The sequence below is a fragment of the Phyllobacterium sp. LjRoot231 genome (assembly GCF_964253365.1).
Classification (GTDB): Bacteria; Pseudomonadota; Alphaproteobacteria; order Rhizobiales; family Rhizobiaceae; genus Phyllobacterium.
The window spans coordinates 56620-113520 of the sequence record NZ_CAXUQT020000002.1 but is presented as its reverse complement, the minus strand read 5'-3'; the positions used below and the strand labels follow the sequence as shown (position 1 = coordinate 113520).

55 protein-coding genes and 1 pseudogene (2 of these 56 cut by a window edge) are annotated in these 56901 nt (G+C 57.6%); 21 read left to right on the top strand and 35 right to left on the bottom strand.

The genetic code is table 11. The annotated features are described in order from the left end of the window. The 4 genes from ACSQ3H_RS24165 to ACSQ3H_RS24150 form a co-directional block, all read left to right on the top strand. Window positions 1-208, top strand: partial view of an FCD domain-containing protein gene (locus ACSQ3H_RS24165; RefSeq protein ID WP_436119661.1) — the 3' portion only. 554 nt of this gene lie to the left of the window's left edge; 208 of the gene's 762 nt are visible here — the last part of the coding sequence; the start codon falls outside the window, past its left edge; it ends in the stop codon at window positions 206-208. Between the two features lie 127 nt (window positions 209-335). Further along, window positions 336-1751 carry an MmgE/PrpD family protein gene (locus ACSQ3H_RS24160; protein ID WP_436119660.1) on the top strand — a complete coding sequence of 472 codons (1416 nt, stop codon included), beginning with the start codon at window positions 336-338 and terminating at the stop codon, window positions 1749-1751. Window positions 1752-1762: 11 nt separating this feature from the next. Next, a complete protein-coding gene (locus ACSQ3H_RS24155) occupies window positions 1763-2857 on the top strand; it encodes an AbrB family transcriptional regulator (RefSeq protein WP_436119659.1) in 1095 nt (364 codons plus the stop codon). 13 nt (window positions 2858-2870) lie between these two features. Then, window positions 2871-3941: an isocitrate/isopropylmalate dehydrogenase family protein gene (locus ACSQ3H_RS24150; RefSeq protein ID WP_436119658.1), complete on the top strand. Its 1071-nt coding sequence runs from the start codon at window positions 2871-2873 to the stop codon at window positions 3939-3941. A gap of 197 nt (window positions 3942-4138) precedes the next feature. Here ACSQ3H_RS24150 and ACSQ3H_RS24145 read toward each other — a convergent pair whose 3' ends face one another. Further along, window positions 4139-5092, bottom strand: a complete 954-nt coding sequence (locus ACSQ3H_RS24145) for an alpha/beta fold hydrolase (RefSeq protein ID WP_436119657.1) — start codon at window positions 5090-5092, stop codon at window positions 4139-4141. Window positions 5093-5258: 166 nt separating this feature from the next. Between ACSQ3H_RS24145 and ACSQ3H_RS24140 the strand changes: the two genes are divergently transcribed. The 3 genes from ACSQ3H_RS24140 to ACSQ3H_RS24130 are packed head-to-tail and all read left to right on the top strand — an operon-like array spanning window position 5259 to window position 8485. Then, window positions 5259-6335 carry a tartrate dehydrogenase gene (locus ACSQ3H_RS24140; protein ID WP_436119656.1) on the top strand — a complete coding sequence of 359 codons (1077 nt, stop codon included), beginning with the start codon at window positions 5259-5261 and terminating at the stop codon, window positions 6333-6335. Between the two features lie 12 nt (window positions 6336-6347). After that, window positions 6348-7454, top strand: a complete 1107-nt coding sequence (locus tag ACSQ3H_RS24135; protein WP_436119655.1) for a tartrate dehydrogenase — start codon at window positions 6348-6350, stop codon at window positions 7452-7454. Further along, window positions 7451-8485: a PdxA family dehydrogenase gene (locus tag ACSQ3H_RS24130; RefSeq protein WP_436119654.1), complete on the top strand. Its 1035-nt coding sequence runs from the start codon at window positions 7451-7453 to the stop codon at window positions 8483-8485. The genes ACSQ3H_RS24135 and ACSQ3H_RS24130 overlap by 4 nt, the downstream gene beginning before the upstream one ends. Here the strand turns inward: ACSQ3H_RS24130 and ACSQ3H_RS24125 are convergent. The 16 genes from ACSQ3H_RS24125 to ACSQ3H_RS24050 all read right to left on the bottom strand — a co-directional run bounded on the left by ACSQ3H_RS24125 (window position 8462) and on the right by ACSQ3H_RS24050 (window position 25914). Next, a complete protein-coding gene (locus ACSQ3H_RS24125) occupies window positions 8462-9007 on the bottom strand; it encodes a chromate transporter (RefSeq protein ID WP_436119653.1) in 546 nt (181 codons plus the stop codon). The two genes, ACSQ3H_RS24130 and ACSQ3H_RS24125, sit on opposite strands and share 24 nt — an antisense overlap. Window position 9008: 1 nt before the next feature. After that, window positions 9009-9569 carry a chromate transporter gene (locus tag ACSQ3H_RS24120; RefSeq protein WP_436119652.1) on the bottom strand — a complete coding sequence of 187 codons (561 nt, stop codon included), beginning with the start codon at window positions 9567-9569 and terminating at the stop codon, window positions 9009-9011. 134 nt (window positions 9570-9703) lie between these two features. After that, window positions 9704-10477 (bottom strand): SDR family NAD(P)-dependent oxidoreductase, encoded by a 774-nt coding sequence (locus tag ACSQ3H_RS24115; protein WP_436119651.1) that lies wholly within the window; start codon window positions 10475-10477, stop codon window positions 9704-9706. After that, window positions 10474-11844 (bottom strand): MmgE/PrpD family protein, encoded by a 1371-nt coding sequence (locus ACSQ3H_RS24110; protein ID WP_436119650.1) that lies wholly within the window; start codon window positions 11842-11844, stop codon window positions 10474-10476. The genes ACSQ3H_RS24115 and ACSQ3H_RS24110 overlap by 4 nt, the downstream gene beginning before the upstream one ends. Next, the gene (locus ACSQ3H_RS24105; protein ID WP_436119649.1) at window positions 11841-13337 is read right to left on the bottom strand and encodes a tripartite tricarboxylate transporter permease; all 1497 of its coding nucleotides are present in this window, start codon (window positions 13335-13337) and stop codon (window positions 11841-11843) included. Before ACSQ3H_RS24105 ends, ACSQ3H_RS24110 begins: the two co-directional genes overlap by 4 nt. Then, window positions 13337-13813, bottom strand: a complete 477-nt coding sequence (locus ACSQ3H_RS24100; protein ID WP_436119648.1) for a tripartite tricarboxylate transporter TctB family protein — start codon at window positions 13811-13813, stop codon at window positions 13337-13339. Before ACSQ3H_RS24100 ends, ACSQ3H_RS24105 begins: the two co-directional genes overlap by 1 nt. Before the next feature lie 62 nt (window positions 13814-13875). Then, the gene (locus ACSQ3H_RS24095) at window positions 13876-14844 is read right to left on the bottom strand and encodes a tripartite tricarboxylate transporter substrate binding protein (protein ID WP_436119647.1); all 969 of its coding nucleotides are present in this window, start codon (window positions 14842-14844) and stop codon (window positions 13876-13878) included. 56 nt (window positions 14845-14900) lie between these two features. Next, window positions 14901-16322, bottom strand: coding sequence for an MmgE/PrpD family protein (locus ACSQ3H_RS24090; RefSeq protein ID WP_436119646.1), 1422 nt, complete (start codon window positions 16320-16322; stop codon window positions 14901-14903). A gap of 169 nt (window positions 16323-16491) precedes the next feature. Beyond that, window positions 16492-17814, bottom strand: a complete 1323-nt coding sequence (locus tag ACSQ3H_RS24085; protein ID WP_436119645.1) for an NAD(P)/FAD-dependent oxidoreductase — start codon at window positions 17812-17814, stop codon at window positions 16492-16494. A gap of 15 nt (window positions 17815-17829) precedes the next feature. Continuing rightward, window positions 17830-18717: an ABC transporter permease gene (locus tag ACSQ3H_RS24080; protein ID WP_436119644.1), complete on the bottom strand. Its 888-nt coding sequence runs from the start codon at window positions 18715-18717 to the stop codon at window positions 17830-17832. A gap of 10 nt (window positions 18718-18727) precedes the next feature. Then, window positions 18728-19678, bottom strand: a complete 951-nt coding sequence (locus ACSQ3H_RS24075) for an ABC transporter permease (RefSeq protein WP_436119643.1) — start codon at window positions 19676-19678, stop codon at window positions 18728-18730. A gap of 68 nt (window positions 19679-19746) precedes the next feature. Beyond that, the gene (locus ACSQ3H_RS24070) at window positions 19747-21423 is read right to left on the bottom strand and encodes a peptide ABC transporter substrate-binding protein (protein WP_436119642.1); all 1677 of its coding nucleotides are present in this window, start codon (window positions 21421-21423) and stop codon (window positions 19747-19749) included. A gap of 104 nt (window positions 21424-21527) precedes the next feature. Next, window positions 21528-22859: an NAD(P)/FAD-dependent oxidoreductase gene (locus tag ACSQ3H_RS24065; protein WP_436119641.1), complete on the bottom strand. Its 1332-nt coding sequence runs from the start codon at window positions 22857-22859 to the stop codon at window positions 21528-21530. Further along, the gene (locus tag ACSQ3H_RS24060) at window positions 22860-23558 is read right to left on the bottom strand and encodes an SDR family NAD(P)-dependent oxidoreductase (RefSeq protein WP_436119640.1); all 699 of its coding nucleotides are present in this window, start codon (window positions 23556-23558) and stop codon (window positions 22860-22862) included. Window position 23559: 1 nt separating this feature from the next. Next, entirely contained in the window at window positions 23560-24054 is a 495-nt protein-coding gene (locus ACSQ3H_RS24055; protein WP_436119639.1) for a MarR family winged helix-turn-helix transcriptional regulator, read from the bottom strand. 213 nt (window positions 24055-24267) lie between these two features. After that, complete coding sequence (locus tag ACSQ3H_RS24050) at window positions 24268-25914, bottom strand: ABC transporter ATP-binding protein (protein WP_436119638.1); 1647 nt, start codon at window positions 25912-25914, stop codon at window positions 24268-24270. Window positions 25915-26186: 272 nt separating this feature from the next. On the opposite strand from ACSQ3H_RS24050, the gene ACSQ3H_RS24045 reads away from it, so the two are divergent. From ACSQ3H_RS24045 to ACSQ3H_RS24035, 3 genes are all read left to right on the top strand, one after another. After that, on the top strand, window positions 26187-28697 hold the full coding sequence (locus tag ACSQ3H_RS24045) for an EAL domain-containing protein (protein ID WP_436119637.1): 2511 nt from the start codon (window positions 26187-26189) through the stop codon (window positions 28695-28697). A 201-nt stretch (window positions 28698-28898) separates the two neighbouring features. Further along, window positions 28899-30548, top strand: coding sequence for an FAD-binding dehydrogenase (locus ACSQ3H_RS24040; RefSeq protein ID WP_436119636.1), 1650 nt, complete (start codon window positions 28899-28901; stop codon window positions 30546-30548). A 95-nt stretch (window positions 30549-30643) separates the two neighbouring features. Beyond that, window positions 30644-31558 (top strand): bifunctional helix-turn-helix transcriptional regulator/GNAT family N-acetyltransferase, encoded by a 915-nt coding sequence (locus ACSQ3H_RS24035; protein ID WP_436119635.1) that lies wholly within the window; start codon window positions 30644-30646, stop codon window positions 31556-31558. Between the two features lie 22 nt (window positions 31559-31580). Here ACSQ3H_RS24035 and ACSQ3H_RS24030 read toward each other — a convergent pair whose 3' ends face one another. Together ACSQ3H_RS24030 and ACSQ3H_RS24025 are read right to left on the bottom strand one after the other, a co-directional pair. Continuing rightward, window positions 31581-31859 carry a HigA family addiction module antitoxin gene (locus ACSQ3H_RS24030; protein WP_436119634.1) on the bottom strand — a complete coding sequence of 93 codons (279 nt, stop codon included), beginning with the start codon at window positions 31857-31859 and terminating at the stop codon, window positions 31581-31583. 116 nt (window positions 31860-31975) lie between these two features. Further along, entirely contained in the window at window positions 31976-32473 is a 498-nt protein-coding gene (locus ACSQ3H_RS24025; protein ID WP_436119633.1) for an arsenate reductase ArsC, read from the bottom strand. A gap of 166 nt (window positions 32474-32639) precedes the next feature. On the opposite strand from ACSQ3H_RS24025, the gene ACSQ3H_RS24020 reads away from it, so the two are divergent. Continuing rightward, entirely contained in the window at window positions 32640-33389 is a 750-nt protein-coding gene (locus ACSQ3H_RS24020; protein WP_436119632.1) for a hypothetical protein, read from the top strand. 29 nt (window positions 33390-33418) lie between these two features. Here ACSQ3H_RS24020 and ACSQ3H_RS24015 read toward each other — a convergent pair whose 3' ends face one another. The 3 genes from ACSQ3H_RS24015 to ACSQ3H_RS24005 form a co-directional block, all read right to left on the bottom strand. Then, window positions 33419-35332, bottom strand: a complete 1914-nt coding sequence (locus ACSQ3H_RS24015; protein WP_436119631.1) for an ABC transporter ATP-binding protein — start codon at window positions 35330-35332, stop codon at window positions 33419-33421. A 93-nt stretch (window positions 35333-35425) separates the two neighbouring features. Next, complete coding sequence (locus ACSQ3H_RS24010; RefSeq protein WP_436119630.1) at window positions 35426-35848, bottom strand: DUF6481 family protein; 423 nt, start codon at window positions 35846-35848, stop codon at window positions 35426-35428. 90 nt (window positions 35849-35938) lie between these two features. Next, complete coding sequence (locus tag ACSQ3H_RS24005) at window positions 35939-36148, bottom strand: cold-shock protein (protein ID WP_112528883.1); 210 nt, start codon at window positions 36146-36148, stop codon at window positions 35939-35941. A 399-nt stretch (window positions 36149-36547) separates the two neighbouring features. Between ACSQ3H_RS24005 and ACSQ3H_RS24000 the strand changes: the two genes are divergently transcribed. From ACSQ3H_RS24000 to ACSQ3H_RS23975, 6 genes are all read left to right on the top strand, one after another. Beyond that, complete coding sequence (locus ACSQ3H_RS24000; protein ID WP_436119629.1) at window positions 36548-37714, top strand: diphosphate--fructose-6-phosphate 1-phosphotransferase; 1167 nt, start codon at window positions 36548-36550, stop codon at window positions 37712-37714. A gap of 200 nt (window positions 37715-37914) precedes the next feature. After that, window positions 37915-38421 carry an Lrp/AsnC family transcriptional regulator gene (locus tag ACSQ3H_RS23995; protein WP_436119628.1) on the top strand — a complete coding sequence of 169 codons (507 nt, stop codon included), beginning with the start codon at window positions 37915-37917 and terminating at the stop codon, window positions 38419-38421. Between the two features lie 43 nt (window positions 38422-38464). Continuing rightward, window positions 38465-39256, top strand: coding sequence for an ABC transporter substrate-binding protein (locus tag ACSQ3H_RS23990; protein WP_436119627.1), 792 nt, complete (start codon window positions 38465-38467; stop codon window positions 39254-39256). A gap of 98 nt (window positions 39257-39354) precedes the next feature. After that, complete coding sequence (locus ACSQ3H_RS23985; protein ID WP_436119626.1) at window positions 39355-40032, top strand: amino acid ABC transporter permease; 678 nt, start codon at window positions 39355-39357, stop codon at window positions 40030-40032. After that, complete coding sequence (locus tag ACSQ3H_RS23980) at window positions 40029-40703, top strand: amino acid ABC transporter permease (protein ID WP_436119625.1); 675 nt, start codon at window positions 40029-40031, stop codon at window positions 40701-40703. Before ACSQ3H_RS23985 ends, ACSQ3H_RS23980 begins: the two co-directional genes overlap by 4 nt. 37 nt (window positions 40704-40740) lie before the next feature. After that, window positions 40741-41469, top strand: coding sequence for an amino acid ABC transporter ATP-binding protein (locus ACSQ3H_RS23975; protein ID WP_436119624.1), 729 nt, complete (start codon window positions 40741-40743; stop codon window positions 41467-41469). Between the two features lie 60 nt (window positions 41470-41529). Here the strand turns inward: ACSQ3H_RS23975 and ACSQ3H_RS23970 are convergent, their stop codons facing one another. Beyond that, a complete protein-coding gene (locus tag ACSQ3H_RS23970) occupies window positions 41530-42432 on the bottom strand; it encodes an SDR family oxidoreductase (protein ID WP_436119623.1) in 903 nt (300 codons plus the stop codon). A gap of 48 nt (window positions 42433-42480) precedes the next feature. Further along, a complete protein-coding gene (locus ACSQ3H_RS23965; protein ID WP_436119622.1) occupies window positions 42481-43221 on the bottom strand; it encodes an SDR family oxidoreductase in 741 nt (246 codons plus the stop codon). A gap of 179 nt (window positions 43222-43400) precedes the next feature. Between ACSQ3H_RS23965 and ACSQ3H_RS23960 the strand changes: the two genes are divergently transcribed. Together ACSQ3H_RS23960 and ACSQ3H_RS23955 are read left to right on the top strand one after the other, a co-directional pair. Next, complete coding sequence (locus tag ACSQ3H_RS23960) at window positions 43401-44300, top strand: LysR family transcriptional regulator (protein ID WP_436119621.1); 900 nt, start codon at window positions 43401-43403, stop codon at window positions 44298-44300. Window positions 44301-44400: 100 nt separating this feature from the next. After that, window positions 44401-44922 (top strand): DedA family protein, encoded by a 522-nt coding sequence (locus ACSQ3H_RS23955; RefSeq protein ID WP_436119620.1) that lies wholly within the window; start codon window positions 44401-44403, stop codon window positions 44920-44922. 9 nt (window positions 44923-44931) lie between these two features. Here the strand turns inward: ACSQ3H_RS23955 and ACSQ3H_RS23950 are convergent, their stop codons facing one another. The 3 genes from ACSQ3H_RS23950 to ACSQ3H_RS23940 are packed head-to-tail and all read right to left on the bottom strand — an operon-like array spanning window position 44932 to window position 47633. Continuing rightward, the gene (locus ACSQ3H_RS23950; protein ID WP_436119619.1) at window positions 44932-45828 is read right to left on the bottom strand and encodes an NAD-dependent epimerase/dehydratase family protein; all 897 of its coding nucleotides are present in this window, start codon (window positions 45826-45828) and stop codon (window positions 44932-44934) included. 24 nt (window positions 45829-45852) lie between these two features. After that, window positions 45853-46851 (bottom strand): ABC transporter permease, encoded by a 999-nt coding sequence (locus ACSQ3H_RS23945; protein WP_436119618.1) that lies wholly within the window; start codon window positions 46849-46851, stop codon window positions 45853-45855. A 38-nt stretch (window positions 46852-46889) separates the two neighbouring features. After that, a complete protein-coding gene (locus tag ACSQ3H_RS23940; RefSeq protein ID WP_436119617.1) occupies window positions 46890-47633 on the bottom strand; it encodes an ATP-binding cassette domain-containing protein in 744 nt (247 codons plus the stop codon). A gap of 389 nt (window positions 47634-48022) precedes the next feature. Here ACSQ3H_RS23940 and ACSQ3H_RS23935 point away from each other — a divergent pair, with 389 nt between their 5' ends. Further along, window positions 48023-49012: a substrate-binding domain-containing protein gene (locus ACSQ3H_RS23935; protein WP_436119616.1), complete on the top strand. Its 990-nt coding sequence runs from the start codon at window positions 48023-48025 to the stop codon at window positions 49010-49012. 48 nt (window positions 49013-49060) lie between these two features. Here ACSQ3H_RS23935 and ACSQ3H_RS23930 read toward each other — a convergent pair. The 8 genes and pseudogenes from ACSQ3H_RS23930 to ACSQ3H_RS23895 all read right to left on the bottom strand — a co-directional run. Further along, a pseudogene (locus ACSQ3H_RS23930) lies at window positions 49061-49303 on the bottom strand (dienelactone hydrolase family protein); the annotation flags it as partial. A gap of 78 nt (window positions 49304-49381) precedes the next feature. Then, window positions 49382-50236 (bottom strand): transporter substrate-binding domain-containing protein, encoded by an 855-nt coding sequence (locus ACSQ3H_RS23925; RefSeq protein WP_436119615.1) that lies wholly within the window; start codon window positions 50234-50236, stop codon window positions 49382-49384. A 35-nt stretch (window positions 50237-50271) separates the two neighbouring features. Further along, window positions 50272-51054: an ABC transporter ATP-binding protein gene (locus ACSQ3H_RS23920; RefSeq protein ID WP_436119614.1), complete on the bottom strand. Its 783-nt coding sequence runs from the start codon at window positions 51052-51054 to the stop codon at window positions 50272-50274. Continuing rightward, window positions 51051-51770 carry an ABC transporter permease gene (locus tag ACSQ3H_RS23915; protein WP_436119613.1) on the bottom strand — a complete coding sequence of 240 codons (720 nt, stop codon included), beginning with the start codon at window positions 51768-51770 and terminating at the stop codon, window positions 51051-51053. The genes ACSQ3H_RS23920 and ACSQ3H_RS23915 overlap by 4 nt, the downstream gene beginning before the upstream one ends. Then, entirely contained in the window at window positions 51770-52489 is a 720-nt protein-coding gene (locus ACSQ3H_RS23910) for an ABC transporter permease (protein WP_436119612.1), read from the bottom strand. Before ACSQ3H_RS23910 ends, ACSQ3H_RS23915 begins: the two co-directional genes overlap by 1 nt. Before the next feature lie 70 nt (window positions 52490-52559). Next, window positions 52560-53411: a transporter substrate-binding domain-containing protein gene (locus ACSQ3H_RS23905; protein ID WP_436119611.1), complete on the bottom strand. Its 852-nt coding sequence runs from the start codon at window positions 53409-53411 to the stop codon at window positions 52560-52562. A gap of 64 nt (window positions 53412-53475) precedes the next feature. After that, window positions 53476-55152: a M28 family peptidase gene (locus ACSQ3H_RS23900; RefSeq protein ID WP_436119610.1), complete on the bottom strand. Its 1677-nt coding sequence runs from the start codon at window positions 55150-55152 to the stop codon at window positions 53476-53478. Continuing rightward, on the bottom strand, window positions 55145-56569 hold the full coding sequence (locus tag ACSQ3H_RS23895; RefSeq protein ID WP_436119609.1) for a M20 family metallopeptidase: 1425 nt from the start codon (window positions 56567-56569) through the stop codon (window positions 55145-55147). The genes ACSQ3H_RS23900 and ACSQ3H_RS23895 overlap by 8 nt, the downstream gene beginning before the upstream one ends. 165 nt (window positions 56570-56734) lie before the next feature. On the opposite strand from ACSQ3H_RS23895, the gene ACSQ3H_RS23890 reads away from it, so the two are divergent. Then, window positions 56735-56901, top strand: partial view of a GntR family transcriptional regulator gene (locus tag ACSQ3H_RS23890; RefSeq protein WP_436119608.1) — the 5' end (the start) only. Its footprint extends 466 nt past the window's final position; only the first 167 of its 633 coding nucleotides appear in the window; it begins with the start codon at window positions 56735-56737; its stop codon lies beyond the right edge, outside the window.

The window sequence follows — 56901 nt, the reverse complement described above, 5'->3', positions numbered from 1 at the left end:
GTTGCATATCTCCAACGACGAGCATCGGGCCATTGTCGATGCCCTTGAGGCGCGCGATCCCGTTCGCAGCCTCATCGCTGCACGCACCCATATTCTCAACGGTATCGTTCGTACCCGTCAGGCCGGTCAGCCAGGCGTAGGGGGTGAACTACCGGAAAAAACGCCGCGCAAGCAGCGTGGCATTGAGAAGTCCACCGACGAAACCTGACGCCCTTCGCCTCAGCCAGTAGAGGCTTGCGTTTTTGCAAACACAAAACTGTTGACAATTAACAATCCTCCCAGCACAGTCGAATTGAGACTTTATTCAAGACAGACGTGACATAAGAGGATTTCGCATGAACCAGAACAAGGCAGTCGATATCGAGCTGACGAAATACGTCGCCGAATTCGTGGTCGAGACAAAATTTACTGATCTCTCGCCGGAAGTCGTCGAACTTGGCAAGAAATCGATACTCGATGGCTTCGGTCTTGCGCTTTCCGGTTCGGTTGCCAAGAGCGGCGAACTGGTTCGCCAGCACCTCGGCGACCTTGGCCTAGCTGCGGGCGTAGCCACAGTCATAGGAGGCGGCCGCAAGGTAGCGCCCCGCTTCGCCGCTTTCGCCAACGGCGTCGGCATCCACGCGGATGATTATGACGACACACAATTGGCCGTCGCCAAGGACCGCGTCTATGGTCTGCTCACGCATCCAACGGCACCAGCATTGCCTGCAGCCTTTGCTATCGGCGAGCTTGTCAAGTCTTCTGGCAGGGACTTCATGCTGGCATACCATCTCGGCGTTGAAGTCGAGTGCAAAATCGCCGAAGCGATCGCCCCGCGTCACTACCAGACGGGCTTCCACGCAACGGCAACCTGCGGAACTTTTGCTGCCGCCGCAGCAAGCGCCAGACTGATGGGCTTCGACGTCGCGACCACACAGCGTGCCCTGTCCATTGCTGGCAGTCAGTCAGCTGGCCTGCGCGAGAATTTTGGCACCATGACGAAGCCGTTCCACGCGGGACGATCCTCGGAAAGCGGCGTTGCAGCAGCGCAGTTTGCGTCCTACGGCTGGACCGCCACACCGCGCATCCTTGAGGCACCGCGCGGCTTCTTCGCCGCAGCGGGTGGGGGTTACGATCAAAGTGCCATCCTCGACAAGCTCGGCGCACCGTGGACCTTCGCCAATCCCGGCATCTCGATCAAACCGCATCCGTCAGGCTCCCTCACCCATCCCGGCATGACCGAAATGCTACGCCTGATCAAACAGCATGACATCCGCGCCGAGGATGTGAAGCACGTTCGCGTCGGTACCAATTCCAACATGCCGAATGCCTTGATCCATCATCGCCCAAAGGACGAACTTCAGGCCAAATTTTCCATGGAATTCTGCATGGCGATCCTGCTGCTTGAAGGCCGTGCCGGTCTTAGCGAGTTTGCGGACGCCGCTGTCGAACGCGAGGATGTCAAGGCGATGATCGAGAAGGTCGACTTCGTTATCGACGACGAGGCGGAGGCCGCTGGGTATCACCTGATGACAACGCTGATCGATATCGAGCTCAAGGATGGCCGCAAGATCTCCGGTCGCGCTGATTTCGGCAAGGGCAGTCCGGCCTTCCCGATGAGCTACGACGAGGTGGCTGGGAAATTCCGTGAGAACGCCGAGTTCGCCGGGATGTCCCGCGTGAAGGCGGATGAGATCGTCGAACTGGTGCGCGGGCTGGAAAACCTCCGCACACTGGACGATCTGTCAGCGCGTCTCATCTCCATCGCCTGACGAAAATCACCATGCCAGACTCGGGAACATTGGGTGGCGGTCCGCGTGTCTTCGACCGCACCCTCGCAAGGATCGGTCTGGCATTCCTGATCGGCATTGCGGGCGCTGTGGTCGCGAAAAGCATCGCAATGCCCCTACCCTATCTTCTCGGTCCACTCCTGGCCTGTGGCAGTGCGGCAATCATGGGTGCGCCCCTTGCCGCGTTGCCGTACGGCCGAGAACTTGGCCAGGTGGCAGTGGGGCTCGCCATAGGCTTGCGCTTTGTTCCGGTCGTGGTCATCGCCATCGCCAAATTGCTCCCGTTCATGCTGTTTGCGACGCTTTTGATGATCGTTGCAACGATGGTCGCGGCGCTGATGATGCGAAGGCTTGCCGGAACCGACCGCAAGACGGCTTTCTTTGCGACAGCAGCCGCCGGGCTTGCAGAAATGGCGGTCGTCGCCCACCAGAAAAGCGCAGACAGCGATACGGTCGCGGTAGTTCATCTTATCCGGGTTACTTCGATCGTGACGATTGTTCCGTTCCTGGTAACGATATTCGGCGAGGATGGCGGTATTCGCCTCACGCCGATACCGTTTCGAGGCGAAGCAATACCCCTTGTCGCCCTTTTCATTGTGGGAGCATCGGCTGCATTTCTCGTACGGCGGTTCAAGCTGCCCAATACCTGGCTTCTGGTTCCTGCGGCCATTGGTGCCGTTGTCTCCGGCTTTGGCTTTGGCCCATTTGCGGTTCCATCGATCATCCTGACCATCGCGCAGATCGTCATCGGAGTCTGGCTCGGCTGCCGCTTTCGGCGATCGCTTCTTGGCAGGCTATGGCGGGTTACCTCTTCGGCTTTTGTGACAACGGCCTTTCTTCTTGCCGTGGCCATTGGACTAGCCTGGGCCCTGTCCGCGGCGACCGGTCTTTCCTTCGTCACCAGCCTTCTTGCCGTCGCACCAGCAGGGGTAACCGAGATGGCTCTCACCGCAACCGCCATGCATCTCGATGCCACCGCTGTGACCGCCTTCCAGATCACGCGGATTGCTGTCGTGATGACGACGATCCTCTTCACCCTCCGGATATTTGAAACCTTTTCGCGTCGTCTCGACGCCACCTCTGATTGAAAGGACTGTTTCCATGACCAGCCATCTCGTGATCGGGATTTTGAACGGCGATGATATCGGCCATGAAATCGTGCCGGCAGCTGTGGAAGTAACACGCGCCGCTGCCGCCAGGACAGGTTTGCAGATTGATTGGCGGCCAATGCCGATCGGCCGCACTGCACTCGACACCCACGGCTCGACTTTCCCCGAAGGTACGATGGAGACGCTTTCCAGGATGGACGGCTTCATTCTTGGCCCGATCGGGCATCAGGCCTATCCAAAAGTCCCAGGCGCTATCAATCCGCACCCGATCATGCGCAAGGGCTTTAATCTCTTTGCCAATGTCCGCCCCACCAAGTCCTTTCCCGGACTTGGTGCCATCCATGAAGGCATCGATCTCGTCATCGTGCGCGAGAACAATGAAGGATTCCAGCCCGACCGCAACGTCGTTGCCGGCTCTGGCGAGTTCCGGCCGACCGAAGATGTGACGATCTCGGTTCGCGTTATTACGCGGGTGGGTTCATCACGTGTGGCGCGGGCAGCATTCGAGATCGCGCAGCAACGTAAAAAGCGCCTGACGCTGGTGCACAAGAATACTGTTTTCAAGCTCGGTTGCGGCATGTTCGTCGAAGAATGCCATCGCGTCGCCAAGGAATTCCCCGATGTCACTGTCAATGAAGTGATCGTCGACACGATGGCGATGCGTCTTATTCGCGACCCGCAGAGTTTCGACGTCATTGTCACCACGAATATGTTTGGCGACATCTTGACGGACGAAGCTGCGGGGCTTGTTGGCGGTCTCGGCATGGCGCCGGGCCTGTGCATCGGCGAAGGTAATCTGGCGATGGCTCAGGCCACCCATGGCTCGGCTCCCGATATCGCCGGCAAGGGCATAGCCAATCCATTTGCGATGATCGAATCCGCCCGGATGATGATCGAGTGGCTTGGACACAACCGCAAGATACCGCAAGCGGTGGAAGCAGCGTCTATTATGGAGAAAGCGATCGCAACGGCACTTGGCAACCCAGCCACACGCACACGCGATATCAAGGGGACCACCGACACCGCCGGAATGACCAAAGGGATCATTGCGGCGATTGGCTAGTACGCCGACCTCTTACCCTCCCCCTTGTGGGGAGGGGGCTGCGGAGCAGCAGGGAGGGGTTCTTATTTGACCAGCGGTGGAGATCGTTCCAAAGGGCCCCTCCCCGTCGCTTTGCTCCGTCCCTCCCCACAAGGGGGAGGGTAGAAGCGCCATCTTTTGCACAGTCCTATTCAGTCGCGAAAATTCGCGGCGGTATTTCAGCCCTTGATCTCCACAGGCTCCTGTCCGCTGAAGAATTTCCAGAACGCGTCATAGACAAGGTCTGGCAGTTGCTCAGCCGGGTAATGGCCCGTCGGCATTGCCCAGCCCCGCATATCCGGAGCCCACGGCTTCCAGGCCTCAAGCGGCGCAAAATGACGGCCGCAATGGCTGTTGGAGCCCCATAGCACCAGCACCGGGCAGTTGATCGTGCGCTTGCCGAAGTCTGCCGTATCCATGGCGAGATCGACGCTGACGGTAGCGCGATAATCCTCGCAGACCGCATGGATTTGCTCGGGCGTCGTGCAACGCTTATATTCCGCCATCGCTTCCGGGCTGAATATTTCAAGGCCGACGCCTTTCTTGTTCAGCTTATAGTCGATGTAGTAGTCAAGATCCGCAGTGAGTAGCTTCTCGGGGAACGGAGCCTTCTGCGCCATGAAGAACCAGTGATAGGCCTCGAGTCCCCAGCCAAGAGTAACGTTGGTAAGCGCGTGGTATGTCGGCACGATATCAAGCGAAGCCAAGCGTTCGATCCGATCCGGAAAATCAAGCGCCATGCGGAAAGCAGCGCGTGCACCGCGATCATGACCGGCCACCTGGAATTTCTCGAAGCCGTAATGCGACATGACCTCGGCGTTGTCCTGGGCCATCGCGCGGAATGAATAGCCGGCATGATCTTCCCCTCCATCGGGCTTTGAACTGTCGCCATAGCCGCGAAGATCGGGGGCAACAACTGTGAAGCTTTTTGCAAGCGCCGGAGCGATCCTGTGCCAGCTAACATGCGTCAGCGGATTGCCATGCAGGAGAAGGAGTGGTGGGCCCTCACCGCCAATCGCCACGTTGATCTCGGCGCCCGCCGTCCGGATCCGCTCGTAGCGGAAGCCATGCATCAGTTTTCCCTTCTCTTCAAAGAACGGCGGCATCTCGGACATCGGCTTGGTCAGCGACATCGTATTTCTCCTTCTCACTTGCTCTCAAACATGCAGGATACTGTCGGGATAACGACATGCCCATTTTTGTAAATTGTCAACAATTTATAATTGACAATTGCGAAAAAAATCGGCATCCGAATATGTGGAAACGGAATTGCGACATGCGCCGCCAAGGAGTCAATCAATGAAGACGTACAAGATTGCAGCCATTCCGGGCGACGGTATTGGCAAGGAAGTGGTTGCCGCCGGGCTTCGTGTCCTTGATGCCTGCGCAACCCGCGATGGCAATTTCAATCTCGATGTCGAGGATTTCCCTTGGGGATCGGACTACTACAAATCGCATGGAGTTTTGATGCCCGAGGGCGGCATCGACGAATTGAAGGCCTTCGATGCGATCTATTTCGGCGCGGTGGGCGCGCCCGATGTTCCTGATCATCTGACGCTCTGGGGCTTGCGCCTCGCCATCTGCCAGCCCTTCGATCAATATGCCAATGTTCGTCCGACCCGCATCCTGCCCGGAATCGAAAGCCCGCTGCGCGGGGTTACGGCCAAAGATCTCGATTGGATCATTGTCCGCGAGAATTCCGAAGGAGAATATGCCGGCCAAGGTGGCCGCTCGCACCGGGGTCTGCCGGAAGAAGTCGCAACGGAAGTCTCCATCTTCACGCGCGCCGGCGTGACCCGCATCATGCACTTTGCTTTCGAACTGGCGCAATCGCGGCCGCGCAAGCTGCTGACCGTCGTCACCAAATCGAACGCCCAGCGCCACGGCATGGTGTTGTGGGACGAAATTGCCCGCGAGGTCGCGACTGAATTTCCCGATGTCACCTGGGACAAGATGCTGGTCGACGCAATGACCGTCCGCATGACGCTTAATCCGCGATCGCTTGATACGATCGTGGCGACAAATCTGCATGCCGATATCCTCTCCGATCTTGCTGCTGCACTGGCAGGGTCCATCGGCATTGCTCCGACGGCAAACCTCAATCCCGAAGGGCGCTTTCCCTCGATGTTCGAACCCATCCATGGCTCGGCCTTCGACATCACCGGCAAGGGCATCGCCAATCCCGTCGGCACGTTCTGGTCGGCGGTGATGATGCTGGAACACCTTGGTGAGCCCGCTGCTGCGGCACGGCTTATGCGCGCCATCGAACGCGTTACCGCAGACCCAACGCTTCACACGCCGGATCTTCGCGGCAACGCAACAACGGAAATGGTCACAGACGCCGTCTGCGCTGCTGTTCTCGGCGACAACGAATAGAGAGGAAACAAGATGCCAGCCAACAGTCTCAAGATCGCGGTGATTGCCGGCGACGGCATCGGAAAAGAAGTGGTGCCGGAAGGGCTGCGCGTGCTCGAAACCGCCGCGGAAAAGTTCGACATCGACATCAAGTTCGACAGTTTCGACTTTGCCTCCTGCGACTATTACGCGAAGCACGGCCGCATGATGCCGGAGGACTGGAAAGCGCAGATCGGTGGCCACGACGCGATTTTCTTCGGCGCCGTCGGCTGGCCGGAGACCGTTCCGGATCACATCTCGCTCTGGGGCTCGCTTCTGCAGTTTCGCCGCGAGTTCGACCAGTATGTCAACCTGCGTCCGGTTCGCCTGATGCCGGGTGTTCCCTCGCCGCTCGCCGGTCGCAAGCCCGGCGACATCGATTTCTTCGTCGTGCGCGAGAACACCGAGGGTGAGTATTCCTCGATCGGCGGCAAGATGTTTCCCGGAACCGAGCGCGAAATTGTCGTGCAGGAGACGGTGATGAGCCGCATCGGCGTCGACCGTATCCTGCGTTTCGCCTTCGATCTTGCCCAAAGCCGCGGCAAGAAACACCTGACCTCGGCGACCAAATCCAACGGCATTTCAATCACCATGCCCTATTGGGACGAGCGGGTGGAGGAAATGGCGAAATCCTATTCCGACGTGCGCTGGGACAAGTATCACATCGACATTCTCTGCGCGCACTTCGTGCTGAACCCCGACCGGTTCGATGTCGTCGTGGCCTCCAATCTTTTCGGCGACATTCTCTCCGATCTGGGACCCGCCTGCACCGGAACCATCGGCATCGCACCATCCGGCAACATCAATCCGGAGCGCAACTTCCCGTCGCTGTTCGAGCCCGTTCATGGTTCGGCGCCGGATATCGCCGGCAAAGGCATCGCCAATCCGATCGGGCAGATCTGGGCGGGCGCGATGATGCTCGAGCATCTCGGCCACCCGCAGGCGGCGGCTGCAATCGTTGCTGCAATCGAGGCCGTTCTCGCCGATCCCTCTTCCCGGACCGGTGATCTCGGCGGCACCGCAAACACAATCACCAGCGGCAAGGCCGTCGCAGCTGCGCTTATTTCCGCATCCAGTTCCGATATGTCGAGGGCATCATGAGCTCAGAGCTTCCCATCATCGCTCTCACACCCGGCGACTGCACCGGCATCGGTCCGGAACAGACCGCACGCATTCTGCACGACCGCAGGATGGCGGGCGCTGCCCGCATCGTTGTTGTCGGTGATGCCAGAGTGCTGGATCTTGGGATGCGCCAGGCAGGAGTATCGTTTGACTATAAGCGCTACACATCGCCCGCCGCGATTGATTGGTCTGACGATGCGATTCCAATCATCGATCTCGCCAATACGGACCCAGCACTTTACGCACCCGGCGTCGGCAGCTCGGAATCCGGCCGCGTCACCGGTGAGACCCTGTCACGCGCTATCGATTTCGCCAAGACCGGTGAAGTCGACGCGGTTTCTTTCGCGCCGCTCAACAAACGCGCCATGTATGATGGCGGATGGAAATTTCCCGACGAACACAAGATGTTCGCTCATCTCCTCGATCACAAGGGCTATTTCAGCGAGATGAATGTGCTCGACAATCAATGGATGTCACGCGTGACATCCCATGTTTCGCTAAGGCAAGCAGTCGAGCAGATCAACCGTCCAGCGATCGAGAGTGCAATCGTTCTTGCGACAACGATGATGCGGAAGGCGGGGATCGAGTCGCCCCGGCTTGCCGTCGCCGCACTCAATCCGCACGGCGGTGAAGGCGGCCTGTTCGGCACCGAAGAAATCGAGATCATTCGCCCTGCCGTTCAGGCCATGGCGGCAAAGGGCATCAACTGCGAGGGTCCCTTCCCCTCCGACACGGTCTATCTCAAGGCTTTTGCAGGAGACTATGACGGCGTGCTTTCCATGTACCACGACCAAGGCCAGATCGCGACGAAGATGCGTGGCTTCAACCGAGGTGTGACCGTGACTGCAGGCCTCGATACCGTTTTCACAACCCCTGCCCACGGAACAGCGTTCGATATCGTTGGAAAGGGCGTGGCAGATACCGGTGCGTTCGAGAACGCCATCAAGCTGGCAAGCAGGCTCGTCCAGTTTAAACGGATCGGCACGCTAGAGCCAGGCAGCCAACATTGAAGCGACCACTGCACCAAGCCCACCAAGCACCAGCACGCCTAAAACAGGAAACCTTGGCACCCAGAACAGGATCGCGCCGGAAAGACCCGCGATGAGAACCGCGATGATCCCACCGTCGGCAAGCCGGAACAGCGACAAGACGCCGGCGATGATCAGGCCGATACCGACCGGCGCAAGGCCCTCGCGCATGGCGCGGTGCCATTTCTTGTCGCGATGTGTGTTGGTCAGCTTGAATACCGAATAGCACAGCATCGAAGACGGAACGAAAAGAGCGAGTGTAGCCACGAAGGCTCCGAGCCATCCGGCGACCTTCCAGCCGATGACCGTAGCCAGCATCATGCCTGGCCCAGGAGCGGCGCGCGACACAGCAAACAGATCGAGGAATTCGCGCGAATTCACCCAGGCATGGACGCTGACGGTTTCATGTTGAATGCCGGCCACGATGGCTGCACCGCCGCCGATCGATGTGAGCGAGAAAGGGATGAACACCAAGGCGATTGCGACGAGTGTATCGAAACGCAATTCAGATTCTCCGCCAAGCTAGAGCGACACTGATGGGAGCGATCACACAAACCACCGGGATCAGCGGTAACCGGAAAATCCCGACTAGGATCGCCGTCACAGCAATAGTGATGACAGACGGTGGAAATCGCATGGCCCGGCGGACGCCGTGAACACACATGATGATCAAGAGGCCCATTGCGGCGAAAGCTACACCGTCCGAAATTACCGGCAGCAAGGGGTAACCAGCCAGGGCGTCGAATAAATGGCAAAGACCGACGACTGCAAAAAACGGACCGACCAGAAAGCCGAGAACACAAGTCAAAGCGCCCACGGGCCCGCGCAGCTGTTCGCCCATGCAGATCACCAGATTGACCACATTCGCGCCGGGCAGCATTTGCGAGATCGCCAGGCTGCTCGAAAAATCGTCTTCGTTAATCCAGTGTTTGCGTAACACGAACTCCTTGTAGAGCCAGCCACTGAGGCCCCCACCGAAACTCAAGACGCCGATCTTGAAGCAAAGGAGGAAGAGAGAACGAAGACTTGGTGTTTCTAGCGAAGGGGCAGGGACTGAAGACGTCAAGGGTTGTGTCCGTTGCTTGCTGGAACGACTCTAACTGTATGCGTGGTGGTCTCGTCTTGGGTCTCCTATTTCGTTTAGTCAACCAGCATTTTACGTGTTCATCACATTTTGTCGTGACCACTCAGGATCGTGGTTCAGGGCAAGAACGCCCCTCCGTTCACATGCAATGTTTGTCCCGTTACGAAGCGTGCCGCAGGTCCCGCAAGATAGAGCACAGCAGCTGCAACTTCTTCAGGCGTGCCGCGCCGGCCGACGAGCGTACGTGTCGTATTGTGATGCGTGGGTTCACCTCCGGAGGAGGTATGGGCGCGGTTTGTATCGATCATTCCGGGAGAGACCAGATTCACCGTCACGCCTTGCGGGCCGAGCTCGTGAGCAAGCGCCTTGGTGAAACCATCAAGTCCCGCCTTCGCTGAAATGACGTGCGCGCGGTTCACCGCGCCGGTATAGGCGGTAAGGCCTCCAATGTTGACGATTGCGCCGCCATTGCTCGCAAGCAGATGGGGAATTGCAGCGCGGCTCATCAGGAAAGCTCCATCCAGCGTCACACCCATGACTTCACGCCACTCGGCGAACGATAGTTGCTCGACCGGAGCCTCCCGCCGTATCGCCGCATTGTTGACGAGGAGGTCGAGGCCGCCGAAAATTTCTACCGTCTGGCTGACGAGCCGCGCTGCATCGGCCTCCCGCGATACGTCGCCGAGAAGCACAGTGGCTCGGCTGCCTTTTGCCTCTACTTCCCGTGCTACGGACTCAGCCGCAATCTGGTCTGCCCTTGCCACGATGGCGATTGAAGCGCCTGCTTCGGCTAACGTGAGGGCGATGGCACGTCCGATATTGCGGGAGGCACCAGTGACGAGCGCCACGCGCCCTTTGAGTTCACAATTATCCACGCTGTCTCCGCTCATCCTCGTGCCGCCGTCAAATCAACTTCGCCGCCATCCGCTATTTGATTGAGCGCCTCACGCAACGCTGCAATCGCGCCGTCGCCAAACCCGCCAAAGCCCAAATTGGCCTCGAATTTGGCTGCCAGTTCGGCGTCTGGCAATGGTTCATGTGCGCCGCCGCGCATGTAGGGCTGACGAAATTCGCGCACGGTTCCGTCCCTCAGGGTCGCCTTGAGGTGACCAGTAAAATTCCGGGGATAGGGATCGTTCGGATCGATCTCATAGGAGATTTTGGCGGCAAGCGCCCGCACCTCGGGATCCTTGACCCGTTCATCGGTGAACTGCCCGAGACCCGCCTCGCCATCAAGGAAACCGACTGCCATACAGAAGGGTGTCGAGAATTTGCCCGCATACCCATTGGGCGGCCGGTGCTTCTCGGCCAGCGGTTCCCACAGGCGATGCACGGTACCCTCGCCGACCTTGCAGGTAATGGAGACAATGTCGGCGGACTTCACGCCCGTCGCTGCAAGCTTCTTTACACAGTCGATGAATGGCTGAGTCATGGTTCCGCAAGCATAGGGTTTGAAAGCCAGCGTCTCAAGGATCCAGGTTTTGCCGAGTCCTTCGACGAGGGGCACGAAATCCGGTGTTTTTGAGGGCGCAAAGGCCTTGTAGAAACCATGCGAACCATCGAAGACCGTAATCGGCCCGGTGAAGCCTCCTTCTGCAAGGAGGGCTGCGCGCAGTCCCGCTTGTGCCGCAGCTCCGGCATGCAGGCGTTTGGTCGAGCTGCCATCGGCCAGGTATTCGATGATGCCGGACGCAAGACTTCCGGAAATGCCGAGCGCTCTGCCAATGATTGCAGCGTCAAGACCGAGCGCCGCACCAACGGCTGCCGCCGCGGCTGGTGCTCCGAAAATAGCCGTTGGATGAAAGCCGGCCTTGTGAGTCGCCTGCGGTGCGACAAGGCTCATGCGGCACATCAGTTCGGAACCGACGGCAATACCGCGCATCACTGCCTTGCCATCAAGACCACGTTTTTCGGCTATCGCCAAAACAGCGGAGACAATCACCGCGCCGGCGTGGATTGGCCCGCCTTCGAAGGTGTCGTCGTAATCCTCGCCGTGGGCGGCGGTGCCGTTGACGAGGGCCGCATCGTAAAGCCCGAGTCCGCGCATATGACCATGAGCAGTGCATGACCCTTCATCGACTGCGCTGGCCAGCGCAGCCCGCACATAGTCCGTGTCCCGGGCAGCGATAGAAAGACCTATAATGTCGAAGATCAGGCGGCGGCAAACGTCGGTCACCGCAGATGGCGGCGCAGCCTCTGCAGCAAATGTCGCCAATCTGACCGCCACAGGCGTCGACGTCGGGACGGAATGATTCATGAATGAGCTTCCTCGATTTTGGTCTTGCGGGCGTCGCGGAATTCACGGCTAAGCGAAAAGGCGACGAAGATCAGGGCGATGGAGAGCAGGCAGACGGCGATCGGGTCCTGCAGGAAAATCATAAGATCTCCGCCTGACAGAACGAGCGAACGACGATAGCTCGATTCCACCATGTGGCCGAGCACGACGCCAAGGATCATCGGCAGTACCGGGAAGCTCGCGATCCGCATCAAATAGCCAACCAAGCCGAGCGCGAGCGCAATGCCCAGATCGAAGAGACTGTTATTCAGCGTAAAGATGCCGGAGAGGATCAGAGCAAAGATGAATCCGGCGCGATAAGCCCTGGGCCTGTTAACCAGCCAGATGCAGGCGGGCAGGATGATCATGCCGACACCGATCTGGGCGATGATCGCGATGAAAGAGCCGACATAGATGCTGTCGATGACCTGTGCGCTCTGCTCGAACAGGCGCGGGCCAGGGATGAGCCCGTGCATCAGGAGCCCGCCCAGCAGGACAGCGGTCGAATTGGAACTTGGAATGCCGAAACTGAGCAACGGGATCAGTGCCGTACTCGCCACAGTATTATTGGCGGCTTCAGGCGCGGCCACACCTTCCTCGGATCCCTTGCCAAAAAGATGCGGTGTCTTCGACCAGCGCTTTGCTTCATTGTAGGACATGAATGCAGCGATGGATCCCCCGCCTCCCGGGGTCAAACCCTCAAACAATCCGAGTATACAACCGATGAATTGCGAGCGCTTGAGCTTGTTCATCATCGACCAGCTTGGCAACTTGATCCTGATCGTTTCATTCAATTGCAGAACGGTTGACGAGCCGGACTGGCTCATCAGTTCGGTGAGCGCGAACAGACCAACCATGACCAGCACAGGTTCGATACCGCCGAGGAGGTCAGGAATATCAAAGGTAAAGCGTGTCACGCCGGATATCGGGTCCGTACCAACAGTCGCGATCATCAATCCGATGGTCGCGGCGGCAAGGCCCTTGATAAGCGATCCCCCGCTCATGGAGGCGATGACACTGAGGCCAAGGATACCAAGACCGAAATAGGATGGCGGTGTGAATGCCAGCGCGAGCCAGGACAGGGGCTCGGTAAGCAAGATCAGCATGGCAAGGCCAAAGAGACTGCCGACAACGCCGGACATCAGCGAGATGCCGAGCGCCTCTCCGGCACGCCCCTGGCGGTTCATCTCATAGCCGTCGATCACCGTGGCGGCCGAGGAGTTGGTTCCTGGCGTCCTTATGAGAATAGCCGGGATTGACCCGCCATATTCAGCACCGATATAAACGCAAGCCAGCAGCGCAATCGCTTGGGCCGGATCCATCGTATAGGTAAAGGGCAGAACGAGCGCCATGGTGATGGACGCGGATATACCCGGCAAAGCACCACCGAGAATGCCCCAGGTGAGCCCGCCAATGGCAACGAAAAACAGCGGCGTCTCGGTCAAGAGGTGGATGATGTCCCAGAAAGTGGTCATCAGAACATTCCTTGAAAAATCGAGCCCACAGGCTGATGGACGCCAAGCAATTTTACGAAAACCGCCCAATAGAACACAGCCCCGCCCACGGCCGCTGCCAATGCCACCCAGTTACGCGGAGCGCCCTCATAGAGCGCAACGGCGCCAATCAGGAGAGCGGTACCGGCGATATAGCCAACAAAGGGGAGAAGAAAGACATAGGCTGCGCCCAACAGAAGAAAACCAACGGCACGCGGGAAGTGGGCGTCGCTCTCGTCATCGGTACCTGCTGCAGCAACTGTTCGAGCTCTGCTGAGGAGCACGGCACGTACGATCAAAAGAACAGCAAGAATGGCGAGTATGACGGACAGCACATGCGGCAAGCCCGTGGCACCCACTTCATCAGATAGGGTGCTATCGGCGATTTCACCGGACCAGGCATAGTACGTCCCGGAGACGGCAAGAAGAACAACGCCGCTGATAAGGTCTTTGTTCATGGGATGGCCCTCGTAAGACACGTTGTAAGGGACCGGCTAACATTGCCGGTCCCTCACCGTTACTATTTGATGGCGCCCGTGGATTTCAGGAACGCTTCCGTCGTCGATCCAAAATTATCGACGAACCCGGGATAGTCCTTGTGCGCGATAAATTGGGGCACGAGCACTTCTTCAGTATAGGCCTTCTTGTAGTCCGGATCTTCAAGCAGTTTCTTTACGGCCTCGTCCCAGATTGCTGTCGTGGAGTCCGGAATGCCCTTGGGACCGGCGAGACCACGAAATTTGACGAGGCTGACATCGAACCCTGACTCCTTCACAGTCGGTACATCCGGCTTCTCAACAATGCGCACCGGATTGAAGGTGGCAAGCAAGGTGATCTTGCCCGCATCGAGCTGCGAGCGCAGTTCCTGGATCTCGCCGATGCCGATATCGAGTGTGCCATTGAGAACATTCAGCATCATGTCGCCGCCACCTTCATGCGTGACAATCGCGGGCTTGACACCCGCAGCGGTCTTCAACTGCTCGGCCGCCTGGCGCTCAAGCGAAGCCGGGTTGGCAGCGCCCCAGCGCCCACGCTCCTTTTTAGCGTGATCGATAACGTCTTTGAGGGATTTATAAGGACCGTCCGTCCGCGTATAAATCACTTCGCTGTCGGCGAAGATATTCACGAGGGGATCCATGTCCTTGTAGGTATTCTGCGGCTTGCTCATCAGCGATGTATAGATATAGGTCGGTGTAGTCGCGTAGAAGACGCTTCCGTCGGCGGGCCCTGTCGCAACACGTGCCATGGCCTTCGCGCCACTGCCGCCCTGAACATTTTCGACGATGAAAGTGGCGTCGATATACTTGCCCAGGTATTTCGTCATTTCGCGCAGGAAGACGTCGCTGCCGCCGCCGGGGCTTGAATGCGTCACCAGCGTGACGACTTTGTTTGGATAAGGCAGCGGGTCGGCCTGGGCCGATGTGCCGGTCAGAATGGCGGCCGTGGCGAGGCCGAGCGCCGCGATGCCGATCGATTTCACAAAACTCATTGTCTCTCTCCCTTTCAAGTACCGTTTCTTCAGAACGGCTTGCCTCTGTTTTCAAATTATTTCGCTGCGAGTTCCCGTTCGCCGCTGATCAGTGTAACAAGCCGTCCGATATCCGCACCCTTGTCGATCTTGCGCACAAGTGCCAGCAATTCATCTTGGCGAGGGCCGTCAACGACGCCCTCGGCGCACATGCGAAACTTGTCATCCAGTCCAGAGTCGCTGATCGGATTTGAAGGTCCGCCGCGATAGCGCTCGTCGGCCCATTGGACGAGCGTGCGACCGTCTTTGGTGATCACCTCGATACGCGAGCGAATCTTGTCGTAACCGAGCGCATCGATCTCGAGATCGTTGATGACGTCCGTACGGGCCTGCAGGTCCTGCATGGCATCTCCAGCTACAAAAGCATCCTCGAACTCGTGGTGGCTAGCGCGACGGCACAGCACGATCATGGCAAGCAAAGCGGGCATCGAAAATTTCGCCTGCAAATGGTTGCGCGCGATGGGATAACGGATCGGCTCGATGATATTCTTGCCGGCAAAGAAACGGATACGCTCGACCTCTTCCGCTTTCAAATCATGATCCATGACCAGCCTCAGCATCGCATCCATTGATTGATGGGTGAGGATGCCTGACGGGTAAGGCTTGATGCTGACGCCGGGTTTGACAATTGTCAAAGGCGCTCCGAAACCGGCCGCCGCTTTTTCCTCGTCAAAGCCCTCGCCCATGACGGAAAAGAAGCCCCAGGGTCCGTCGAGAGCGGCCGGATCAGCCTCAAAACCGCGCGCAGCGAGAAGAGCGGCCGTGACGCCATTTTCACAGGCGCGACCGACGTGAAGCGGCTTTGTCATCGTGCCGAAATTGACCCGGATGCCAGCGGCGAAACTGGCGGCCAACCCGAGCGCATGGGCGAGCTTGTCTCCCGTCAATCCCATAAGCTTGGCAGCAGCGACAGCAGCGCCGAAGGTGCCGACGGTGCCGCTCGTATGATGCCCGCGACGATAGTGACGTGGCTTCATCCACTCGGCAATCTTGCACTCGACTTCGAATCCGAGCTGGAAGGCGAGCATCAGGTCGCGACCGTCTACATTTCCCTTTTCACTGGCGACGATAAGCGCAGCAGTAAGGGGCGGTACGGAAGGGTGCGTCAGCAGTCCATAGACATGGGCCGGATCGTGGGAAACCTGTGTGTCGTCCCAGTCGTGAGCGTGTCCGGCGGTACCCCATACGCGGGCCGCCAACGGCGCCGGCACTTTCGCCGGTCCGTTTCCAGGCAAGCACGCATCTTCGCGCCCTCCCTCTGCAAGAGCGTCCTCGATCAGAATGCGGACCGATGCTTCGCGACTGCCGGCGAGATAGAGCCCAACCGTGTCGACCACGCAGCGGCGACCAACGACGAGCGCTTCTTCCGGCAGGTCTTGATAGGTCGTGCGTTCGATAAAACGTATGGCCTGGGCCGTGATGTCGGAAGTCGTATTCACGCGTCTTGTCTCCTGGTGTTATGCAAAGTTGGGCTTGCATACGTAAGTCGCCAGAAAACTAGGATGTAGAATGTAAATTGTCAACAATCATTGTAAATTGTTGACAATTAAGCGCGGGTTAGACGCTTGTTGCCAAAAGTTTTGCTCGGTGCGTGGCCAAGTGGACGCTTTAGGCGTGTGGTGGCAGTGCCGCGCGATCGCGTTTCGTGGTCAGCCAGTCCCTGACGCGGTAGTAGCGCAATGTCAGTTGTGGTCCAAAACTCATGTAAAACGGCGCGGCTTTCAGTGGCTCCAGCTTGAGCGACAGGTCACTCTCAGCAACACCCAGTGCCCATTCCGAAAGGATGCCGCCAAGCATGCTGCCGGTCGGGACGCCGCGTCCGGAAAGGCCTGTCAAAGCCACCACGCCGGGAGCGAGATCATAGAGCCGCGGAATTGTACGGTATTGCATGTCGAGTTCACCAAACCAGAAATAATCCCAGCGTATGCCTTGACGGATTTGCGGGTGAAGCCATTTGAGCCGGTCGGTCATCACCTGCTTCGTATAGGCAATATCCTTGCCCCGCCGCCCCATCGGGAACATCGACGCGACAATACGGCCTTCGGCGTTGTATTTGTAGACGAAGATATCGCCGCGCCCATCGTGAATCGTGGTGTTCTGCGGCAGCACAGATTTCCGCAAATCGTCCGACAGGGGCTCCGTTGCCGCCACGAATACGCGTTGAATCTTGAATGTCTGGTCCAGTCCCGGCCAGCCATCGACCGTATAGGCGCCGGTGCCAAAGATGACCTTGTCCGCTATCACCGTGCCTTCTGGCGTGTTGACTGCCCATCCTCCACCTTCGCGCTCAACCTTCGTCACAGGCGAATATGTATGAACCATACCGCCTTCGGAGATCACGGCTCGTGCCAGTCCGCGTGCATAACCCAGTGCATTGAGATGCCCTGCCTCGGAATGAAACCAGCCGCCGTGAAAACGCGGACTACCGGTGACAGTCTCGACTTCGCTCTTATCCAGAACACGGGTCTTTGCACCTACCGCGTTGTAGTCCCTCGCCTTTTCTTCGATGGTTGTCATGGCACTCGGCGTATGGGCACCCATCACGTAGCCGTTTTGCTGCCATTCGCAGTCGATTTTATAGCGCGAGATCATATCCTTGACGCGGTCATTCGCGCGAGTCTGACGCTTTATCAGCCGCTCGGCCCAAGGCTCGCCCAGCATCTTTCGCAATTCCGGCAGACTGTAATGGGTGAATGTTGGCGTGCAGTGTCCGGCGTTACGGCCGGAACCGCCAAACCCGATCTCTTGCGCCTCGAGTAAAACGACCTTGACACCCGCGCGCGCGAGTTCCAGCGCAGTCGTCAAGCCCGTGTAGCCGCCGCCGGCGATGCAAACATCAGCCTTGGACTGACCTTCCAGCTTTGACGTTTCCGGCGCAGGTGCCGCCGTCGCATACCAGAGCGTTGCCTCGAAGGGAGAGAATTTCGGCATTATCCAAGGGTCTCCCTAATTTAGATCGCTGCGGGCATCGAGCGCATCACGCAGGCCATCACCGATAAAGTTGAAGCTGGTGACCGCAAGCGTGATCGCCACACCGGGTACGATCGCCAGCCAGGGTGCCGATTGGAGATATTGCTGCGCTCCGTTCAACATATTGCCCCAACTCGGAAGTGGCGGCTGAATGCCATAGCCGAGGAAGCTCACATAGGCTTCGAGAAGAATGGCTCTGGCGACGGTCAAGGTAGCGGCGACAATAATGGGACCCATCGCGTTCGGCAGCAGCTCGCGAAACATGATCCAGCGATTGCTGAGACCGAGCATACGCGCCGCCATGATGAAATCACGCTCGCGTAGGGATCGCACTTCCGCTTCGACGATACGTGCAACTTCCATCCAGCTGGTGATCGCAATGATGACCGTGATCATAATCGGACTGGGCTTGATGAACGCTGCCAGTGCCAGAAGCAGGAAGATGCTTGGGAAGGACAGGACGGCATCGACAAACCGCATGAGAACGGTCCCTACTCGCCCGCCATAATATCCTGCAACGACACCGATCGTGGCACCGATCATTGTGCTCAAGATCATCGCTGCAAAGCCGACCAACATTGAGATCCGGCCCGCCATCAGCAGACGCGCTGCGATATCGCGGCCGAGCGGATCGGTGCCTAGAAAATGGTACCCGGTCAGCGGCGGAGAAAAGCGCGCGCGCAGATCGATATAGAGATCGTTGTAAGGAAGGAGATATGGCCCGATGATGCAGGCAAGCGTCAGGATGATCACCAGGATTACGCCAAGCGCCGCCAGCCGATGTCGAACGAACCGCCTGAAGGTGCGGCTGTTCCACCATCCGGACTTTACGGAACGATTTGCGGGAGTTGAGGAAACAGACATTGTGATCTCCCTATGTCAGCCGGATGCGCGGATCGACAAATGCCGTAAGCAAGTCTGCCGCGAGGTTACTGAGGAGAACGAGAATGGCCGAGAACATCAGCAGCCCCATGACCACTGGATAATCCTGATAGCCGAGGCTATCGAGAAACAAACGTCCCATGCCGGGCCACGTGAACACGGTCTCTGTGACGAGCGCACCACCAAGCAACGTCGGCACCTGCAGGCCCGCCAGGGTGATCATAGGTAGCAGGGCGTTGCCAACGACATGCTTCATCAGCACGCGTCGCGGCGTCATCCCCTTGGCACGCGCCGTCCGGACAAAATCCTGGTTAATCACATCGAGGGTTGCGGTGCGCATATAGCGGCTCCAGACCGCCACATCGACTAGCGCCAGAACCATGGCCGGCATGATCAAATGAATGGCATAGTCCAAAATTGAACCATTGCCGATCGTGTACATATTGCCCGCCGGCAACCATCCCAGTTTCAGCGAAAAAATATAGATCGCGACCAGACCGAACCAGAACGTCGGAATCGACAGCGCCACCATGGCGCCAACCGTGGCGGTATAATCGAAGATGGAATAGCGCTTGGTTGCACCCTTTATGCCAACCCAAGTTCCGATCGTTACAGAGATAACGGTCGCAGTTCCCATGAGAAGCAGGGTTGCGCCGAAATGACCGCCGATGACATCGAGAACCGGACGGCTATCGCGGAAAGATCGTCCCCAGTCACCACGAAGGAGCCGCCACGCCCAATCCGCATATTGCACGATCAAGGGCCGATCGAGACCCATCTGCGCGGAAATCCGGTCGAGATCTGCCTGGGTCATGCCTGGTGTCAGCGCAAACTGCGACAAAGGCCCTCCCGGTGCGAGGTTGAGTACGGCAAAGCCGATCATGGATACCAGCACGAGCAGCACGAGGCTCTGCCCGAGCCTGTTCAGAATGTAGCGGGTCATGGCTTCGATCTCCGATAGCGATCAGTCGGTAGGATAAGGGCCGGAGTTCCACCCCGGCCCAGCAGATCCTATGCCTGTTCCCAGTACCAGCTCCCGACGTTCCACGAGTCGATGCGATTGTTCACGTTTGGCGTGAAACCAGTCATGCCCTTCTTGCGTCCACGGACTGTGGCGTACTGGAAGATCGGCAAAAGAGGCAGATCGTTGCGAATGACTTCCTGGATCTTGAGGTAGGCCTTCTTGCGTTCTTCTGGAACGAAGACGCGCCCGCCTTCACCAAGCAGCTTGTCGACTTCCGGATTGAAATATTGCGAGGTGTTCTGCCCCGCACCACCCTTGGCGTTGATAGATGTCGAGAGGAAATAGTCCGACGAATCGGGATCAGCCCCGGTAAGGAAATTGATACCGACAACGACAGACTCGAATTTCGACTGCATCCAGTATTCACCCCACATGACTGCAGGCGGCAGGTTCGAGATGGTCATCTCGACGCCGATATCCTTGAAGGACTGCTGCATGAACTGCTGGACCTGTTCGCGGATATGGTTGCCGGCCGTGGTCGAATTGGAAAAGGCAAGACGTACCCCGTCCTTGACGCGAATACCGTCCTCCCCTGGCTTCCAACCGGCATCGTCGAGCAGCTTCTTGGCCTTCTCGATATCAAACTCATGCTTCGGCAGATCCGGATTGAAGTAGAAGGACTGCTGCGGCATGTATGTTTCGGTTGGCGCTGGCAAGCCATAGTAAAGCGCATCGATGATCGTCGTCTTGTCCAGAGCGTAGTAAAGCGCCTGGCGCACAGCGAGATCCTTGAATTGCGGCTTCTCCATATTGAACGTGACCGACTCCACGGTGGCGCCTGGAACGACCTGAACCTCTTTGCCTTCCAGCGTCTTGGCTTCGTCGTAGTGATCCGGCGTGATCCATTGCAGGCCGGTCACGTCGATATCGCCGGTCTTGAACTGGGTGTAGAGGACAGTGAGATCGGGGATGTATTTGTAGATGACCCGCTCGAGATACGGGCCGTCCCCGTAATAGTCCGTGTTGGCGGCGAGTTCGATGTGATCCCCTGCAACGCGTTCGACCCATTTGAACGGTCCTGTGCCGACAGGCGCGTTGTTAAACGGAGCAGTGTTCTTGTCCGCTTCCGGCTCCAGGATGTGCTTGGGTACAATGAAGGTGGCTGCGAGGATAGAAGCGTAGGGCGCGTATGGTTTTTCCATCCGCCAGGTGATTTCCGTTGGTGAAACGACCTTGATATCGCGTACCTGATCATGGCCTGCGCGCCGCGCACTGCGGAAATCCTTGTCGACGACAAGGTCAAGGGTGAATTTCACATCTTCTGCTGTGAAGGGCTTGCCGTCATGCCATTTCACGCCGTCGCGAAGTTTTACCTTCCAGTTAAGGCCGTCGGCAGAAATCCCGCCATTCTCGACAGTCGGCACCTCGGCGGCCAGCGCCGGGGTGAATTTGCCCTCCGGATCAACGTTGAACAGCGGATCGAAAACACTGAAGTGGATTCCCTCGTCCACTTCGATATGCAGCATGTGCGGATTGAACACTGTCGGTTCCTGTGAGAAACCGATGATGACCTGTCCCTTGGGGGCGGATGGCGGCGCGGCGTAAGCCTTGTCCCATCCTAGAATTCGCGGCATGACCAGGCCGGATGCGCCGACCATACCCATCATGGCGAGGGCTTGACGCCGGGTCGGATGAAGAACTGAATTTCGATGCTTATCAGACATTGTGTTTCCCTTCATTATTGGTTTGTTCAATGTTCCAGTTTGCATTCTATCTGCCAGTCGGCAGACCATTCTCACTACGGCGTGGCTCCTCAACCACGCCGATTTCAGAATCCGCTGAGCGGACGCACCTTTGAGCCGTCGGTGAAGCGGGAAAAACGAAAATCTGTTGGATCGACGACCGGCGAGCGACCGGTCACGATATCAGCCATCAGGCGGCCGGCGGCTGGACCGATACCAAACCCGTGCCCCGAAAAACCCGTGGCGATGTGGAACCCCGGAATTTGGTCCACTGCGGAAATCACCGGAATCGCGTCCGGTGTCACATCGATATAGCCAGCCCAGCGCTGCGCAATTTCGGCCTTGTTGAACACCGGAAATGCTGCTTTGAGATTGTTGAACGCCTTATTCGACATATCGAGCGACGGTTTCGGATCAAGCACACGGTTGTATTCAAACGGACTGGCTTCATCCATATTCCAGCGCGCCGGCATTCGCGCTTCATCGAAGAAGCGACTGCCAAAGCGAAAGGATAAGGAGCTCCATTCCATCTTGAGAGCCGGAAGGAATTTGAACGCATAGCGGAATGATTTCGGCACGATGTCGACGATGTTCTCGTGGCCGGATGCGATCGTATAACCGCCATCCTGTCGCTTGCGTATGGCGAAGTCCTTGGACCAGAGCGCCGATTCAGGACCGCCTTCCAGCGGTTTCGTCCGCATGACCGTGTTCATCACTTTCAGTTGCGGCAGATCGATACCGTAAAGCCCACAGAAGAGATTGGACCAGGCACCACCGGCCAGCACTACAGCGTCGCAGGCGATGCGCCCGCGCTCGGTGACGACACCGGAAACCTTACCGCCGGACATCTCGATGCCACGCACGGCACACTCGGTGAGGATTGCCGCGCCTTTGTCGCGCGCTGCCTCGGCGACGGCTGGCGCAGCCCTTTGCGGTTCGGCGCGACCATCGGCAGGTGTATAGAGCGCGCCTTTCAGTTTCATGTTGCCGCCGGGCAAAAGATCATCGAGTTCCTTACCGCTGACCATGCGGCTCGAAAGCTGGTAACCCTCCAGATTCTTGCCCCAGCGATCGTGCTCGTCATAGGATTTGTCGTCGGGGCAAGCAAATATGATGCCGGCGCGCTTATAGCCGGTATCGCGGCCAAGCCTCTTGTCGAAGCCGGACCAGATACGCAGCGCTTCAGCCATGAGCGGTACTTCGCGCGGATCACGCCGGGAGATGCGTACCCAGCCCCAGTTGCGGCTGGATTGTTCCTGACCGATTCCGCCCTTCTCGCATAAGGCAACCTTATGACCACGCTCGGCAAGTTCCAACGCGGTGGAAGTTCCGATAATACCGCCGCCGATGACAACGACATCGACTTTCTCGGGCAGGTTTTCGTCGCCGTGAACGCGAACGACATAAGGACCGGGCATTTAATAGGATTCCTCTAACTGGCAGTTGATAGTGAATTCGGCGACACTCGCCTCATTTGGAAGGTCGAGCAGCATTGCGGTGATGCGGGCAATGTCCGCGGGGTCGGTCATGAGATCGTCAGCACGGTTGGTCAGGCTCCGCGCCATATCCGTTGCGACAAATCCGGGGCAGAGGGCAGTCGCTCGTATGCCGAGCTCCCAGCCCGTATGGCGAATGCCATGAGCCAGCGCTACGGCGGCGAACTTGGAAACTGAATAAAGGCTGGCGGTCGATGATTTCACACGTTTGCCGGATAACGAACTCAGTATGATCACGCGCCCTCGCCCGCTTTTGCCGAGCGCATCCCAGGCCGCGGCAGCCAGCCGCCGGGGCGCTTTGACATTGATCGCCAGCATGGCATCGAGATCGGCATCGTCGGCTTCGATCACATTCTTCGGGATCATGATGCCGGCATTGGCGATCACCGCATCGATACGGCCGAACTTCGCCAATGCTTGCGCGGCCCATTCAGCCTCTGCGGATGAATGATTTGCATCATAGGCAACGACTTGTACGCGATCCGGATCAGCCCAGTCCGGGAGTTGCGGGTTGCGCATGCCAAGCGACAACCGCCATCCTGCAGCGCCAAGAAAGCGTGCCATCGCTTCGCCTATTCCTCTATTTGCCCCCGATATCAGGACTACACGTTCTTCCGCCATATCATCGCTCCCGTCCTGTCATTCCGACCATTTTCCGGTATGCCCGGCGGAGAATATCCATGACTTGCGCCTGCTCTTCTTCCGCAATGAAGGAAAAGAAATCCTTTGATTGCTTGGTGACGATTGGCCGGATAGTGGCGGCAAGCTCGGCGCCTTTCGGCGTCACAAAAAGCTCATGTGCGCGCCGCTCGCTCGCCGAGGTTTGCCGCGTCAGCAGACCGTTGTCGATCATCTGTTCGATGAGACGCCCCATGGCCGAGCGATCCTTCATGATGATCTGCGCGATCACTGACGGGCGGATTCCAGGGTGACTGTCGACGAGAAGCAGAGTGGTGATCTTGCCTGTTCCTCGCGCCACATCCAAACCCTCCAGCCGCTCATCCAGGTCGCGGGAAACCGCGATGTTCATTGTGCGGATGTAGAAGCTCAAAGTGTCTTCGAGTACGTCGAGATCGACATGATCAATTGATGTGGGCTTCTGCGTCACCATCGGCATTCACGCAAATTCCTTCCTCTCCCGACACGGTCTGTTGCGTTCGGGTTTTGAGCACTTGAATTTGTTATGCAGCTTTCAATTTTGCATGCTTCGGCAAATAGTGGACAAATGCAACTATTATTTTATCCGACGTTGCAGGAAGGTTGGTCAAAGAATGAAATTGCCCGTTTGGCGAGCCAAACGGGCATCCAAAAAGCACTCCAAGCCTAAAAATCAGGCAGCAGGTTCCCACTGACTGCCGGGAATTGCCGAGACCAGACGCTGGGTATAGGCGTGCGCCGGACTACGGAAGATTTGCGAGGGCGGCCCAAATTCCACGATCTCACCGCGATACATCACGGCGATATCGTCGCAAATCTGGCTTGCCACACGCAGGTCATGGGTGATGAAGATCATCGCCACATTGAGCAACTTCTGAATTTTCGTCAGTAGTTCCAGGATCTGTGCCTGAATGGAAACGTCGAGCGCCGACACTGCCTCATCAGCAACCAGAAGCACTGGGTCAAACATCAGAGCGCGGGCAATGCCAATCCGTTGTCGCTGCCCTCCTGAAAACTCATGCGGATAACGGTCATAGGCACCCGCGTCCAGGCCGACAAGTTCCAGCAGTCGCACCGCCTTTGTCCTTGCGTCCGCAGCGCTGATGCCGTGGGCCATCGGGCCGACGACCAGAATTTGCCCGATCGTATGGCGAGGATTGAGTGATGCGAAAGGATCCTGGAAAATCATCTGGATATAGGGCCGCATCGACCGGAATTCCTTGGCGTCAAGTGGTGCGATGTCCTGACCGTTGAACAATATCTTGCCGCCGTCCGCATCCATCAATTTGAGAAGGACGCGCCCGAGAGAGGATTTTCCGGAACCTGACTCCCCGACAACCCCGAGTGTGCGGCCTTTGCGAATCGTGAAACTCACATCATTGACTGCGTGCACCGTGCGACCCTTCGTAAAGAAGCCGCCGCCACTCGTATAAATCTTGTTGAGCTTTTGCACGTCGAGCACGACGGGGGTCTGCGCGTTGCTCGCTCTGTCCTTGTCGCGCATCCGCGGTACGGCTGCTGTCAGGCGTTGCGTATAAGGATGCGACGGATGATTGAGCACATCATCTGCCTTGCCCTGCTCGACTATCTTGCCCTTTTCCATGACGACAACGCGATCGGCGATCTCAGCCACGACACCGAAATCGTGCGTGATGAACATGACGCTCATATGCTTGTCGCGCTGGATCTTGCGGATCAATTCCAGAATCTGCGCCTGCGTTGTTACGTCGAGCGCCGTCGTCGGTTCGTCGGCAATCAGGACATCCGGGCCGAGCGCCAAAGCAATCGCAATCATTACACGCTGTCTCTGTCCGCCTGACAGCCGAAAAGGATATTGATGCTGTATGAGAACCGGGTCTGGCAGGCCAACCTCCGCGAGCAGATCGAGTACTGCCTTTGCCCGGCTTTCCGGCGTGCCGACATTGTGCACTTCCATAACCTCGGCGATCTGCGAGCCGATTGTCATCAGCGGATTAAGGGCAGAAAGCGGATCCTGAAAGATGATCGAAACCGCACGGCCACGAAGTCCCCGTACATCCGCATCCTTTGCCTTGAGTATATCCACGCCTTTGAAGCGGATCGACCCTTCGCTGGCGCGAATAGACGATGGCAGCAGCCCCATGATGGCATTTGCGGTGACGGACTTTCCTGATCCAGACTCGCCGATGATGCAAAGAATTTCACCCGGGCGCAGTTCAAAAGAAATATTCTCCACTGCATAGCGCCGCTCCATGCCCTTGGGCAGGTCCACCGTCAGATTTTCAACGGAAAGAATTGCATCTCCGTTGACTGCGGTACTTCTTTGAACTGCGCTTGTCATCACTCCAGCGATCCTTCATGCTTTGAGAAGTCAACTCAGTCATCTTTCCATTCGATGTCTGCAAAGACAAGCAAGCAATTTCGATGCCACCTCAGCCGCATAGCAACTCTGAAACAGCAGATGACGAAGATCTGGTCACCCATGGAGTACATCTTCTACTGGCTGCAACATCGAGGCTGGAGCCGAAAATCATCTAGAATGATGAACAGGTTGAGCCATATCCTAACAAAGACATTAACTGTATTTTTCTGCTTTTCATGCTAGCTTCGGGCATGACTGACGTTCGGAATATGCGCCTGCACTCAGGACCTTCCATAACGCCCGCTGATGCCGAGGCCAACCGGTGGAGCTTCGCGCTTGAATCTGCCGGCCTCGGCGTCTGGGATTCCAATCTCGCGACCGGGCAGTGCTATTATTCGGCGACATGGAAGAAAATGCTGGGCTATCGTGAAGATGAACTCGGCGATCGCAGTGATCTTTGGCTGACACTCATCCATCCTGATGACCGGCAACGTGCCATCGAAAGCGGCGAACGGCACATTTCCGGTGAAACTCCACAGGTTGAGACCGAATTCAGATTGCGCCATAAGGATGGTCATTGGGTGTGGGTTCTGGACCGCGGCCGTGTTGTGGAATGGGACCAAGACGGACATCCGTCGAGGATGATCGGCGTTCAAACGGATATCACCGATCAGAAGAACGCCGAACATCAATTGACCCTGTTGAACGAGCGCATTCAACTCGCGCTCGACGCCGGCCAGGTTGGGTTATGGCATTTCAACATCGAGACCGAGATTGTGTTGTGGGATCGCCGGATGCGCGAGATCTTCGGTATAGGCCCAGGCCCCGAGGAAGTACCCCGCGCCACTTGGCATAATCTTTTGCACCCGGACGACGCAGCAAGGGCAGAGCGTGAGATAGAATCCACGTTTGAAACCGGCCAGCCGATGAAAACACGTTATCGGATCGTCAAGCCGAATGGTGAAATCCGCCATGTTTTCGCGCTTGCGCGGCTTGTCCGTCACGAAACAATGCCCGACATGCTGATGGGTAGCATCTGGGATATTACGGAAGAGGTACTCAGTGCTGAGGCGCTGGCCCGAGAAAAGGACCTCTACCGCATCACGCTTCAATCCATTGGTGACGCGGTGCTGACGACCGATGTTGATAACAATATTACATTTGCCAATCCTGCGGCAGAGAAATTGCTGTTGCGCAACGCCCAGGATCTTATCGGTTCACGACTGGAGAATGCGCTCAATCTCATCGATGAAGGAACCGGTACGCCACTGCTATCATCCACCAGCCGTGCAATGCAGATCGGGCAGACTGTAGAAAGCGCTGAAAATGTTCTCTTTATCCGGTCAGATGGAGGACGGCGTTCACTGAGGGATATCGCCTCCCCGCTTTTCGATCTGACAGGCGCGATAACCGGTTCAGTGCTCGTGATCCAGGATGTCACCAGCGCTCGAAATCTTCAGAGAGAACTTTCTCACGCCGCAACACATGATGCTTTGACGGGGCTATTGAACCGCACTGCATTCGAGTCTGCTGCTTCTTCATCGATTGAAAAAAACGGCGGCGGAGCGCCCCACATCGATCTTGACCGCTTCAAAATGGTCAACGACACGCTCGGCCATGCGGCTGGAGACGCTTTGCTGAAAATGGCGACGTCGAGCATGAACAGCGCTTTGCCCGACGCAGCCATCATCGGGCGTTTGGGCGGCGATGAATTCGCGGTTCTTCTTCCGATCACCAAATTTGATGAGGCAGAAGAGGCCGCCGAGCGGCTGATCAACGAGATCCGAACCATTCGGCTGCCCTGGGGCGGAAAAATCCAGAACATAGGCGCAAGCATCGGGATAGCGGCGCTCGACGAACCAGGCGTCACCCTCGCCGAGGCGATAGCGCGCGCCGATGCTGCCTGTTATGCCGCAAAGGCCGAAGGCCGCAATCGAAGCGCGATCTACAACATCAATACTGGCGCGGCCCGGCAGAATTTAGCAAGTATTCAGGCTGCATCGGGGATTCTGGAAGCGTTGTCCGAAGGAAGACTTGAGATTTACGGTCAGGAGATCAGAGCAATCTCCAATACAACTGACCAAAGCATATGTATCGAAATTCTTTCGAGAATGACCGGACCCGATGGGAAAATCATCGCCCCGGCCGAGTTTATCCCCGCCGCGGAACGCTTCGGTCTCATGGGTATAGTCGATCGCTGGATCATCCAGCACACACTTGAGACCTATGGTCCCAAGTTGATGCTTATGGAGAATGTGTCGATCGCAATCAATCTATCGGCAAATACAATAAGCGATCCAACACTTTGGTCGTTTTTGCAGTCGGCAATGGAGAAAACCAAAGTCGCTCCGTCACGTCTGATCTTCGAGATTACGGAAACGACTGCCATCAACAACTACGAGGCGGCGGAACACTTTGTCACCGAAGCACGCGCAGCCGGATGCCGCATAAGTCTCGATGATTTTGGCACGGGCCTCAGTTCATTCGGGTATTTACACCACTTCAAGGTGGACAGTATCAAGATAGACGGAGCATTTATTGAGAAATTGTCGAACAGCCGGATCGATCAGGCGGTCGTTGCTTCCATTGGCGGCATAGCACGTGAACTTGGAGTGGATGTTATTGCCGAACATATCGAAGATGCGCAGGCAGTCGACATCCTTAAATCGCTCGGCATCGGCTATGGTCAGGGCTTTCTGTTGCATCGTCCCCAGCCGCTCAAAGCGCTGTTGCGGAGCTTGGAAAAAGCGGAAGCTCGCTAGTCCAGACGCGCAAAACACAACTAACCACACGTAAATTTCAATCTCCAGTAGCTAAAACCATCTCGGAATCGATGATTCTTGCATGAGAATCGAAGGTTCTTGTCCCAGATCAGCTCCTTTTCATTCAAAACTCACCCGCAATGACAATTTAGCTTTCCTGTTTTTTCTGCTACGCGGATGGACGCGGGAGGAAAATCGGCAATGGGTTATGATGCGGATGCGATCGTCATTGGCGCGGGCCTCGCCGGGCTCGTCGCGGCGACCGAACTCGCCGACGCCGGCAAGAAGGTGATCGTCCTCGATCAGGAGCCGGAACAGACGCTCGGCGGCCAGGCTTGGCGTTCCTTCGGCGGATTGTTCTTCGTCGACTCCCCCGAGCAGCGCCGTCTGCGCATCAAGGATTCACTCGAACTCGCTCGGCAGGACTGGATGGGCTCGGCGGGTTTCGACCGGCCTGAAGATCACTGGCCGCGCAAATGGGCGGAAGCCTATATCGATTTCGCAGCGGGCGAAAAACGCGCATGGTTGCACGCTCAAGGCATGCGGTGGTTTCCTGTCGTCGGCTGGGCCGAGCGCGGCGGATCGCTCGCCACCGGCCATGGCAATTCGGTGCCGCGTTTTCATATCACATGGGGGACGGGTGTTGGCGTTGTCGAGCCGTTCATACGGCGAGCTCGCGAAGCCGAACAAAAAGGGCTTCTCACTTTTCGCTTCCGGCATCGCGTGACAGCGCTTATCACCAGCGCCGGGATCGTTGACGGGGTCGAGGGCGAAATCCTCCAGCCGAGCGAGGTCAGGCGTAGCGAACCCAGTTCGCGCATTGCCACCGGTTCGTTCGCCCTGAAGGCACAGGCGATCATTATCTGCAGCGGCGGCATCGGCGGCAATCATGATCTGGTGCGCAAGAACTGGCCGGCGCGGCTCGGAACGCCGAAACACCTCATCAGCGGCGTGCCGGACCATGTCGACGGGTTGATGCTGGGCATCGCCGGGAAGGCCGGAGCGCATCTCATCAACGAAGACCGCATGTGGCATTATGTCGAGGGCGTGAACAACTGGAATCCGATCTGGAGCAAGCACGCCATCCGCATTTTGCCCGGGCCCTCATCCCTGTGGTTCGATGCGCGCGGTGACCGCCTGCCCGCACCATGCCTGCCTGGTTTCGATACACTGTCGACGCTCAGCCATATCATGAAGAGCGGCTTTGATTATTCCTGGTTCGTGCTGAACCAGACGATCGTCAAGAAAGAATTCACGCTTTCTGGCTCGGAACAGAATCCGGACTTCACCTCAAAGAGCTGGTGGCAGGTGCTGAAGCGTGCGCTCGGCGGTGTCCCGGCTCCCGTGCAGGCCTTCCTCGACAATGGCGAAGATTTCATCGTCGAAAAGGACTTCTCCGCACTTGTCCGCCGCATGAATGCGCTGACGGGTGACAATCTGATTCATGAAGACAAGTTGAAGGCGCAGATCATGGCCCGCGACCGCGAGGTCGACAATCCCTACACCAAAGACGTGCAGATCACGGCGATACGCGGCGCTCGCAACTATATCGGCGACAGGCTGGTGCGCGTAGTACCACCACACAAGATACTCGACCCGAAACATGGCCCTTTGATTGCGGTGCGCCTGAGCATCCTCACGCGGAAATCGCTTGGCGGCATCGAGACGGATTTGAGCGCGCGGGCCTTGAAAGCCGATGGCGAACCGCTGGCCGGGCTCTATGCAGCCGGCGAGGCCGCCGGTTTTGGCGGCGGCGGAATGCACGGCTATAATTCGCTCGAGGGAACCTTCCTCGGCGGCTGTATCTTCTCGGGCCGCACAGCCGGCAGAGCAGCGGCGAAGGCGATATAGTCACGTTGCGAAAGCTTCATAAGCGGCACTTTTTCCGCCTTGCGATCCAACACGGATGCATAGTATGTTGTCACTGACAACATTGAGGTTTCGACATGAACGCCGTTGACGAATTCCGCAGTTTCAATCGCTTTTTTACGAGAGAAATCGGACTGCTCGACAAGCATCTGCTTGCCAGCGATTACACTTTGGCCGAGGGCCGTGTGCTATACGAACTCGCAAACAATGGAGAACAGACCGCCGCCGATATCGGTCGCAGCCTGCACATGGACAAGGCCCATCTCAGCCGCATCATCTCACGCTTCGAAAAGCGTAAACTCGTGCGCGTTCGTGCCAGTTCATCGCATGGACGGCAGCGCCTCATAACGCTGACGCCAGCGGGCCAGGAGGTCTTTTCGGGGCTGAACCGGCGCTCGCAACTTCAGATGGAGCAAATCCTCGCACCGCTGGACGACGACGCGCGCAGACGGCTGGTTTCGTCGATGCGCCAGATCAGGAGCCTCATCGATGCTGAAAGCCAGACACCAGGCGAGGTGACATATCGCGACCCGCAGCCCGGCGATCTTGGCTGGGTCATCCACCGGCAGGCGGTGCTCTATTACAAGGAATATGGCTTGGACTGGACCTATGAGGCGCTGGCCGCGGAAATCCTGGCGAAATTCGTCGCCAGCTTCAATCCGGCGCGGGAAGCGGCATGGATTGCCGAGCATGCAGGTTCGATCGCCGGGTCAATCTTCCTCGTGCAGAGCGAGGATCCTGCGGTCGCAAAGCTGCGACTGCTCTATGTCGAGCCAAGTGCGCGTGGTCTTGGTATCGGGCGAACACTCGTTGCAACCTGTATCGAGCGCGCGAGAGAATTGGGCTACCGGCAAATCAAGCTCTGGACGAACGACGTCCTCGTCTCGGCACGCCGCATTTATGAGGCAGCCGGATTTCACCTTGTCGATGAGGAAAAGCATCACTCCTTTGGCAAGGATCTCGTTGGTCAGACATGGGTGCTGGATCTCTAGGGTCAGGACCTTTGGAAAGGCTCTATGCCGACACCTGAAATGTTTCCTGATGACGCAACCATCTTGCCTGCAGCACAAACCAAAGTTCGGGCATGATGCCAAGTGTCCGATCAATACGCATCGCGATGTCGAGCGTGATCGGGTGTTGACCGGCAATAATGGCATCGACAATCGCCACGGGCATCTCGACGCGGCGTGCGAAGTCCTCCGTCGACAGTCCGTGGGATTCAATGCATTCACGCAAATGCTCGCCCGGATGGATCGCCCAGTGCGGCGTCCATCGATTTGCTGATGTGTTCATTTGCCTTGCCGATCAGGTTTGATTCGAGTACTTCGATCATAGCCAGCCGACGTGTCAGGCGGATGAAAAAATCGTGGCGCAAAAGCGGCGGCCCGGCGCTGCCAGTCACGTTGTAGTTACGTTGACTTGCCTATTTCATCGACGTGATGCTGGATGCTCAGGCGATCAAGCGATGTGAGTGGAAGGTTGATGAAAATTTTCAATCGGCGATCCAGTTCCTTCATCGTGCGGGAAAATGCCTGCTTGCGCTCCCATGGCTGACCGCTTGCATGGACCGGATCTACAGACTCCCAATGTGCCGTGACTGGCACGCCCGGCCATTCAGGCATAGGTTCGCCCGCCGCGTCATCATTCAATGTAAAAACGAAATCGAGATTGCGCGCGCCTTTCAAACCGAACTCACGATAGTGTTTAGGGTGAAGACCATCCATCGGGTAGCCAGTTTGCTCGAGTAGTTCCCGTGTCTCAGGATCGATCTCGCTCGCGGGCTCCGTGCCGGCGCTGTAGGCGACGAAGTGGGGTTTTCCAATATGATTGAGAATCGCCTCGGCCATCATGCTTCTTGCCGAATTGCGATGTGAGAGAAACAGGACGTGGAAGACTTTATCGTTCACGGCGCATCTCCTTGCTTTTGAATTCAAGGTGAGATTTCTGGGCACATTATGATTCAGAAATGTGACACCAGTCCAACGAAAGGTGTGTACCCCTGCCTCCAAGCCTGGCCAGACTCTGGTTAGAGCAAGTTTTGTCTAAATAGAACCGTTCTGCCGGAGGGAATTCGTGGGCAAGGTCGAGGGGTTTGGCGAGGCCGATGTCTTTCCATCGGACGATGCCGAAGTCCGATGGATTTGGCCTGAATTCACCCGGCCCTTCGGGTTTCCGGCTGGCGGCCACCCACTTTGTCAGGCGGCATCGTCCGATGGAAAGACATCGGCCTCGCCACCTTCCGCGCGGATTGTCTCGCCATCCGAGAAACAGAACTGGCTCTATTTAGATAAAATTTGCTCTAAATGTTCGAATCCGTGTATGATTCGCGAAGTTGTCAAGCGTGCCTGCGTCACATCCTCTGTTAGATCATGGGAGAACAGGATGCCCGACAGACATGAATTCCATAGAGTAGAAATTTGCGGCCGTATCTTTACAGGATCTATATCTGCTGAGGGTCCGTGTCTGAAAATGCTTGAAAACCGCACCTATGGTCGCGGTGTTCCCTTGGGCGCAGCGCTCTCGATCTCAAAAGGTACCGGCAGAACCTATTACGCGATCTGCAAATACAACGAACCGCATATTATCCTTCCACGTTTTTCCGATGAAGACGTGGAAGCTCTCGCTCGAGAATTCGGTATTCCTATCGCAGGTCGGATACGGCCCCTGTCGTTCACGCAAAGCGCTGCCTGGATCGCCTTGAAAAAATGGGTGAAACAGCATCCAGGAATTGCACGAGCCTGTTCAAACACCGACACCTACGTCCCGGGCTGGTACCATATGGTGTCCCAGGAAAACGGCTCTGGTTTGTTGCGGCACGTATGACGGTCGCACTAGAGCAAGTTTTGTCGACACTATCGATAGCCTGCGGCCTGCAACTCGAAGAGTTCGGCATAGCGACCGGCCTGTGCGACAAGTTCCTCATGCGTGCCTGCAGCTTCGACCTTGCCGTCGGCGAGAACGAGAATACGATCAGCCATGCGCACGCTGGAAAAACGGTGCGAAATGAGAATCGCCGTCTTGCCTTGACTGAGTTCCTTGAAACGCCTGAATACCTCGAACTCGGAGCGGGCATCGAGCGCTGCTGTCGGCTCATCGAGGATCAGCACCTCCGCTTCGCGCATATAGGCTCTGGCGATGGCGATTTTCTGCCATTCGCCGCCCGATAGTTCGACGCCGTTCTTGAAACGCTTGCCGATCATCTGCTCATACTTGCCTGGAAGTCTGGCGATGACGCCGTCCGCCTGGCTTCGCGATGCCGCTTGCGCGATGCGGACATGATCGTCCCGATAGGCGATCCTGCCAACCGCGATATTATCGGAAGCGCTGAGATTGTAGCGAACGAAATCCTGGAAGATCACGCCCATATTGCCGCGCAATGCCTCGAGATCGTACTCGCGCAGATCGTGGCCATCGAGCAGGATGCGGCCTTCATCCGGATCGTAGAGGCGGGTCAGCAGCTTCACCAACGTGGTCTTGCCAGCACCATTTTCGCCGACCAGCGCCACCACTTCGCCAGCATGCAGGGTAAAGCTGAGATGGCGAACCGCCCAATGCTCGGCGCCGGGATAGATGAACCCGACATCCTCGAACACGAAGCCCTGACGGATCGGATGCGGGAAAGGACGCGGATTGTCCGGCGAGAGGATTTCCGGCTTGACCTCGAAGAAGGCGAAGAGATCGTCGAGATAAAGGGCCTGTCCTGCCGTACTTGAAAAGCTTGCCAGAAGACCCTCGAGCAGCGTGCGCAGGCGCCGGAACGAGCCGGCGAGGAAAGTCAGATCGCCGATTGAAAACTCGCCGCCCAACGTGCGCAAGACAATGTAGGCATAAGCCAGATAGTAGCCAATCGTACCCATGGCGGTGAAAAGCCCACCCCAGCTGGCGCGGCGCAGCGCGAGCCTGCGATTGGCCGCGTAGAAATCGGTGGCGAGGCGCACATAGCGATCGATCAGAAAACTATGGAGACCGAAGATCTTGACTTCCTTGGCGGTTTCGACGCTGGCCGCGGTCTGTCGCACATAATCGAGTTCGCGCCGCTCGGGTGTGCGGACAAAATCCAGCGAATAGCTTTGTGCGTTGAAATGCGCCTCGCCAAGAAAGGCTGGCACCAGTGCAAGAAACAGCAGGACGATGAGCCAGGGCGCATAGACGATCAGGCCTGCGGCGAAGCTCACCACTGTCACCATGTCCTGGGCCTGACCGAGCAATTGCCCCATCAGTGTCATCCGCCCGCTGGACTGGCGGCGGGCCCGCTCGAGCTGATCCTGGAATTCGGCATCCTCGAAATCTTCCAGATCAAGCGTTGCCGCATGCTGCATCAGACGGACGCTCGAGACATTGGACACGCGTTCCGAGAGCAGGCTGTCGATCAGCGATACCACACGCCCGAGAATATCCGACAGAACCGCCAGCGAGAATTCGGCAAGGAGAAGAAGGCCAAGCCAGTTCAGGAGACCGCTGTTCAGCCATTGCGACAGGGTTTCCGGCTTGTTCGGCGTCTGCACCAGCAACACGACATCGTCGATGATGAGCTTGCCGACGAACAGGGTGGCGACAGGAAGAAGCGCCCTGGCCAGACGCAGGACAAGCGACGCCGCAGTCAGGTGCGGACTTGTGCGCCACACCATCAACAGGAACGGCCACAGGTTCTTCAGAGCCCCGAAGCGCTCCTTGAAGGTTCGGACCTCCGGCAGGGGCGGCCCTCCCGGCGCTCGTCCGGGTGCCCCTCGCGGAACCCGTCCGCCACTGCTGTAACTCCTCGGCATTTGAAACAATCCTGTATTCAGTCAGATATTGTCAATCGCGCGAAATTCGAGAGCAAGTGGACAAGAAACTTAAAGGAAATTTTCAGATCAGGCTCAGCGTTGCTTGGCCTTGCGGGCAGCATAACGCCGGTCACGTTCCGCCTTGCGTTCAGCCTCATCGGCCACGACACGCGCGACATGCCTGTTCGCTTCGGCCTTGGCAGCCTCGGCCTGAGCCAAGGCGGCCTGTGCGAGCGCTTCGGCTTCCGCCTGTTTGCGCGCAAGTTTCTCCTGCGCCAATCGCTCTTTGTCCGCGCGTCTTGCTTCACGCGCCGCTGCGATTGCCTCACGTTCGGCGCGTTTCGCCAGCATCTCGGGATCGCTTGGCTTTGGCGCACTGTCAAACTTCTTGAGAAGCAGTTTCTTCGCCTCAGCTGCAGCAGCGCGGCGCTCAGCCAATTCTTTAAGATTTTTCAACCGGTAGTCATCCTTGTTCACATATTGTGGAGCTGCTTGAGCTCTTGAATCCAATTCCATTAAAAAGGCCAGGCATCGGCCTGGCCTCTGTCATATATCCCAGTTTACGGCATGGTCACCTTCTTGGCGACCACAAACTGAACGCGCTGACTAGGCAGCACTCAATTGATCAGCTGACATTTTGCCCGACTTCTTGTCGCGCACCAGCTCGTAATTGATCTTCTGGCCATCATTGAGGCTGCGCAGTCCGGCGCGCTCAACGGCAGAGATATGCACGAACACATCCGCACCGCCGTCCTCAGGTTGAATAAAACCAAAACCTTTTGTGGAATTGAACCATTTAACTGTGCCTGTGGCCATATTAAGCCCTCCCTGCCAACATCAACTTGGTATCGTACATATGCACGATAACCGCTCCTATCGAGTTTTGAACGAGAAGGTAAAGCGTTTGCACGCGAAAAACTTCGACAATCAAAAATTCAACGCCGTATTTATAGAATTGAATTCATATTGTTTCAACTCGCTTCGCGCAAAACAATTCCAACGAGGGTATTTTACAGCTGGCTCAGTATTATTACCTAGTTTTCCTCCGAAAGCCGGTGATAGCGCTGCGCCTGCCGGCGCTGCCGGCGCGTTGTGCCATGTGATCCGTTCAACTCCTTCGATGCTGTTATGTAGTGCATGCGGCCAAATATTGTTATCATCCAGTCTACCCCGGCCATCCGGCTTCCGGAAACAACGCAAACCGAAAGAATTGATATGACCGAGACGTTCGTAATTGCGCAGGGCGGCGGGCCGACTGCCGTCATAAACCAGACCCTGGCGGGCGCCGCAATCGAGGTACGCAAGCGCTACCCGGGTGCGCGTGTGCTCGGCGCAATACACGGCGTGCGCGGTATCCGCGACGGGAATTTCGTCGATCTTTCGGCTCTGAGCGAACAGCAACTCCGCCTTATCGCCGCAACGCCGAGTGCAGCCCTCGGGAGCACGCGCGACAAACCCGACGCGGCCTATTGCGAGATTATCCTGAAAGGCCTGCACAAGGCCGGAGCTACCGCATTCATCTATATCGGCGGAAACGATACCGCCGGGACCCAGCAGATACTTGCCGACGCCGCTGGCAAGGATATTGCCTTTGTCCACGCCCCAAAGACGATCGACAACGATCTTGTTGAAAACGATCACACGCCAGGATTCATATCCGCAGCCGAATTCGTCGCCGGTGCCTTCCTCAGCGTCGATCTCGATTTTCGCGCCTTGCCGGGAATTTATGTCGGCATCGTCATGGGCAGACATGCGGGCTTTCTCACCACAGCGGCAGCCGCTTGGCAGCTGGACGAGGAGAGTGGACCGCACCTGCTCTATGTGCCCGAGCGGGCGTTTTCGCCGGAACGATTCATCAACGATGTGCGCGAAGCAACCGCGCGCCACGGGCGCTGCATCGTGGCAATGTCGGAGGGCGTCACGGCGGAAGACGGACGATCGGTCGTCGAAAACCTGGTTCCGCCCGACCGGCTCGAGCGGGATGCACATGGCAATGTCCGGCTTTCCGGCGGTGATCTCGGCATGACCATCGAGCAACTGATCCGGGACGGGCTGCCCGGTGCACGCGCCCGCGTCGATACATTCGGCTATCTACCGCGCGGCAATATCGCGACCATCAACGAAACGGACGCGCGCGAAGCCTTTGAAGCCGGAGCTTTTGCTGTGGAAGCCGTCGCCCGCGGTGGCGGATCTGTGGCTTTGCAGTATGAAAATGGAAAAACCAGCCTACAGCTGATACCGCTGGCCAATGTCGCCGGAAAGACGAAGCATCTGCCCGATGATTTCATGTTGCCCGACACAAACCACATTTCGTCGCAGGGCCGGGCCTATCTGGAGAGATTGCTTCCCCGCAGGTTCGAGCCGGCAAAACCATTTGTGTAAGACGGGTCCAGGCCTGACCGGATCACAGCAATCCAAATTACACTGCCTCGTTGTGGAAGAAGGATAGTCTCCTTCCCATCTCGAACGCCGTTAACTCGGCGAGGGCTACAAACCCTTGTGTTCTGCAAAAGTACGGCATACGATATTTCATATCGGTAAAAATTATCGCTATATTTTCTCTTTTATGAAAGTCAGGCCGCTTGCGGGAACATCTGGATCAGACGGATCGGCGGCTCGTCAAACAGCTTTCGCAGGATGCGCAGCCTGGCTTGACACGCCTCGCTGAAACGATGGCTATGTCCGTGCCAACCGTACGTACGCGCCTTCGCAACTTGCTGGACCGAAACCTCCTGAAGATCGTCGGACTGCTTAACCTGACGGAACGTCCCGAGTTGATCTCGGCGATTGTCGGGGTCAATACGCAGGGGCGTGGCCGGGCGCGCGAGATTGCGGAACGGATTGCGGCGCTGCCGTTCGTCACCTCGGCATGTGTTGTCACCGGGCGCTTCGATATCATCGTCGATGTGATCGTCGCTGGCGATGTTGCTGATCTGTACAGGGTCACGAGCGAGTTGATACCGGGTGTTGGCGACGTGGGAGAGATCGTACGAAGCGAGACATTTGTGGTCATGGCATCGTGCAACAAATGGGTGAGCTTGCCGGAGGGATGCTGGACGGATCCGGCAACAGCGCCAAAGACAACCTAAAGAGCCCAATAAAGGGCGGGGAATACAAACGGAGGAACTTAGAATGAAGATTGCCAAATTATTCATTGCGGGACTTGCGCTGCTGACCACTGCCAGCCTCGCAAACGCCGGAACACTCGACGACATCACCAAGCGGGGCGAACTGCGAGTCGCGGTCCAGACGCAAGGCCCTCCCTTTTCCATGGTGGATGCGGCTGGCAAGCGAACCGGCAGCTCGGTCGAGCTTGCCGAACTGATGGCGAAGGAAATGGGCGTAAAGATCACGTTCCAGGATTACGATTGGGATGGCTTGATCCCGGCACTGCTTTCCGGCAAGGCCGATCTGCTGGTTGCGGACATGACGCCGACACTGGCACGGGCGATGAAAGTCGCCTTCACCAAGCCCTTCATGTACACGGGCAGCACTGTCTTCGCCAAGGCAGACAGCAAATTCGGCACCATGGATGCTTGCAAGGCCAAAGGCACCAAGATCGCCGTTCTTCTCGGAGCAACTGGCGAAAAAGTGGCAAAGGCGACTTTCCCCGATGCCGAAATCAAGAGCTACAAGGGCGGCGGTCCGCTCCTGCTCGATGCCGTCAACAACGGCCAGGCCGATTGCGGCGTAAACGATGTCTCCGCGGTCAAGGGTCAGCAGGCGGCCTATCCGGCCGGAACCTTCACGATCATGCCGGAAGTTCTGTCAAAGGAGCCACTGGCTTTCGCCACACGCTATGACGAACAGGACCTTCTTGTCTGGATGAACCTCTTCCTCGATCAGGTCGCCCTCGATGGCCGTCTGCAGACAAACCTGGATTACTGGGTCAATTCGGAAGCCTGGAAGAAAGACCACCAATAGCTGGTTCCGAACGGTTTTGCGTGAGGCTGGAGCCTCACGCATACCGACCGGCCGCTTTTTGACTGCGCTCGTTCCGCGACCCGAGGGATCGTCCCGGCATGCTTGAAAACTTCAGCTTTCGCACCATTGTCGAATACCTGCCCCTGTTCGGGCAGGGATTTGCTGCGACGCTGTGGCTGTCGATCGTTTCATTCGCGGGCGCCCTTGCTGTTGGCATCATCCTTTGCGCGATGAACTTGCAGCGCTCACGGCTCCTGCAGCTTCCGGCAAAAATATACATCGACGCAATCCGTGCGACACCGCTGCTGGCACAGCTCTATTTCCTGTATTTCGGCCTGCCGCGGCTGGGGTTCGTTTTGCCGGAGCTCTTCGTCGGCATCCTCGCCTTGGCTTTGAACAGCGGCGCCTACATCGCCGAGATCATCCGCGCCGGTATCCTGTCGATTTCGCGTGGGCAGGTGGAGGCCGGTGTTGCGTCCGGGATGACGTATTCCCAGCGCATGCGCCTGGTGATCCTGCCGCAGGCCATCCGGGTCACCATTCCACCCCTCCTCGGCCAGGCCATTGTTCTGGTGAAGGACTCGGCGTTGCTGTCCCTGATTTCCGTTGCCGAACTGACGCGGGCCGGGCAGTTGCTGGCGTCGGACCGGTTCATGCCCGCCGAAGGGTTCATCACGACTGCCGCTTGCTATCTCGTTCTCTATTACGGATTGAAGTCACTGGCGGTTTTCTCGGCGCGCTGGCTCGGCGTGCGACCAATCGGGAGCCGCACATGATCTGGTTCCAGCTCCAGAGTCTGATAGGCAGCTATCCGCTGGCATTGCGCGGGCTCGGCATGACCATTGCCCTGTCCGCGATCAGTCTCGTTCTCGGTACCATCATTGGTTTTGCGCTCGGTGTCTTGCGCACGAGTGGCAATCGCTTGCTGGATGCTGCGATCGGGGTGTGGATCGATCTGATCCGCGGCACACCGTTCCTCGTCCAGATATTTCTTATCTTCTTCATCCTGCCCGAACTCGGTGTCGAACTCGATGCGTTCACCGCGGGTATCATCGCGCTGACAAACCTTGCGGCCTGTTTCATTTGCGAGATCGTCGCGGCGGGCATCCGTTCGGTGCCGACCGGGCAGGTCGAGGCGGCGCTCGCTTCCGGTCTTTCGCAGTGGCAGCGGATGCGCCAGGTGGTGCTGCCGCAAGCGATGCGCGTTTCCCTGCCGCCGCTGGTTGGACAATATGTGCTTCTCATCAAGGACTCGTCCGTTGTCTCAGCGATCGGCCTGACCGATCTTACGCGCGTCGGCTGGCTGGTGGTTCAGCGGGTTCCCAATGGGTTGCTCGTGTTCGCCATCGTCGGTGTTGGCTATTTCATCGTGTGTTATCCGCTCATCCTGCTCGCGCGCCGTTTGGAGAGACGCATGAGCGCCGCCCATGGCGAGGTGCAACTGTGAAGCGCACCGACGGCCCCATCAACGAAGGCAGCCTGACATGATCGAATTTCGCGGCGTCAATAAATGGTTCGGAGCGCTCCACGTGCTCAAGGATATCACGCTCAGTGTCGAGCCGCGCGAAGTCGTCGTCGTGTGCGGCCCCAGCGGCTCGGGCAAGAGCACGCTGATCCGCTGTATCAATGGCCTCGAAACGATCAAGGATGGCGACCTTGTCGTCGATGGGCAGCGTCTCGGCGACCGCGCCACCAACATGACGGAACTGCGCACTGAAATCGGCTTCGTTTTCCAGTCGTTCAATCTCTATCCGCACAAGACGGCGCTCGAGAACGTCACGCTTGCACCGATCCATGTGCGAAAAATTCCGCGCGGAGAGGCCGAGGCCTCGGGCCGCGAGATGCTGGCGAAAGTCGGACTGGCCGATAAATTCAATGCCTATCCGGCCGAACTCTCAGGCGGTCAGCAGCAGCGCGTCGCCATCGCCCGCTGCCTGTGCATGCGCCCGAAAATCATGCTGTTCGACGAGCCGACTTCAGCCCTCGATCCTGAGATGATCAGTGAGGTACTCGACGTGATGGTTGGCGTCGCCGAGGAAGGCATGACCATGATGGTTGTGACGCACGAGATGGGTTTTGCCCGCAAAGTGGCACAGCGGGTCGTATTCATGGATGCTGGAGCAATCGTTGAAACCGGTACGCCGGAAGAGTTTTTCTCCGACCCGAAAACCGATCGAAGCCGCGCCTTCCTGAGCAAAATCCTGCGGCATTGAGGTGTGTCGTGCAAAGGCCGAGGGTTCACCCCCGGCCTTTGCATTATTGAACCGGCGGTATCAGGCGACGGCATGCGCCTTCAAGAGATCTTCGAGGCCGATGCGGCGGTACATTTCCGCGCGCACCCGGTCGGCGACACCATTGACGATCTCGGCGCCGTCCTGCGACGGGTCGATATGCGTGCGGAATGGCCTGGTGCCGAAGGGCATGCCGACAATATCCACCACGGCGACAGCGACTGCTCCCGCATCGGCGTCGGCTGGTTCGAGCGCCGCCAGACCCTGGAGTGCTTGCTCAGGCACACCCTTGTACGGACCTTCGTTGTATTCGGCCGCGCGTTCCTTGTCGTCCGGTGCGCCGGAATGGGCGAAGTGATTGGTGCCTTTGGTGAAGGCGCCTGGCACGACGATTGCTGTCTCGATACCCCAACGGGAAAGTTCGGCGGCATAGGAGACTGCCAGCGAGTCCATTGCCGCCTTGGCGGCGAAATAGGGTGAGAGGTATGGAGGCGTGCCGCCGCGGGTGCTCGACGAGGAAATCCATAGGACCAGACCCTTGCCCTGCTTGCGCATGTAGAGAAGTGCGGCGCGGTTGACGCGTTGGGTCGAGAGAACATTGACGTCATAGAGTTCGGCGAACTGTTCCGGCGTAAAGGCTTCGGCCGGACCGAAGGACATATGGCCGGCATTGTGCATGACGACATCGAGGTGGCCTTCGTCCGCGATGATCCTGGCAATGCCCGCTTCGACAGAGGCGTCGCTGGCAACGTCGAGTTCAACCGAGCGAAGGTCGACGCCGTGCTCCTTGGCGAAGGCTGCTGCGTCGGCTACCGCAGGAGCATTGCGGCTCTCGGTGGCGCGCATGCCGGCATAGACGATGTGGCCTGCCTGCGCCAATGCGCGGGCGGAGAGTGCTCCAAAGCCGCTGGATGCACCGGTGACGACGATTACTTGCTTGCTCATGATATTGATCCTTTGAATTCGTGAACCGTGGAACAAATTGATTGATGATCAGGCGACACCGCCATTGGCGCGCAGGATCTGGCCATTGACCCAGCCGGCGTCGGGGCCGACTAGAAAGGAGACCACGTTGGCGATATCATTTGGCTGGCCGAGGCGTTCGAGCGGCGGCATCTTGGCAAACGTCGCAATCAGTTCCTCGCTTTTTCCGTTGAGGAAGAGGTCAGTGGCAATCGGCCCGGGGGCGACTGCATTGACAGTTATGTTGCGGCCGCGAAGTTCCTTGGCAAATACATGGGTGAAGGCTTCGACCGCTGCCTTGGTGCCGTTGTACAAAGCATAGCCTGGCATGTTGAGACCAACGGTCGTCGACGAAAAGTTGACGATCCGTCCACCGTCCTTCAGCCGCTTGGCGGCTTCACGCAATGTGTTGAACGTGCCCTTCGTATTGATTGCGAAGTGGCGGTCGTATTCCTCGTCGCTTGTGTCAGCCAGCGGGATCGTCTTCAGAACGCCAGCGTTGTTGACCAGCACGTCGATACCGCCGAATGCTGCTTCAGCAGAGTCGAACATCCGCCGCACGGCAGCCGCATCGCTGACGTTCGCCTGTGCGGTGATCGCCTTGCCACCGCTGGCTTCGATCTTGCTAACCAGATCCTGAGCCTCTTTGGCACTCCCCGCATAATTCACGACAACGGTGAAGCCATCGCTGGCAAGCCGTTCTGCAATTGCTGCGCCGATACCGCGAGATGCTCCGGTGACGATTGCAACCTTGTTTGTCTGCTGTGTCATGGTCTTTATCCTCTTTATGTTGTTCCGGTGGTAATGACGAGAGAATGGATCCTTTCCACATGCGGATAATCATGCATTTTCCGTCATCACTATCCGAAAAATACGAACAAATCTCTTGCGGAGACGGTGCTGGCGTTTCATGATGCGATCACTCTTGATCCAGCAAACGGAACTGCCAGATGGATAGATTTGAAGCGATGCGTGTCTTCGTCCGGGTCGTCGAACGGCGCAGTTTCACGCTCGCCGCCAACGACCTTGGCCTGCCCCGCTCGACCGTCACCGATGCGGTGAAACAGCTCGAAGCTCGGCTCGGCGTACGGCTGCTCGAACGGACGACAAGGCAGGTCAGTCCCACGCTTGATGGCGAGGCGCATCACCGGCGGTGCGTCTCGCTCATCGCTGATCTTGAGGATGCGGAAGGAGCGTTCGGCGCGGCAAGACCAAAGGGATTGCTGCGCGTGGAGGTGCAGGGCACATTGGCGCGGCACTTTTTGTTGCCGGGCCTGCCAACATTTTTCGAAAAGTATCCCGATATCGAAATCAGCATGAGCGAAGGCGAACGGTGGATCGACCTTATCCGCGAAGGCGTCGATTGCGTGCTGCGGTTCGGTATCCTGCCGGACAGCGATATGATCGCCCGCCGCGTCGTGACGCTGGAGCGGCTGACATGCGCCACACCCGCCTATCTCGACCGTTTCGGCGTCCCGGCACGTTGGGACGCGCTCGAGGGTCATCGCATGATCGGGCTGCGATCGCTGACGACGGGCATAGTAAGGCCGCTGGATTTCATGGTCGGCGAGACTTACCAGAATGTGTCCTTGCCCACGACGATTTCGGTCACCGGTACGGAGAGCTATCTTGCAACCGCACGGCTTGGGCTCGGGCTCGTTCAGGTGCCCAGATTCCACGCCGCTGACGATCTTGCGCGAGGCACGCTCATCCAGCTTCTCCCCGATTGTCCGCCGCGCCCGATGCCGGTGTCCTTGCTTTATCCTCGCAACCGGCAACTCTCACCGCGTGTAAGGGTATTCCTCGATTGGGTGACGCAGGAATTCGCCTCGAAGAATGCAGTGACTTGAACGTTCAGCACGACAAAATGCCCTGCATGCGTTGAGATTCGTAATAATTCTGTGCGAATACGGTGTGGCACCCACCGACGCCCCAACAGAAAGCAAACCAGTGGAATTCCTGCACGACGGCGTTTCATTCATCGAACCCTACATACAGCAATACGGGCTCTATGCGATCTTCGTCATCATATACCTGGAATCGCTTGGGGCGCCGCTTCCCGGCGAAAGTGCGCTTGTCGCGTCATCGCTTCTCGCTGTACGAGGTGACCTTGCGGTCGCCGACCTGTTTTTCGCTGTCTGGACCGCCGCCGTGCTTGGCGACAGTACCGGCTATGCGATCGGGCATTACGGCGGACGACCGTTGCTACGGCGATATGGCTGGCTCGTCAAACTCACCCCGGAACGGCTTGAACAGCTGCAAGAACTGTTTCGGCGCCGCGGGCCAATCATTGTTTTCGGCGCACGTTTTGTCGTTGTGCTGCGGCAATTGAACGGCCTCGTCGCGGGATCCGTCGGGATGGCCTGGCATAGTTTCTTCCTGGCAAATCTCCTCGGTGCCGCACTTTGGGCGGCTGTCTGGAGTTTTGGTCCCTACTTTTTTGGCGGATTGTTTCACACGTTCTGGCGCTAAATCCCTCTGTCACTTCTGAGGAACGTATTTACGCCAGTCATGCTCCTCCCGGAAACCAAGGACCTCGCGTGTCTTGCGATTGGAAAGAGGAGCTTCAAATTCGCCGAGCTCGCGCCGGATCGGAATGCCAGGACAATATTTCGCCAGGAACTCACGTGTCGGTAGCGTTGCGGTGATCGTGTCGTTAACCGCATTGAATACCTGGAAGCCAAGGCCATCCTTGCGGATCGCGAGATCGACGATCTGTCCGAGATCGCGCGCATCGATATAGCTCCAGGCATTCCGCTTGCGCGACATCGGGTCGGCCAGAAAGGCGGGAAACCGGTCATACTCATGCGGTTCAATCACATTGCCAATGCGCAACGCATAGATATCCGCCCCCGAGCGCATGGCGAAAGCACGCGCGGTCTTCTCGTTCAAGACTTTGGACAGGCCGTAGCTATCCATCGGATCGCTGTCGTAGTCTTCCTCAAGCGGGAAATGGTGAAAATCCTTGTCGCCTTCGGCAAAACAGACGCCATAGGTCGTCTCGCTCGAGGCGATGATGATCTTCTTTATCCCGAGCTTAACCGCAGCCTCGATGACATTGTAGGTCCCTATCGTATTGATGCGGAACGTCTCGTTGTCCGGCTTGATCAGCACGCGCGGCACCGCTGCAAAATGCACGACCGCATCGATCGGCGCTGGACCCTTACCGGTCTCGAAGCCCTCGAAACCAAAGTGGCTTGATAATACGTCGAACATCTGGCCGCTATCGGCAATATCCGCATTCAGCGTATTGACGCCCGGATAATCCAGCGGCGCGAGATCGACGTTCAATACCTCATAACCCTTGCCGACGAGGTATGGAACGACGTGACGTCCCGCTTTACCGGTCCCGCCGGTGAATACGATCCGCTTCTTCATTTTTGCATTCTCCTTAGGCGTAAATCATTCACTCTGGCGGAACTTGCGCATCCGGTCGAACAGGACTGCGAACAGGATGGCGCCGCCAATGAAACAGCCTTGCCAGAAGGCGTTGATACCGAGCAGGCCAAGACTGTTGCGGATCACCTCGATCAGTGCCGCTCCGACGATTGCACCCAAGGCTGTACCGACACCGCCAGCCAGTGCCGCTCCGCCGATAACAGCTGCGGCGATGACCTGCAGTTCGAGGCCGGTGCCGATGTTGGTGGTGATCGCGCCGAGCCAGCCGGTCTGGATGATTCCGGCAATACCCGCCGAGAGCGAAGAGATCATGTAGACTGCGACCTTGATCTGGCGAACGGGAACGCCGGTGAGCGTCGCCGCATGTTCGTTGCCGCCAATGGCATAAACGTAGCGCCCGAACCTCGTCCAGCGCAAGACAAAGCCGGTGAGCAACGCCAGCACGACCATGTAGACCACGGGATTGGCGATACCGAAGAACCAGGCACCACCGCCAAGCGCCAGGAGTTTATCGTGATCCGGCCCGAATTGGAAAATCACCGTATTGCCGGATGCGACCATGGCAAGACTGCGTGCGATCGACAGCATGCCGAGTGTCACCACGAATGGCGGCATCCCGATATAGGCAATCAACACGCCATGAAAGGCGCCGATAAGCAAAGCGGTGCCAATCGAGGCGGCGATACCCACCTCGATACTGTAGCCGGCATGCATGACGACGCCGAGAATCATGCTGCATAGGCAAAGCACCGAGCCGACAGAGAGGTCGATGCCGCCCGTAATGATCACGAGCGTCATGCCGAGCGCGATAATCGCGACGAAGGTGACGTTGCGCGTGATGTTGTAAAGGTTCTTGGACGTCGCGAAGGAATCGGTGGCGAACGACAGGAAAATACACGCAAGGATAACGGCAACCAGAACCCAGAAAGTCTGGCTGCTCAGTTTTTCCGCAAGCCAGCTCTGCTGCTTCTGCCCAATTGTCTGGTCAAGTGTAATTGCCATAGTCGACCTTCTATCTCCAAATTCTGCCGACACGCCGGCTATGCGACCTGTTCGATGGCGCCGGTGATAAGTCCGGTGACTTCTTCGGGCGAACTTGTCGCGATTTGCTTATCCGCAACCTTCCTGCCCCGCCGCATAACGATCACCCGATCGGCAACGTCAAACACATCGGGCATGCGGTGGCTGATGAGGACGACGGCAATGCCCTGATCGCGCAGGTGGCGGATCAAATTCAACACCTCTGCGACCTGACGCACGGAAATTGCTGCGGTCGGTTCGTCCATCAGCACGATCTTTGCCTCGGAAAGTCTGGTACGGGCGATCGCCACCGCCTGCCGTTGACCGCCCGACATCTGCTTGACGAGATCGCGGGGCCGGGTTTCCGATTTCAGCTCGGCGAAAATCTGGCCGGCGCGCTTATACATGGACGCGTAGTCGAGAATCCGGAAGGGCCCGATGCCCCGGCGAATTTCGCGGCCAAGGAAGACGTTGGCCGCAGCGGTGAGATTATCGCACAGCGCCAGGTCCTGATGAACAATCTCGATGCCGTGACGGCGCGCCTCCACCGGCTTGTTGAGGACAAGCTCGGCGCCATCCATCCGCATGGTACCGTGGCTCGGGCTGAAATTGCCCGCGATCATTTTGACGAGGGTCGATTTGCCCGCACCGTTATCGCCCATGAGGCCAACCACTTCGCCTGCCTCGATGGAGAATGAAACATCATTGACGGCCTGAATGGCGCCGAAATGTTTTGAAATGTTGGTGAGTTCGAGAACTGCCACCAGCCGCCTGCCTCCCGTGCCATTTGTATTCGCGACGCCGGCATTTTTGCTTGAATACCGGGCTCGTCGTGATCCCGCCCTCCCCTCCCCAGGAAGAGCTGTGAGGCGCATTTACGCAAACGCCGCGCGGGGCGTCAATCGGCTTTCGGACGAATCCGGTCCCGATGCTCATCAAAAGTCGTTTTATATGACAAATACCCATTGACGGGTGAACTTGGTCAATATTAGCTGCTAGTCGGAGGAATGTACTTGCCCGTAGCGCAGCGGGCAAAGTTTGGAGGGGATCCGGTATCAAAGCAGGTTTGAACACCAGCGCTTGCGCATTCTATCAACGGTAGAAGACTGAATGGCGGACATTGAATGTCCGTTTGTTTCCAAGGGAGGAATAAATGAGAAAGTCACTATTGTTAGTCGCTGCAGCCGCTCTTGCACTAAGTGCCGGGCCTGCTCTGGCCAAAAAACAAGTCGTCATCGTCGTGAAAGGTCTCGATAATCCGTTTTTCGAGGCAATTCATCAGGGTTGCGAGAAGTGGAACAGCGAAAACGCCAGCTCGGAATATGAGTGCTTCTATACTGGTCCAGCCTCAACATCCGATGAAGCCGGCGAGGCGCAGATCGTACAGGATGTGCTCGGCAAGGCGGACACGGCCGCGATCGCGATCTCGCCGTCGAATGCCAAGCTGATTGCCCAGACGATCAAAACGGCCAATCCGTCGGTTCCGGTAATGACGCTTGACGCAGACCTCGCTGCTGAAGATGCCGCCTTGCGCAAGACCTATCTCGGCACCGACAACTATCTGATGGGCTTCAAGATTGGCGAATACATCAAAAAGGGCAAGCCGAAGGGTGGCACGATCTGCACCATCGAAGGCAATACCGGCGCGGACAATATCCTTCGCCGTGCCCAAGGCATGCGTGATGCGCTGACGGGTCAGAAGGGCTTGGCCGCACTCAAGGGAGAAGGCGGCTGGACGGAAGTTGCAGGCTGCCCTGTCTTCACCAATGACGATGGCGCCAAAGGCGTTCAGGCGATGACCGATATCCTTGCTGCCAATCCGAAGCTCGATGCATTCGGTATCATGGGTGGCTGGCCACTGTTCGGCGCGCCGCAGCCTTACCGTGACCTGTTCGGTCCATACAAGGAGAAGATCGCCAGCAATGAATTCGTCATTGGCGCCGCCGACACCATCGGCGACGAAGTGGCGATTGCCGGCGAAGGCCTGGTAACCGCACTCGTTGGTCAGCGGCCTTTCGAGATGGGATATAAGGCACCTTCCGTCATGATCAATCTGATCGAAGGCAAGCCGGTAGAAGATCCGGTCTTCACCGGCCTCGACGAATGCACCAAGGATACGGTTTCGACCTGCATCCAGAAGTAAGTCAAGATTTTGGGAGCGCCCGGCATCCGGGCGCTTCCAAACACTGCTCTAGCGCAAAGTACCTTGGCTCAATGCTTCGTCGAAGAATGCCTCCAGCCGCTTCCAATGCCTTTCGCCGCCGCCCGCGTTGTAAACACCATGATCGGACACCGCCCAGCCATGGGCCATGCCGACATAGTTTTCGATGACGTGATCGACTTCGGCGGTCCTTAGCGCTTCGGCGAGGCGTGCCGATTGTTCCGGCGGAAAGCTGCCATCGACGCCGGCAACACCGACATAGACTCGACCCTTGTCATAGTCGATCATGGACAGCCGGGCACAAACACAATCGCTTGAATGCCCGGCATTTCTTCAATGGAGTCCGTTATTTCAAAGTGGTGTAACGTCGAACCCGAACCACTTTTGTGACAGTGTCTTGATCGTGCCATCCGCCTTGGCAGCCTGGATGGCCTCATTGAACATGGCTTTCAATTCCGGATCGCTCTTGCGCAGCCCAACCGAGCTGCCGCGGCCCAAAAGCCCACCCTGGAAGCGCGGGCCAACGACAGTCATTTCCTCATTTCCCGGCTTGGCGGCAGCGGTCGAAAGATAGGCCGTGGAGGCCATTATAAGATCAACTCGGCCTGCCTTCAGATCGAGATCATGCTGTTCGGTTGTCTTGTATTCGTGCACTTCAACGACACCTTTCAGGTACTTTTCCAGAAAGGACGCTGCAATCGAGGAACCCTGCACACCAATAGTCTTGCCCTGTAGCAACGGTGTCAGCGATTTCAGGGCTTCGATAGCGCCCGTCTCGTTGGTGGCGAGCGAGAAGACTTGACCCTTGAGCGGCATATCGACAAGTGAATCCGATTTCAGTGTCGCGAAAGTCTGACCCGTGGTTCCGTAGGATTCACTGAAGTCGATCACTTCTTCGCGCTTGGCGGTCGCCGACATACCAGAGATAATGGCATCGAATTTCCCCGCATTCAGAGCCGGGATCATGCCGTCAAAAGATTGAACAACAATGTTGCATTCGACTTTCATGTGCTGGCAAAGATACTTGGTGAGTTCAATTTCATAACCATCCAAGGTCCCATCCGCCTTGGTAAAATTCCACGGACGGAATTCCCCCTCCGTTGCTATTGTAACCTTGCTCCATTCTTTGCCTTCCGCATGGGCGCCCGACGTAAAGAGCAACACTGACAGCAGCAGTGCCTTCAGAGTAAGAATTGCATATTTCATTACCGGTATTCCCCTTTTTTACTGGGCTGATCAATTCAGCCTTTGATAAACTGTTTGAATCGTTCGGATCTCGCATTGACGAACACGTCTTCCGGCTTGCCGTCCTCCTCGACGAGCCCCTTGTGCAGGAAGACGACGCGGCTGGAGACATCGCGGGCAAAGCCCATCTCGTGGGTGACCACCAGCATGGTGCGGCCCTCTTCGGCCAGACCGCGCATGACGCGCAGCACCTCGCCGACAAGTTCCGGATCGAGCGCCGAGGTGGGTTCGTCGAACAGCATCACCTTCGGGTGCATGGCAAGAGCGCGCGCGATTGCGGCGCGTTGCTGCTGGCCCCCCGACAGATGCGAAGGATAGTGATCGCGCTTTTCGGCGATGCCAACCTTGGCGAGAAGCGCTTCCGCCTCTTCCACGCACTCCTTGCGCGGACGCTTTTGCACGTGGATCGGCGCTTCGATGACGTTCTCGAGGATGGTCTTGTGCGACCACAGGTTGAAGCTTTGAAACACCATGCCGAGCCGCGAACGAACCCGTTCGACCTGTGCCTGATCCGCCGGCCGGCTTTTTCCGTCGCGCGTGCGCTGCATGCGGATCGTCTCGTCGCCAACCGTCACCTCGCCAGAGTCGGGCACTTCGAGGAGGTTGATGCAGCGGAGCAGGGTCGACTTGCCGGAACCTGAAGAGCCAAGGATCGAGACGACCTCACCTTCGCGTGCGCCTAGCGAAATCCCTTTCAGCACTTCGACGTTGCCAAAACTCTTGTGCAAATCCTTGACGTCGAGCGCCAGTGGCGTGATCGCAGGCACTTGAGCGTTCATTTGCTCTCTCCTTGAACGGGGGCCTGCAGCCGCGGTGCGCGAAGATGCGGGCTCAGCATGTATTCGACGAGATGCACCAGCCGCGTCAGCAGAAAGTTGATGGTCAGGTAAATCACGCCCGCGACGACGAAGACCTCGATAGCGCGGTAGGTTTCCGAGATGATTTTCGCGGCAACCCCGGTGACTTCCATCAGGGTGATGATCGAGGCAAGCGATGTCGCCTTGACCATGGAAATCATCTCGTTGCCGTAGCCCGGCAAGGCCTGACGTATAGCGAGCGGAAGAACGATCCGCCGGAAAACCATGAAGCGCGGCATGCCGCAGGCGCGTGCGGCTTCTATCTGGCCATGCGGAACCGACAAGAGCCCGCCGCGGATGATTTCACTGGCATAGGCGGCGGTATTGAGGGTCAGCGCGATGACCGCACACCAATAGGGCTCGCGCAGGATCGGCCACAGGATGGAATGGCGCACCTCCGGAAACTGGCTGAGCCCGTAATAGATGAGGAATATTTGCACCAGCAGTGGCGTGCCGCGGAACACGAATACGTAGAACCGGGCAAACCAGTCCAGAACTCGAACCCCGGAAAGCCGAAGCAGCGCCAGACCGAGGGCGAGAAAAGCGCCGAGCAGGATCGACGTGGCAGCGAGTTGCAGCGTCAATGGAATTGCCGCAACAAGGCTGATGAACGTTTCAAGTGTAAATGTCCAATCCATCAGTTCCTCCTGACGCCGCGTGAAAAATAGCGCTCGGACCATTGCAGCAGCGCACCGGAGAAGGTCGAGATCGTCAGGTAGATCGCCCCGGCCACGACATAGAAGTTGAAAGGCATTCCGGTCGATCCGGCGCCCACCTGCGCTTGACGCAGCAATTCAGCGACACCGGTGATCGAAACCAGGGCCGATTCCTTCAACACGACCTGCCAGACGTTGCCCATGCCGGGCAGTGCGTGGCGAAGCGTCAACGGTGCGATGATCCGTCTGAATCGCAGCGCGCGTGACATGCCGCAAGCGATTGCCGCTTCGATTTCGCCTCGGTGCACGGCCTTGAATGCCCCGCGAAACACCTCTGTCTGTTGGGCGCCCGAAGTGATGCCAACCGCCAACGCGCCGGCAAGAAAACCCGGAAAGCCAATAAACCCCTCCGAGCCGAAAAAACGCCCGATCACTGTGACCGCGGCGCTTCCGCCGAAGTAGAAAAGATAGATCACCAGAAGGTCGGGAATGCCGCGCAGGACCGTCGTATATCCGTCGGCGATCATTCGCAGCGATCTGCCGCCGGAGATCTTTGCCCAGGCGCCGAACGTGCCAATGATCGAACCGATCAGAAATCCGGATATGGCGACGAGAACCGTCATCCAGGCTCCGGCGAGAAGCGCGGCGCCCCACCCTCCCGGTCCAAAGCTGATGACGTCAAGGAAGCCCGGCTGGTTCATGGCCAATACGATCCGGCTTCATAAAGACGATTGAACGGCATATTCGTGCCCTACTCTTGAAACTGCGCGTTCAATTTCCGCTGAATGTCGGCGTGAGATCGAGCTTGCTCCACTTTTCCGAAAGCGTCTTGATGACGCCCGCTTCGGCAGCCGATTTGATTGCAGCGTCAAACTTTTCCTGGAGATCCGTTTCCCCCTTGCGTGTGCCAAGCGCCACTTCCGTTGCAAGCATGGCGCCTTTGATGAGCGGGCCGGACATCTGCAGATCCTCGTTGCCTGGCTTGGCCAGCATGGAGGTCGCATAGACCCCGCTGTCGAAACCCGCGTCGATGCGTCCTGCCTTCAGGTCGAGATCGCGCTCCGGTGAGCTTTTATAGGTGCGGACCGTAACCGTATCGCCGAAATAGGATTGAATAAGCTGTTCCTGGCTCGTCGAGCCGACAACGCCCACGGACTTGCCCTTCAATTCCTTGCCGATATCCGCCATTATGGGATCGGCCTTGGCATGATCGTTGAGATTAAGGCGCTCGCCCGTCATGGGAAGGGCCGCTACCGTCCCGTCCTTAAGCGTGAGGAAACTGGCAACACCGCTTGCATAGGGAACGGTGAAATCCACGACCTGCTTGCGCTTTTCATTGATGCCAAGCGTCATAACGAGATCGAACTTCCCGGCATTCAGACTGGGGATAAGGCTTGTCCATTCGCCAGTGATAAGTTCACATTCGACCTTGGCGCGCGTGCACAGGTCCTGGATCAGATCGACATCGAAACCCGATAGTTTCCCGCTGGAATCAATCATGTTCCAGGGCGGAAATGCGCCTTCGATACCGACTTTGACATGGGTCCAGTCCTTGGCGTTTGCCGCTGTACCCGTGAACGACAGAGCGGCGACTACGATAGCCAACAGCAATTTCTTCTTCATGTTCATTCCCCTTTTTTGGAGGCCGCAAGGCCTCATTTCTTCGCGAACTGTTTTCAGGCCGCGTTCAAGTCAGTACCGCCTCCAGTTCCGCATTCGCTTCTCGCAAGGCATGGGCAATGCGATTTCGCGTTTGCCGCGCATGCACCGCATAAAACGGCAGCTCGGACGAACCTTCCGGTTGCCGCGCAAGTTGCCTGATGCCCTCCAATGATGGCCAGGCAGGATGCGGCAGCGCCGGATCGTGGTGGAAACGTTCGCCGGTCGTATAGTTGAGCGGAACCAGCCGACGCGATGCGCGCATGAGCGCGGCATTGATAGGCGAGGCATCGGCATCCGTAGCGGTTTTCGACATCGCAAGCAGGTTAGCGGCATTGTTCCGGAGGGCTGACACGGCAGCATCGAGAGCACTTATATCCAGCCTGTCACCGAGTTGTTCCTTGAGCCGCGCAATCTCGTCAGCGAATGAACCAGCGTAGACCGTATAATCATAAGGCAGGATGTGGGATGTCAGCAGCTGTCGTAGAACCCGGAGAACTATCCTCGTATCGCGGACAAGGTTCTTCGGATCGATGTGCTCGATCGTGTCATGCGGGGTATGCCACCACCAGCCGAGCGCCGTCAGCATTTTCACAGGTCCCGGCGGTTGGTGGCTGAGACTTCCGAACATCGAAGGAATGCCGATGCCCCAGAAAGACTGGTCGGCGGCCCGGCCGTGGCGGCGCCCGGCATGTTTCTGTCCGCTGACGGCTTCGACCGCTTCGAAGGCCACCGCCTTCAACTCGTCGATCACGCCTGAATTGGAGAGTACGCTTGCTCCCTCACCACCAGTCGAATCGACATTGACATGCGCGACGCAACGTTGTTCCAGCTCGTTCCAATATTCATCCGCATACCATGCCGAGCCCGAATAGCGCCCATGCGAGTGGCCAGACCAGAAGCAGATACGAAGCCCTCTTCGCCATTCGTCGCGATGCGAGGCAAGCAAGCGTGCTGCCTCCAGCATCGTCGCATTGGCGCCGCCATTGTCCATGACACCGTAGTGCCATGTGTCGTGATGACCAGAGAAAAGCACGAAGGGTTCATCCGCTTCGTCGGCTAATGAATTCAATTCGGCGATCAGCAAAGGTGTTTTGCGCCAACCAGTATCGACCTCGGCCTGCATGGAGACATTGACCGTCTCGCCAAGCTGACAGCGCGTGCGCAGCTTCGTCCCTTCATCGTTCGGCACGGAACAGATGACCGTTGAAGGAAGGCTTGAACGCGTATGCTGTGAAGGGCTCCCCCACACAGGCGACACGCACATTTCGTAGAGATGTTCGTTGGGACTGATGTGGAGCTGGCCAATCGCCCCTGTGGCGCTGGCAAGCGCAGCAACCTCTTCGGTGGCTATGCCGTCGACGAGAACGATTTTCCCGGCGACCTTTGCAGCGGTGAAATCGTCCGCTGTGCCTTCGCCGACGTAGACCAGTTCAGCCGAAATGCCGGGGGTGGAAACGGACATGGAATGCGTGACGCAGCGCAGTACCTTGCCATCCACAATGACACGTGCCCTGCCCGGCAAGCTGATATAGGCATCGTGCTGGATAAGCCGGGTATCGTAGCCAAAGCTTTGCATCTGCGCTTGCAGATAGCGGAAGCTTTCGAGTTCTTCAGGCGTGCCGGACAATTTCACTCTTCGCGAGAATTCGCGAATGTGCCCCATCAGCTGGTCTGTGTCCGGCTCGAGGCCTGTCTCAGACATCCGTGTTCTCCGGCAAGGGTGGCTGAACGTCGTCCGGGATCGGATTGACGAAAGGCCTTCCGTCCAGGCGCTTTCGATGGTCGGCCTTGGCCGCTTCAATGAGATCCGGATTGGCAAGAAGGTCGACAGCCGTCCCTGCCATCACTTTCGCAGCATGTTCCATGCCCTTGTGTGCAGCGGGCAACTTGCCTTGGGCGACCAATTGCCATGAGTGTCCCGGCGTGCCGATGGCGCAGGTCGCTCCCCGCATCTGAACTGTCGGCACAACCCAGCTTACTGTTCCCACATCCGTCGAGCCGACGATCGATCCGTCACCGCTTTCAGGAGGGAAAATGCTGTCGCACAGCGCCTGGCCTTTCTTCGGGGTGATGTTGAACCGCAGATATGAGGCCGCAATGTCCTCTTGTGAGAACGTCTCCTGGAATTTTCGCGCAGTCTCATGATCGGCCTCGTCGAATTCAGGAGGGCCAAGACGTTCCAGCTGCGAATGCATCAACGCTTCGAGCGGTGTATTACCGACAAGATTGGCATCGCCGCTGATAATCCGGCTGCGCACGGTCGTTTCGGTCATCAAGGCCGCTCCATCCGCCACCTTCTTCACCCGCGCGACAAGATTGTTGAGTTCGGGCAGGTCGCGCGCCCGCACGAGGTAGCGTACGGTCGCCCGCGCCTGAACGACATTCGGAGCGGAGCCACCCGTATCGGTGACGGCATAGTGGATACGTGCGCTCGATGGCATGTGCTCGCGCATGTAGTTCACACCGACATTCATCAATTCGACAGCGTCCAATGCACTACGCCCGAGATGCGGCGTTGCCGAGGCGTGCGATGCACGGCCGCTGAAATGGAAATTGATTTCGTTGCAGGCAAGCGAGATTGGATTGTTGACGCCGGCCAAGGCCGCAGGGTGCCAGGAAATCGCGATATCGACGTCGTCGAAAACACCTGCCCGAACCATGAAGCCCTTGGATGATCCGCCTTCTTCGGCGGGACAGCCGTAGTAGCGCACGCGCCCCTTCAGATTGTTTTTCGCCAGGTAGTCCTTGACGGCAGCGGCCGCCAGCATCGATCCTGACCCGAGAAGGTTGTGGCCGCAGCCGTGACCGTTTCCACCTTCGATCAGCGGCCGCTCTTCGGCCAGGCCCGCAACTTGGCTTAGGCCGGGAAGTGCATCGAATTCGCCGAGAATGGCTATGACCGGGCCGTCTTCTCCCGCCTCGCCCATGACTGCCGTCGGTAGATTGGCGATCCCGCGTGTGACGCGAAACCCTTCCTTCTCGAGCAGATGGGCGTGCTCGTCCGACGACCGGTATTCTTCGTAGTTTGTTTCTGGTGTCTCCCATACCCGGTCGCTCAATTCATAGAACGCATCGCGTTTGGCTTCGACAATTTCCCAGATCTCTCCCGAATTTCTCATGATTTCCCGATTGATTGTTTTGTGATAGTAACCAAAATTGGCACCAATTTAGACGCAAATAATTTTTACGCAACCTCTGTGTAAAATTATTTGTCTGGCGTACATCTCGTGAGGGACGAACGCCTTTTAGCAGGCACGCATTTCGATGGAATACGGGAGAGAGGAATGAGTGAACTAAAAGCGAAAGCCGGGTCACAGCATAGATCCGTCGATGTTACCGACTTGATTCTGCATGACATTCTCGCCGGCGTGCTCGCTCCGGGCGTGTGGCTGAAACAAATCGATCTCGAACAGCGCTACCAGAGCACCCGGCCCGAAGTGCGGCGTGCGCT

Coding starts and splice junctions, on each gene's coding strand:
- ACSQ3H_RS24040 (WP_436119636.1), top strand. CDS start 28,899: ATGGGTTATGATGCGGATGCGATCGTCATTGGCGCGGGCCTCGCCGGG.
- ACSQ3H_RS24065 (WP_436119641.1), bottom strand. CDS start 22,859: ATGCCCGGTCCTTATGTCGTTCGCGTTCACGGCGACGAAAACCTGCCC.
- ACSQ3H_RS23900 (WP_436119610.1), bottom strand. CDS start 55,152: ATGTCTGAGACAGGCCTCGAGCCGGACACAGACCAGCTGATGGGGCAC.
- ACSQ3H_RS23990 (WP_436119627.1), top strand. CDS start 38,465: ATGAAGATTGCCAAATTATTCATTGCGGGACTTGCGCTGCTGACCACT.
- ACSQ3H_RS23920 (WP_436119614.1), bottom strand. CDS start 51,054: ATGAACGCTCAAGTGCCTGCGATCACGCCACTGGCGCTCGACGTCAAG.
- ACSQ3H_RS24035 (WP_436119635.1), top strand. CDS start 30,644: ATGAACGCCGTTGACGAATTCCGCAGTTTCAATCGCTTTTTTACGAGA.
- ACSQ3H_RS23970 (WP_436119623.1), bottom strand. CDS start 42,432: ATGAGCAAGCAAGTAATCGTCGTCACCGGTGCATCCAGCGGCTTTGGA.
- ACSQ3H_RS24150 (WP_436119658.1), top strand. CDS start 2,871: ATGACCAGCCATCTCGTGATCGGGATTTTGAACGGCGATGATATCGGC.
- ACSQ3H_RS24105 (WP_436119649.1), bottom strand. CDS start 13,337: ATGACCACTTTCTGGGACATCATCCACCTCTTGACCGAGACGCCGCTG.
- ACSQ3H_RS23950 (WP_436119619.1), bottom strand. CDS start 45,828: ATGAAGAAGCGGATCGTATTCACCGGCGGGACCGGTAAAGCGGGACGT.
- ACSQ3H_RS24060 (WP_436119640.1), bottom strand. CDS start 23,558: ATGGCGGAAGAACGTGTAGTCCTGATATCGGGGGCAAATAGAGGAATA.
- ACSQ3H_RS24100 (WP_436119648.1), bottom strand. CDS start 13,813: ATGAACAAAGACCTTATCAGCGGCGTTGTTCTTCTTGCCGTCTCCGGG.
- ACSQ3H_RS24015 (WP_436119631.1), bottom strand. CDS start 35,332: ATGCCGAGGAGTTACAGCAGTGGCGGACGGGTTCCGCGAGGGGCACCC.
- ACSQ3H_RS24135 (WP_436119655.1), top strand. CDS start 6,348: ATGCCAGCCAACAGTCTCAAGATCGCGGTGATTGCCGGCGACGGCATC.
- ACSQ3H_RS23965 (WP_436119622.1), bottom strand. CDS start 43,221: ATGACACAGCAGACAAACAAGGTTGCAATCGTCACCGGAGCATCTCGC.
- ACSQ3H_RS24070 (WP_436119642.1), bottom strand. CDS start 21,423: ATGTCTGATAAGCATCGAAATTCAGTTCTTCATCCGACCCGGCGTCAA.
- ACSQ3H_RS24010 (WP_436119630.1), bottom strand. CDS start 35,848: ATGGAATTGGATTCAAGAGCTCAAGCAGCTCCACAATATGTGAACAAG.
- ACSQ3H_RS24130 (WP_436119654.1), top strand. CDS start 7,451: ATGAGCTCAGAGCTTCCCATCATCGCTCTCACACCCGGCGACTGCACC.
- ACSQ3H_RS24155 (WP_436119659.1), top strand. CDS start 1,763: ATGCCAGACTCGGGAACATTGGGTGGCGGTCCGCGTGTCTTCGACCGC.
- ACSQ3H_RS24055 (WP_436119639.1), bottom strand. CDS start 24,054: ATGCCGATGGTGACGCAGAAGCCCACATCAATTGATCATGTCGATCTC.
- ACSQ3H_RS23980 (WP_436119625.1), top strand. CDS start 40,029: ATGATCTGGTTCCAGCTCCAGAGTCTGATAGGCAGCTATCCGCTGGCA.
- ACSQ3H_RS24000 (WP_436119629.1), top strand. CDS start 36,548: ATGACCGAGACGTTCGTAATTGCGCAGGGCGGCGGGCCGACTGCCGTC.
- ACSQ3H_RS24050 (WP_436119638.1), bottom strand. CDS start 25,914: ATGACAAGCGCAGTTCAAAGAAGTACCGCAGTCAACGGAGATGCAATT.
- ACSQ3H_RS24030 (WP_436119634.1), bottom strand. CDS start 31,859: ATGAACACATCAGCAAATCGATGGACGCCGCACTGGGCGATCCATCCG.
- ACSQ3H_RS23910 (WP_436119612.1), bottom strand. CDS start 52,489: ATGAACCAGCCGGGCTTCCTTGACGTCATCAGCTTTGGACCGGGAGGG.
- ACSQ3H_RS23975 (WP_436119624.1), top strand. CDS start 40,741: ATGATCGAATTTCGCGGCGTCAATAAATGGTTCGGAGCGCTCCACGTG.
- ACSQ3H_RS24110 (WP_436119650.1), bottom strand. CDS start 11,844: ATGAATCATTCCGTCCCGACGTCGACGCCTGTGGCGGTCAGATTGGCG.
- ACSQ3H_RS24095 (WP_436119647.1), bottom strand. CDS start 14,844: ATGAGTTTTGTGAAATCGATCGGCATCGCGGCGCTCGGCCTCGCCACG.
- ACSQ3H_RS23985 (WP_436119626.1), top strand. CDS start 39,355: ATGCTTGAAAACTTCAGCTTTCGCACCATTGTCGAATACCTGCCCCTG.
- ACSQ3H_RS24085 (WP_436119645.1), bottom strand. CDS start 17,814: ATGCCGAAATTCTCTCCCTTCGAGGCAACGCTCTGGTATGCGACGGCG.
- ACSQ3H_RS24005 (WP_112528883.1), bottom strand. CDS start 36,148: ATGGCCACAGGCACAGTTAAATGGTTCAATTCCACAAAAGGTTTTGGT.
- ACSQ3H_RS24045 (WP_436119637.1), top strand. CDS start 26,187: ATGACTGACGTTCGGAATATGCGCCTGCACTCAGGACCTTCCATAACG.
- ACSQ3H_RS23935 (WP_436119616.1), top strand. CDS start 48,023: ATGAGAAAGTCACTATTGTTAGTCGCTGCAGCCGCTCTTGCACTAAGT.
- ACSQ3H_RS23895 (WP_436119609.1), bottom strand. CDS start 56,569: ATGAGAAATTCGGGAGAGATCTGGGAAATTGTCGAAGCCAAACGCGAT.
- ACSQ3H_RS24145 (WP_436119657.1), bottom strand. CDS start 5,092: ATGTCGCTGACCAAGCCGATGTCCGAGATGCCGCCGTTCTTTGAAGAG.
- ACSQ3H_RS24075 (WP_436119643.1), bottom strand. CDS start 19,678: ATGACCCGCTACATTCTGAACAGGCTCGGGCAGAGCCTCGTGCTGCTC.
- ACSQ3H_RS24080 (WP_436119644.1), bottom strand. CDS start 18,717: ATGTCTGTTTCCTCAACTCCCGCAAATCGTTCCGTAAAGTCCGGATGG.
- ACSQ3H_RS24160 (WP_436119660.1), top strand. CDS start 336: ATGAACCAGAACAAGGCAGTCGATATCGAGCTGACGAAATACGTCGCC.
- ACSQ3H_RS23960 (WP_436119621.1), top strand. CDS start 43,401: ATGGATAGATTTGAAGCGATGCGTGTCTTCGTCCGGGTCGTCGAACGG.
- ACSQ3H_RS23925 (WP_436119615.1), bottom strand. CDS start 50,236: ATGAAATATGCAATTCTTACTCTGAAGGCACTGCTGCTGTCAGTGTTG.
- ACSQ3H_RS24115 (WP_436119651.1), bottom strand. CDS start 10,477: ATGAGCGGAGACAGCGTGGATAATTGTGAACTCAAAGGGCGCGTGGCG.
- ACSQ3H_RS24140 (WP_436119656.1), top strand. CDS start 5,259: ATGAAGACGTACAAGATTGCAGCCATTCCGGGCGACGGTATTGGCAAG.
- ACSQ3H_RS23915 (WP_436119613.1), bottom strand. CDS start 51,770: ATGGATTGGACATTTACACTTGAAACGTTCATCAGCCTTGTTGCGGCA.
- ACSQ3H_RS23905 (WP_436119611.1), bottom strand. CDS start 53,411: ATGAAGAAGAAATTGCTGTTGGCTATCGTAGTCGCCGCTCTGTCGTTC.
- ACSQ3H_RS23945 (WP_436119618.1), bottom strand. CDS start 46,851: ATGGCAATTACACTTGACCAGACAATTGGGCAGAAGCAGCAGAGCTGG.